We start from the raw sequence: 56,459 nt of genomic DNA, 5'->3' as shown, positions 1-56,459 counted from the left end.
GGCCGCGCGCAGGTCCGAGCCTTGCAGGCCCAGATCCGCGTCGATCACCCCCACCAGGGTCAGCAGCGGGAAATTGTGCCCCTTGGCCACCAGCTGTGTACCAATAATGATATCGGCCTCGCCCTGTGCGATCTTTTCGATGCCTTCCTTGAGTGCCCGCGCGCTGCCGAACAGATCCGAGCTCAGCACCGCGATCCGGGCGTCGGGGAACAGCGCCGCGGCCTCTTCGCCCATGCGTTCCACCCCCGGCCCCACCGGCGCAAGCTTGCCCTCGACCCCGCAAGAGGGACAGGCCGTGGGGATCGGCGTGGTCTCGCCGCATTGATGGCACATCAGGCGCTTCAGGAACCGGTGTTCGACCATGCGCGCGTCGCATTGGCTGCATCCGATCTGTTGTCCGCAGGCGCGGCACAGAGTCACCGGGGCAAAGCCGCGCCGGTTCATGAACAGCATCGCCTGCTCGCCCCTGGCAAGCCGGTCGGCCATCGCCGCGCGCAGGGTGGGCGAGATCCAGTGCCCCGGCTGCAACGCCTCGGCCCGCATGTCGATGGCCCGCATGTCGGGCATCACCGCCGCGCCGAACCGCGAGGTCAGCTCGACCATGTCGTATTTCCCGGCCTGCACGTTGGACCAGCTTTCAAGACTGGGCGTGGCGCTGGCCAGAACCACCCGCGCGCCACAGATTGCCGCCCGCAGCACGGCCATGTCGCGGGCATTGTAGAGGACGCCGTCCTCCTGCTTGTACGAGGTGTCATGCTCTTCATCGACGATGATCAGGCCCAGGTCGCGAAACGGCAGGAACAGGGCCGACCGCGCGCCCACGACCAGCTGGGCATTGCCCTGCCCGACCATCTTCCAGATGCGCCGCCGCTCGGTCATGGTGACGCCGGAATGCCACTCGCCGGGGCGCGCGCCGAACCGGGCCTCGACCCGGGTCAGGAACTCGGCGGTAAGCGCAATCTCGGGCAGCAGCACCAGCGCCTGACGCCCGCGTTTCAGGGTTTCGGCCACGGCTTCGAGGTAAACCTCGGTCTTGCCCGACCCCGTGACCCCCTTGAGCAGGGTGGTGCCATAGCGCCCCTCGCCGATCGCCGCGCCCAGATGGGCGGCAGCCGCGGCCTGATCCTCGGTCAGCGCCTTGCCCCGCCGCGTCGGATCAAGCCCCGGCAAGGGCAGGTCCCGCGGGCTGTCCTCTTCACGCACCGCGTCGAGCTTGACCAGCCCCTTGACCACCGATGACGTGACACCGGCCATCTCGGCCAGTTCCCGGAGCGTGAAGGACAGCCCGCCATAGTCGGTCAGCGTGTCCAGAACCCGGCGGCGGGCATCGGTCATCCGCTCGGCTGTGCCGGCCCCCACCCGATAGACCTTGCGCATCGAGGGCGGATCGCCCAGCCCCGGCGCCCGTGTCGCCAGCCGCAGCATCGCCGACATCGGCGTCAGCGTGTAATCCGCCGCACGGCCCAGGAAAACCTGCATCTCATGGCGCATCGGTGCCACATCGAGCACACGGCTGACCGGTCGGATCTTACTGCGATCATAATCGCCCTTGCCCGGCCCCCAGACCACCCCCAGTACCTTGCGCGGACCCAGCGGCACCTCGACATAGGCCCCGGCGAAACAGCCCCCTTCCGGGGCCTTGTAGTCAAGCAGACGATCCAGGGGCTGGGTCGTCAGGACCGCAACCAGATCACCCTGCTCAAAGAAACTCTTGCTGGCCCTGGGAGGCGGCAACGGATCGAACCTCGCTTGCGATTACGCGCAACCGGGCGCAGAGGTCGCCCGGATCACTGGGCTATGAGGTAAGGCCAAGCCGCCCCCGCGCCAACCCACCAAAACCGGCGAGACAGGATTTTCTTTGCCACGCGGCTGCCCGGTGTCGGCGAACCCCTTGGCCACAGTGTCGAAAATTCCGTGATCGCGTGGGCATTTTCGCCCCATCGCATGCCGCGCCCGTGATATATGCAAGAAAAAAACCAACGAGGCAGACATGAGCAGCACACCAAAGCTGGAAGAAACCCTGCGCGATGCGATCATCGCCAAACCGGATGCGATTCTCGATGACCAGGCGGTCATGCAGGCGTTGATCGCGGCGGATGACCGCTCGAAGGGCGACAATATCATCGACCTGCGTGGCGTCGCGATGGAACGGTTGGAAGCGCGGCTGGACCGGCTCGAAGACACCCATCGGAGCGTGATCGAAGCGGCCTATGAGAACCTGTCGAGCACCAACCAGGTGCATCGCGCGATTCTGCGGATGCTGGACGCGACCGAGTTCGAAACCTTCCTGCGCGATCTGGGCGGCCCGGTTGCCAGCATCCTGCGGGTCGAGGCAATCACGCTGGTGCTTGAAACCACACAGGGCGATCACGACACCGGCGGCCAGCACATCAACGGCACGCTGACGCTGGCCGGGCCGGGATTTGTGGACAGCTATCTCGCGCGCGGGCGCCGGGGCGCCCCCCGGCAGGTCAGCCTGCGCGCCGTGACCGAACCCGATCCGCGCGTTTATGGCGACAAGGCGCATGACATCCGTTCGGAAGCCTGCATGAAGCTCGATTTCGGCCCGGACAAGCTGCCCGGCCTGCTGGTCATGGGCGCGGCGGAACCGACCCATTTCGCACCGCAACAGGCAACCGACATCCTGGCTTTCTTTACCGGGGTGTTCGAACGCACCATGCGCCGCTGGTTGTCATGACACTGATTTCGCCGGCCTGCCGCGACGCCCTGCAAAACTGGCTCGACGGGCAACGGGCGCTTGCGGGTGTAGCGGAAAACACCATCATCGCTTATCGCGGCGACGTGGCGGATTTCCTGTCGTTCATGACGCTGCACCACGGCAGCCCGCAAGGTCTGGGCGCGCTCGAACGGATCACGATTTCCGACATGCGGGCCTGGATGGCCCAGACCCGCGCCGATGGCGCCAGCGCCCGCTCGCTGGCCCGCAAGCTTTCGGCGGTCAAGAATTTCTATCGCTGGCTTGCCGAACGCGCGGGTTTTGAACCCACGGCGGTGCTCTCGACCCGCGCGCCCAAGTTCCAGAAAAAGCTGCCCAGACCGCTGGCCGAAGACGCCGCCAAGGCGGTGCTGGACACGATTGAGTTTCAATCGACACAGGGTTGGGTCGGCGCCCGTGACGTGGCCGTGGTGACATTGCTCTATGGCTGCGGGCTGCGCATTTCCGAGGCGCTTGGCCTCAGGGGCGCGGACAGCCCCCTGCCCGCCTCGCTGCGGATCGTCGGCAAGGGCGGCAAGGAACGCATGGTGCCGGTGCTGGATGCCGCCCGCGATGCGGTGGCCACCTATGTCCGGCTCTGCCCGCACCCGCTCGAGCAGGACGCGCCGCTGTTTCGCGGTGTGCGCGGCGGTGCGTTGCAGGCGCGGCTGATCCAGGGGGTGATGGCGCGCACGCGGATGCAGCTTGGCCTGCCATCAACCGCCACGCCCCATGCGCTGCGTCACAGTTTCGCCACCCACCTGCTGAGCGCGGGTGGCGATCTGCGCGCGATCCAGGAGCTGCTCGGACATGCATCGCTGTCGACAACACAGGCCTATACCGCCGTCGACACCGCCCGCCTGATGGAGGTTTACGAGCGCGCGCACCCAAAGGCATGAAAGCGCGCAGGTCGCTCGAGCCGCAGGTTTCGCTTTGCATCCGTCCGGCACATCCGGCACAAGCAGGACCATGACCCCGAATGCCCGCGCCCTTTTCGTTCACCTGTTCACCGCAACCGGCGCGGTGTTTGCCATGCTTGCCATGCTCGCCGCCGCACAGACCGAATGGAGCATGATGTTCCTGTGGCTGGTGGTGGCGTTTTTTGTCGACGGGATCGATGGCCCGCTGGCGCGGCGATATGATGTCAAACATTATGCCCCCGAGTTCGACGGGGTACTGCTCGACCTGATCATCGATTACCTGACATATGTGTTCATCCCGGCCTTTGCCTTGTTTCAATCCGGCTTGATGGATGGCTGGACGGGCTGGGTCGCGATCATCGTCATCACCTTTGCCAGCGCAATGTATTTTGCCGATACCCGCATGAAAACCAAGGATAACTCCTTTTCCGGATTTCCCGGCTGCTGGAACATGGTTGTGCTTGTGGTGTTTGCCCTGCAACCGAATTTCTGGGTGATCCTGGCGCTTGTCACCGCGCTGGCCATCACCATGTTCACCCCGCTGAAATTCGTGCATCCGGTGCGCACCGAACGCTGGCGTCCCGTGACCCTGCCGATGGCACTGGCCTGGACATTTTTCGCGGGCTGGGCGGCCTGGGTTGATTTCCACCCGCAAAGCTGGGCGCATTGGGGGCTGATTGTCACCTCGGTCTACCTGCTGTTTGCCGGGATCGCCCAACAGATCATCCCGCTGCGCTCACAAGATGGGGCCAATTCCTAACGACTCGTCTCAACCGTGTTCCGCTATGAATGGGATGGCGTGTTCAAAGAACTGTTCGAACGCTGGGGTGCCCTCGGACAGGACATGATCGTTGCCCGGCAGTTCGACAAAGCGGGCGCCTGGGATCGTGCGCGCAATCAGGCGGCCCTCTTCGAGCGGGGCACGCCGATCACCACGTACATGGGCAACCAGCACCGGCAATTGCAACTGGCGGGCCTGTTCGACGAAATCGAACCGTGCCGTCAGGTCATAGATGCGCAACACGTCCTCGGCATCGGTGGCGATGCGCTGCATCTCGTCAAATGCCTCATGAACGTGGGGCCCCGAATCCGGAACAAATGCCGATGTAAAGAACTGCCTGAACGTCGGATTGGTGGAGCCCCAGCCATCCGCAATCATCCGGCGACCCAACTCGCTCAGCGCCGCCTGTTCATCGCTGCCGCGGCAGAGCCCGCCCCGAAGAAATCCGCCAAGGAAAACAATCGCGCTGACCTTGTCAGGATGGGCGGTCGCGTAGTCCACGGCAAACCCCGCGCCCTGGCTCTTGGCAAAAAGCACGAACCGCTGCAATCCGGCTGCCTCGACGACGGCCTCGATATCCTGCCGGATTGCTTCCCGGGAAATGACCGGCACCCGCCGGTCCGACAGGCCATTGCCGCGCTGATCGAACCGAACGAATGTGCTGGCTTGGGCAAAGCGCTCGATGAACGGTCCGTGAAACGGATTCTGCCATTCGTATTCAATATGGTTGATCCAGTGGGGCGCGCGGAGCACCGCCGGGCCGTTCCCCAATGACGCTCAGGCGATCTGGGTTCCGTCAGCCGAAGAGCAGAATTGCACATGCTGCTGTTTCGACATGGCTGGCACATCGGGACGAGCGGGAGGATCGGCAGTCCATTGCCACACCCCGATAGGTCTCGCGATATTCTTGACGCGCTGGCGGCCAAGGTCACGAAACGGCTCGGCAATCCCATCCGTGACGGTCTGGTGAACCATGCTTGAAATGCAGACCCCGCCGGGTTCGGCCAGTTGTTCAAGCCGGGCGGCCACATTCACCCCGTCACCGAAAATGTCGCCATCATCCAGAATGACGTCGCCGATATTGATACCGATACGATACTGGATACGACGATCCGGCGGTTGTCCGGCCTCGCGCGAGATCATTCCCGTCTGGATATCAATGGCACAGCGCACCGCATCCCGCGCCGAAGAAAACTCGACCAGCATGCCATCGCCGCTGGTCTTGACGATACGGCCGCGGTTGGCGGCAATCTGGGGGGCGATCAATTCGGTCCGGTGCAACTTTTGCCGGGCCAGCAGAGCCGTTTCCTGCAACTCGATCAGCCGCGCAAACCCAACCATGTCGGCGGCCAGGACCGCCGCAAGCCGCCGTTCCGGGCCGAAATCCGTGTTACGAGTCATGGCCATGGCTTATCATATCCATCGCGATGGCCAAATCACTTCATCCAGCGAGGTCTTTCGTCCCATGAGAATTAACCTCCCCGGCATAACACCACCACGCCCGGCTGAACGCTTGCAGCGAACGGGAAACGCTGCATCCGGCCATCCCGCACCTCAGATCAGCAAACCCGCCGCCCCTTCGTGACGCAGCAGCGCGACCTTGGTTTCGACCCCGCCCGCGCCCGAAAACCCGCCAAGGCCACTGGCTCCCAGAACCCGGTGGCAGGGGATGATGATCGGGATCGGATTGCCACCACAGGCCTGCCCCACCGCCTGGGCCGGGGCGTTCAATTCGCGGGCGATCTCGCCATAGGTAAGCGTATAGCCGACCGGAATTGCCCGCATCGCATCGCACACGGCTTGTTGAAACGCGCTGCCCGTGACCCGGAGCGGCAGGTCGAACCCATTGGCGGGATCGTCGAAATAGGCCGCCATCTGGCGCGCCGCCTGGTCCAGCAGCGCGCTGTGATCCTCGCCCCCGCCGCCCCAGTTGACCCGCGTGATCGCGCCGTCATCCTCGGTCAGGGTCACGTCGCCCGTCGGGGTCGCAACCGTCAGGCACCGCATGTGTTGGCCCTTGTATCCTGCATCTGGCCACCCTGCCCCGGATGACGCCGGGGCGCAACGACGCCATGCATGGTCCGCCCCCACAAAGGGCCGGACCCGGGATCAGCCAAGCGCGCTGTTACAGCGGCCACAAACGCCGGGATGGCTGTGGGTGCCGACATCGGGCAGGATCTTCCAGCAGCGCTGGCATTTCTCGCCCTCTGCCGCCGCGAAAACCACAGCAACCCCCGGCACATCGTCCAGCGTGAACGCCCCGGCGGGGGCCGCCTCGGTGGTCAGTTCGATCTGCGAGGCGATGCAGACATCGGCAAAGCTCACCCCCTGCAACATCTCGACCATCTCGGCGCTGGCCAGATAGACAACCGGCGCGGCTTCGAGGCTCGACCCGATGACCTTGTCGCGGCGCTGCACCTCAAGTGCCGCGGTAACGACCCGGCGCACCTTGCGAACCTGCTCGATGATCGAGGCCAGTTCGGGGCGCAGCCAATCCTGCGGCGTGTCCGGCATGTCCTGAAGGTGGATCGAACTGTTCTCACCCGGGAACCGTTCGAGCCAGACTTCCTCGGTCGTAAACACCAGAACCGGTGCCAGCCATGTGGTCAGCCGGTGGAACAGCATGTCCAGGACCGTCAGCGCCGCGCGGCGTTGCAGGCTGTCATCGGCGTCGCAATAGAGCACGTCCTTGCGAATGTCGAAATAGAAAGCCGACAGGTCGACCGTCGCAAAGGTGAACACCTTTTGGAACACCCCCTGGAAATCGAACGCCGCATAGCCCGCCCGCACCTCGGCATCGAGTTCCGCCAGACGGTGCGCCACCCATTGCTCGAGCGGCGGCATGTCGTCGGGATCAACCGGCGTGATGCTGTCGAATTCACCCAGAGATCCGAGCATGAAGCGCAGCGTGTTGCGCAGGCGGCGATAGCTGTCGGCCACCCCTTTCAGGATCTCGGGGCCGATCCGCTGGTCGGCGGTATAGTCGGTCTGGGCCACCCAGAGGCGCAGGATGTCGGCACCGTATTGCTGTACCACCTTTTCGGGCACGATGGTGTTGCCGAGCGATTTGGACATCTTGTTGCCCTTTTCGTCCAGCGTGAACCCATGGGTCACCACGTTGCGATAGGGCGCGCGCCCCATCGTGCCGCAGGCCTGCAACATCGAAGAGTGGAACCAGCCGCGATGCTGGTCGGTGCCTTCCATATAGACATCCGCGATGCCGTCCTCGGTGCCGTCCTTGCGGTCGCGCAGCACAAAGGCGTGGGTGGAACCCGAGTCAAACCACACGTCGAGAATGTCAAACACCTGCTCATAGGCGTCGGGATCGACCACCCCGGACAGGAACCGTTCCTTGGCACCATCCTTGTACCAGGCATCCGCGCCCTCGGCCTCGAACGCCTCGACAATGCGGCTGTTGACCGTGTCATCGCGCAACAGGAAATCGGCATCCGTTGGCAAGGCCCCTTTCCGGACAAAGCAGGTCAGCGGCACACCCCAGGCGCGCTGGCGGCTCAGCACCCAGTCAGGCCGGGTTTCGATCATCGAGAACAACCGGTTGCGGCCCCGTTTCGGTGTCCACTTGACCAGTTCATCGATGCTGGTCAGGGCGCGTTCGCGGATGGTGGTGCCATATGTGTCCAGATCGTCGCCCACCGCACGGTCGATGGCGGCGAACCATTGCGGCGTGTTGCGATAGATCACCGGGGCCTTGGACCGCCAGCTATGGGGATAGCTGTGCTTGATCTTGCCCCGCGCCAACAGGCCGCCCACCTCGACCAGCTTGTCGATCACCGCCTTGTTGGCATCGCCCTCTTTCCCGTTGGGCTTGAGGATCGCGCGGCCGCCAAACAGCGGCAGATCGGCGCGGAACCGACCATCGGGGTCGACATTGTAGGTGATCACCTGTTCGAGCATCCCGGCATCGCGGTACAGTTCGAATTCGTCCATCCCGTGGCTGGGCGCACAATGCACGAAACCGGTGCCGTCCTCGTCGGTGACAAAGGGGGCCGCGCGGAAATCGCGGGGCTGGTCCCATTCGCCATTGCCGCCGTCGGCCCCGGCCAGCGGGTGTTGCAGGCTCAGGCCTGACAATTCGTCCGCCGACACATCGCGCAGACGTTTCCACATGCCCGGCTCCAGCCGCGCGCGGGTCATCACGTCCTCGGCGCGCTTGTCGGCCAGGATGAACTTGTCGCCCACACTGGCCCAGGATTCATCCGGCGTGCCGGTAACCTCGTAAAGGCCGTAGTCGAAATCGGCACCGTAAACCACGCCCTTGTTCGACGGGATGGTCCAGGGGGTGGTGGTCCAGATCACCACATGGGCGCCGTCCAGATCGGCGGCCCCTGCCCCCTTGACCGCGAACTTCACCCAGATAGTAAAGCTCTCCTTGTCGTGATACTCGACCTCGGCCTCGGCCAGTGCGGTCTGCTCGACCGGCGACCACATGACCGGCTTGCTGCCCTGATACAGCGTGCCGTTCATCAGGAATTTCTGGAACTCGGCCGCGATCACCGCTTCGGCGTGGTAATCCATTGTCAGGTAGGGATCGGGCCAGTTGCCGGTCACGCCAAGCCGCTTGAACTCTTCGCGCTGGATATCAACCCAGCCCTCGGCAAACTTGCGGCATTCCTGGCGGAAATCCAGTACCGGAACCTCGTCCTTGTCGCGGCCCTTCTTGCGGTATTGCTCTTCGATCTTCCACTCGATCGGCAATCCGTGACAATCCCAACCCGGCACGTAACGCGCGTCATAACCCATCATCTGGTGGCTGCGCACGATCATGTCCTTGATCGTCTTGTTCAGCGCGTGACCGATATGCAGATGCCCGTTGGCATAGGGCGGACCGTCATGCAGCGTAAAGGGCGCGCGGCCCTCTTTCTCGCGCAGGCGGTCATAGACGCCGATCTTTTCCCACCGCTCCAGCCAGGCAGGCTCGCGCTTGGGCAGGCCCGCGCGCATCGGGAATTCGGTCTTGGGCAGGTTCAGCGTGGATTTATAGTCGGCGGTTTGGGTCGTGGTATCGGCGCACATGGGTGGCGTCCTCTGGATCAGTCAGGTCGGTATGATTGAAAGCGGTCGGTGCGAAATCTCAAACACCTTTGCCCGGCGTCTCAGGGTCAGAGCGCCGGGGATATAATTCGAATAATGATCCGTACCATGCGCATCATGCCCCGGCTTATAGGCCGCGTCGCGCGGATGGTCCAGAGGCTCCGGGCGCTCAGGATCCCAGAACGCCAACCATCTCGACCGGGGCAATCTGGCGCGCATGCAGTGCCGCGACCATGTTACCGATCTTGTCCGAAGTGTCCGGCCCCATGACCAGGTGCAGACCCAGTGCCGGCACCCCACCGGCCTTGTCCTGCCTGGCCATCATGCGGGCAAAGAAATCCAGCGCAAACTCGCTCCTGTCGATCTCGGTCTGCACTCGGAACCCCGCACCGGTCAGCGCATCGCGATAGGCCTGCGGCGGGCTCAGGGCGCTGTGCTCGGGGCCGCTCGCCCAGGGAACCGGATAGGACAGCCTGGCGTCATCCACGGCCATGACATCATAGATGCCAAAGGTGCCACCGGGCCTGAGAACCCGCGCCACCTCGGCGGCGAGCGCCGGCTTGTCCGAGATATTCATGCCCACATGGATCATGTAGGCGACATCGAACTGATCGTCGGCAAACGGCATGTCCAGAATGCTGCCCTGTTGCAGGTCGACCAGGTCCACCATCAATGCCTGCCCGGTCAGCGCATTGCCCGCAGCGACGAAATCATGGGTCAGGTCGAGCCCGGTGACACGGGCGCTGCTGGTCTTGGCGACATAGCGGGCCGGACCGCCAAGGCCGCACCCAAGATCGAGCACCTTGCTCCCCGCCGAAATCCCCAGGCTTTGCAGCAGGTGATCCGTGGCCTTGCGCCCGCCGATATGGAATTCGTCGAACAGGGCCAGCGTATCGATGTCCAGCGGCCGCCGGACACCGGCCGTTGACAGCGCGGCCTCGATACGGTCAAGCAGCGCCGAGTTGGAATAGTGGTTCGCAACTTCGGAATCATCCGTCATTGCACGTCTCCCGCGAGTGTTTGCGCAATCATACCGCCACAAGATGACCTAGCGTCAACACACGAAATATTACGAGCAGAATTACGCCTCTTTTGAGCGGAACAGGCCACCAAGCGCGTTCTTGACGATGCCGCGCACCGAGGGTTTGCGCCCCTGCGAGAATGGCAGGGGGCGGCAGACCTCCATCGCGGCGACCCCGACGCGCGCCGACAACGCGCCGTTCACCAGCCCTTCGCCAAAGCGGCGCGACAGCTTGGACAGGATCGAGCCGCCAAGCACCGGTTCGAGCAGGTCATCGCCCACCGCCACCGCACCGGTCGCCACCAGATGCGCGAACACCGCACGGGTCAGCCGCCAGCTGCCGATCAGCCCGGAGCGCCCGCCATAGATCTCGGCCACCCGCCGGATCATCCGCAGGTTCGCCGCCAGCGCGGTCACCACATCGGCCAATGCCAGGGGAACAAGCGCCGTCACCGTTGCCACCTGCCGGGCGGCGGCCTCGACCTCGCGGCTGGCGGCGGCATCCAGGGGCGCAAGCAACTCGGCCTCGGCAAGATTCAGCAGACCGGAGGCATCGAACTGTTCGCCCATCCGTTCGCTGACCGATTGCCGCCCCCACCGCGTGTCGTCGCGCCCGGCATAGAACGCCAGCAGCCTTTTCGTCACTGTCCGCGCCTGTTCAAGGTCATCATCGGCCAGGGCCGCGTCGGCGGCACGGTGCAGGCCGTCGATCCGGCCCAACCGCGCAATTGCCGCCAATTCGCGCAGCGCGATCACCAGCAGCACCGCCAGCATGGCGACAACCAGCCCGGTGACGATCCAGCCCAGCACCGGCGCACGCGCCACGAGGCCGGTCACGAAATCCCAGGCCGCCACCGAAACCATCGCGCCGATCACCGCCCCGGCCAGCCCCCAGAACCAGCGGGCCAGCCGCGAGGGCCGGCGCGCCGCGAGACGCGCCGCCATCTGCATCGCCTGACCGTCCGGCGCGGGTCTGTCCGGCACCGGCGGCGCATCGGCCACCGAAACCGGCGCCTCGCTGTCTTCCAGGTCGATCAGAACCGGACCCTTGCTCATGCGGCGATCTCCTTTTGCCAGACATAGAGGCGCGCGTGCTGCCCCGTGGTGCCTGCCGGGCCGACCGGCACGAACCCCTCGCGCGCATAGAACCGCCGCGCGCCGGTGTTGCCCGCCGGGGTTTGCAGGTGCAGGCGCGGAACCTTGCGTTTCGCCTCTTGCACGAGCTGCCGACCGATCCCCCGCCCCCGCGCATCGGCTGCGGTATAGAGCGCGCAGATCTCCTGGCCGTCGCGCGCCAGAAACCCCTGCACACCGGCCCCCGTCACCGCCACGGTCATCCAGTCACGCGCGATCATCACACCGCAACACCCGATGGCCTCGGCAGCAGAGCTCAGCTCGTTCTGCGCGCTGTCCCGCAGCGATTGCCACAGGATATCCCCGGTTGTCCCCGCGTCCAGCGGGGTGGCCGCTCGCAACAGGACGCTCACAGCCGATCCCCGATCAGGAACTGCGCGGCCCGGTCGAGGCGGATATGCGGTGGCCCATCCCCGGGCCGCAATTGAAGCGGCGCCGGGGCAAAGGACATCACCTGGTAATCCGCGTCCAGCCACCGCTCGGCCCCTGCCCGCGCCGGACCCAGCAGCTGCGCCGGGTCCTGCGGCAACTCGCCGGGATAGAACGCGGCCGCCTTGCCGGTGTCGAGCAGATGCCCGCGCACACAGTTCAACTCGCGCCCCTGATGGCTGCGCTGCTCTTCGGTGGTGGCGCGCAGGGCGGCAATCGACAGGGCGGCGGTATCGGCCCCGGCAAACTGCGCCCGATCTCTTGCATCGCGGGTCAGGGCCTGCATGATCGCGGTCAGACGGGGATGTTGCAGGTGGTGCAGATGGTCCGCCTTGGTCGCGGCAAACAGGATTTTCTCGACCCGCCGGCCCAGCAGCAGCTTGGTCAAAAAGGCGTTGGTTCCCGGACGAAACGCCCCCAGGATATCGGCCATCGCACCGCGCATATCCTCGACCGCCCGCGGCCCCTTGTGAATCGCGCCCAGGGCATCGACCAGCACCACCTGCCGGTCAATCCGGGCAAAATGATCGCGAAAGAACGGTTTCACCACCTCGGATTTATACGCTTCGTACCGCCGTTCCATTTCGCGCGCCAGCGACCGGCGCGGGGGGCTAGCCTGGGCGGGCAAGGGCGCAAAGGTCAGCACCGGCGAGCCGGCCAAATCCCCGGGCAGCAGGAACCGCCCCGGCGTACAATCGTAAAACCCCGCAATCCGCGCCGCGTTCAGATAGTCGGTAAAACTGCGGGCGAGCCGTTGCGCGGTGGGTTCGTCCAGCGGCGAAACCGGGTCGACGGAGGCAAGGACAGCGCGATAGTCCTCGGCGGTGGACCGATCCTGCAACCGGGCCAGCGTTTCCTCGGACCATTGCGCATAGGATTTGTCGAGCAAGGCCAGATCAAGCAGCCATTCGCCCGGATAGTCGACGATATCCAGATGCACCGTGCGCGGCCCCTGCAACCCTGCCAGCAGGCCGGTCGGCCGCACCCGCAAGGACAGGCGCAATTCGCTGATCGCGCGGGTGCTGTCAGGCCAGTGCGGATGGCTCGCGGTCAACGCACCCAGATGGGTTTCATAGTCGAATCGCGGCACCGTATCGTCGGGCTGGGGTTGCAGGAACGCTGCCTCGATCCGTCCTTCCTGCGCGGCGGCAAGGCTGGACATGCGGCCCCGGTCCATCAGGTTGGCCACCAGCGAGGTGATGAACACCGTCTTGCCCGATCGCGCAAGGCCCGTCACGCCCAGCCGGATCACCGGCTCAAACAGCGTTTCGCTGATGGTATCGCCCACGGACTCGATACTGCGCACCAGCCCGTCCGCTATCGAAGAAATCACCAAACCTGCACCCTGCCTCGCCTTGTCGATCCCAAGATAGGGCGCGGGCGGGGGCGTTACCAGCCTTGCCGTTTGCCACGGCGCAGGGTAGCAGCGCGCCATGCCGCGTTATGCTCTCAAAGTCGAATACCAGGGTGCGCCCTTTGCCGGTTGGCAGAGGCAAAAGGAGTTGCCCTCGGTGCAGGGTGCCATCGAGGCGGCGCTTGCCCGGCTTGAACCGCGCGCGCATACCATCGCCGCCGCCGGGCGCACCGATGCCGGGGTCCATGCGCTTGGCCAGGTCGCCCATTGCGACATGCGGCGCGACTGGGATCCGTTCCGCCTGTCCGAAGCGCTGAACTATCATCTCAAGCCCGCCCCGGTAGCGATTGTCGATTGCGCCGCGGTTGACGACGATTGGCATGCGCGGTTTTCGGCGCTGGAACGGCGCTATCTGTTCCGCATCCTGATCCGCCGCGCACCCGCGACCCATGAGGATGGCCAGGTCTGGCAGGTCAAGCATCCGCTGGATGTGAAAGCCATGCAGGCCGGTGCCGACCGGTTGATCGGGCGGCATGATTTCACCACCTTTCGCAGCTCGATCTGCCAGGCGGCCAGCCCCGTGAAAACGCTGGATGAGTTGCGGGTCAGCGAGGTTGACGGCCTGTCCGGGCGCGAGGTGCAGTTTCACGTGCGGGCCCGGTCGTTCCTGCACAACCAGGTGCGCAGCTTTGTCGGGACATTGGAACGTGTCGGCAGCGGCGCATGGACGGCGGACGATGTCGAAACAGCGCTGAACGCCCGCGACCGCGCCGCCTGCGGGCCGGTCTGCCCGCCACAGGGCTTGTACCTGGCGGCGGTGCAATATCCGCACGACCCGTTCGGCTGAGCCACTGATCAGTTCAGGTAGGTATCAAAGAACGCCAGCGTCCGCTCCCATGCAAGCGTGGCGGCTTCGGCGTCATATCTTGGCGTGGTGTCGTTGTGAAAACCGTGATTCACATCGGGATAGACATGCGCCGCAAATTCCTTGCCATTGGCTGTCAGCGCCTCGGCATAAGCCTCGGCCCCGGCATTGATGCGCTCGTCCAGCCCGGCATAGTGAATCAGCAACGGAGCAACGACGTTTGGAACATCCTCGACTGCCGGCTGGCGACCGTAGAACGGAACGGATGCGGCCAAATCCGGATAGGCAACCGCCAGCGCGTTGCACACGCCGCCACCATAGCAGAAGCCGACGCAACCGACCTTGCCTGTAGATGACGGGTTGCCACGCAGGAACTCGAACGCCGCAAAGAAATCTTCCATCAGTTTTGCGCCATCCATCGACCGCTGCATTTCGCGGCCTTCATCGTCTGTCCCCGGATAGCCGCCGAGCGGCGACAATCCGTCCGGGCCAAACGCGAAATAGCCCGCTTTGGCGGCGCGGCGAACCACATCCTCGATATAGGGGTTCAGACCACGGTTTTCGTGCACCACGAGCACCGCCGGCAACGCGCCTTGCGCGTCCACGGGGCGGGCCATCAAGCCAGTGATCGTGCCGTGTCCATCCGGGCTTTCATAAGTGATCCGCTCGGTCACGATGGACGGATCGTCGGGCGCAACCTGCTGTGCCAACGCATAGTTGGGCGCGAGTTGTTCAAGGATCATGGCACCGGTCACGCCCGCCGCCGCATATCGCCCCGCGCGCGCGATGAAGTCGCGCTTGGACATCTGACCGTGAACGTAACCGTCAAATATTTCGAGGATCCTGGGATCGAAATCGCTTGCTTTCCGGCGTTCGGCATTTGGCATGACACTCTCCTTTGACAGCGGATTCTGCTCGGCAGGTTAGCGCCGAACAGATCGCTTTCAAAATTGAATCAGGCCCTGTTGCCGGACGCCCTGCGCGTGTTCCCGCCTACTCTGCCGCCTCGGCATATTCTTCCATCGGCGGGCAGGTACAGACCAGGTGGCGGTCGCCATAGACGTTGTCGACGCGGTTCACCGGCGGCCAGTACTTGTCGACCCGAAAGGCACCCGGCGGGAAACAGCCCTGCTCGCGCGAATAGGGACGATCCCAATCCTTGACCAGGTCCTCCATCGTGTGCGGCGCGTTCTTGAGCGGGTTGTTGTCCTTGTCGATGCGGCCCTCTTCGATGTCGCGGATCTCTTCGCGGATCGCCAGCATCGCGTCACAGAACCGGTCAAGCTCGGCCTTGGTCTCGCTCTCGGTCGGCTCGATCATCAGGGTTCCGGCCACCGGCCAGCTCATGGTCGGGGCGTGGAACCCGTTGTCGATCAGGCGTTTGGCAATGTCGTCAACGGTGACGCCCGCGCTCTCGGCATAGGGGCGCGTGTCGATGATGCACTCATGCGCCACCCGCCCGGTCTTGCCGCGATAGAGCACATCATAGGCCCCTTCGAGCCGCTTGGCGATGTAGTTGGCGTTCAGGATCGCAACCCGCGTCGCCTGGGTCAGGCCATCGCCGCCCATCAGCAGGCAATAGGCCCAGCTGATCGGCAGGATCGAGGGCGAGCCATAGGGGGCCGCCGATACCGGCCCTTCCTGGCCGCCGGTCTCCGGATGACCCGGCAGGTGGGGTGCAAGATGCGCCTTGACCCCGATCGGCCCCATGCCGGGACCACCCCCGCCATGGGGGATGCAAAAGGTCTTGTGCAGGTTGAGGTGGCTTACATCCCCGCCCAGATCGCCGGGACGGGACAGGCCGACCATGGCGTTCATGTTGGCCCCGTCGATATAGACCTGCCCGCCATGTTCATGCACGATCTTGCAGACTTCGGTGACGGTTTCCTCGAACACCCCGTGGGTCGAAGGATATGTCACCATGCACCCGGCCAGATCGGCCGCGTGCTTTTCCGCCTTGGCCCGGAAATCATCCAGATCGATATCGCCGTTTGCCGCCGATTTCACCGGCACGACCTTCCATCCCACCATGTTGGCGCTGGCCGGGTTGGTGCCATGTGCGCTCATCGGGATGAGACAGATGTTGCGATGCCCCTCGCCATTCGCCCGGTGATAGGCAGCGATGGTCAGAAGACCCGCATACTCGCCCTGCGCCCCGGAATTGGGCTGCATCGACAGCGCGTCATAGCCGGTGATCTGGCACAGCTTGTCGGACAGGTCCGCAATCAGCTCGTGATACCCCTGTGCCTGATCCGCCGGGCAGAACGGGTGCAGCCGGGCGAATTCGCGCCAGCTGACCGGCATCATCTCGGCGGCGGCGTTCAGCTTCATGGTACAGCTGCCCAACGGGATCATCGCCCGGTCCAGCGCAAGGTCACGATCCGCGAGGCGGCGCATATAGCGCATCATCTCGGTCTCTGCCCGGTTCATGTGAAAGATCGGATGGGTCAGGTAATCGCTGGTGCGGTGCAGCGCGGCCGGAACCCGGTATTCCGGTTCGAACTGGTCATCCTTGCGTACGATGCCAAAGGCGCGCCAGACCGCTTCGACATTCTCGGGCCGGGTGCATTCGTCCAGGCTGATGCCGACGCGATGCTCGCCCACGCGGCGCAGGTTGATGTTTTCATCCACTGCCGATTTCAGAACCGCCGCCTGCAACGGCCCCACGTCAACGGTGATGGTGTCAAAAAACGATTTGGGATCGACCTTGAACCCCGCCTCTTCCAGCCCGCGCGCCAGGCGCACGGTCTTGCGGTGGATCCGCTGGGCAATGGCCTGCAATCCCTTGGGACCGTGGAACACCGCATACATCGACGCCATCACCGCCAGCAGCGCCTGAGCTGTACAGACATTGCTCGTGGCCTTTTCGCGGCGGATATGCTGTTCGCGGGTTTGCAGCGACAACCGGTACGCCCGGTTGCCGTGGCTGTCGACACTGACCCCGACCAGGCGGCCCGGCATGGCGCGGGCATATTCGGCTTTGGTCGCCATATAGGCCGCGTGCGGGCCGCCATAGCCAAGCGGCACACCGAACCGCTGGGTGCTGCCCACGGCGATATCGACCCCCATCGCCCCCGGCTCCTTGAGCAGGGTCAGGGCCAGCGGATCGGCGGACATGACGGCAATGGCCTTGTTGTCATGCAGCGCCGCGATCTGGTCGGTGAAATCGCGCACATGGCCATAGGTGCCGGGATACTGGAACAGCGCGCCAAACACCTTGTCGGCTTCGAGCTTGTCCGGGTTGCCGACAATCACCTCGATCCCCAAAGGCGCGGCGCGGGTCTGGATCACCGCGATGTTCTGCGGATGGCAATCGCGATCCACGAAGAACGCCTTGACCTTGGACTTGGACACCCGCTGCGCCATGGTCATCGCCTCGGCGCAGGCGGTCGCCTCGTCCAGCAGCGAGGCGTTGGCGATCTCAAGCCCAGTCAGATCGCTGATCATGGTCTGGTAGTTCAGCAACGCCTCGAGCCGCCCCTGGCTGATCTCGGGCTGATAGGGCGTATAGGCGGTGTACCAGGCGGGGTTCTCAAGAATGTTGCGCTGGATCGCGGGCGGCGTCATCGTGCCGTAATACCCCTGTCCGATCAGGCTGGTGAGGACCTTGTTCTTGCCCGCCGTCAGCCGCATGTGATGCAGCAGTTCCCGCTCGGACTTGGCGCGGCCGAAATCCAGCTTGTCCTGCTGCCGGATGCCCGCGGGCACCGTATCATCGATCAGCGCGTCAATGCTTTCGGCCCCGACCGTGGCCAGCATCTGGTCCATCTCTTCCGGGGAGGGGCCGATATGACGGCGATTGGCAAAGTCATAAGGCAGATAGTCGGTTGGCTCAAAGGGCATCGGGTGTCTCCAGAAATGGCGGGGCCGATCCGACAGGCGCCCCGTTCGTCATTCTCGTGCCGGTCAAGGGATTGGCGCCGGAAGGATACTCCCGGCGCAGGGGCTTATGCGACGAAGTCCTTGTAAGCGGCTTCGTCCATGTAATCCGCCATCGGGCTGGTGTCCGACGGTTTGATCTTGAAGAACCACGCATCCCCTTGCGCATCTTCGTTGACCAGGCCGGGATTGTCAGCCAGCGCCTCGTTCACCTCGACGATCTCGCCATCCAGCGGGGCAAGGATGTCACTGGCCGCCTTGACGCTCTCGATCACCACGATCTCGTCATCCTTGCTGACCTCGCTGCCGGCCTCGGGCAGCTCCACGAACACCACGTCGCCCAGCTGTTCGGCCGCGTGCTCGGTGATGCCGACAACGATCAGCTCGCCTTCTTCCAGCAGCCATTCATGTTCTTCGGTAAATTTCATGTCCGGTTTTCCCTCTTGGACTAGCGCTTGAAATTGGCGGCCACGAAGGGCAGCTTCGTGACCGTAAGCGGCAGGCGCTTGCCGCGCAGCTCGCCGTAAACGATGGTGTCCGGGCTGGCGAGATCGGCGGGCACATAGCCCATCGCGACCGGCCCGCCGACGGTCGGGCCAAAGCCGCCCGAAGTGATCGCCCCGATCTGTTCGCCCCCTTCGGCAGCGGCAAACAACGCGACCCCCTCGCGCATCGGGGCCCGCCCCTGGGGTTTCAGGCCAACCCGCTTGCGCGCCGGTCCCGATGCAATCTGATCGAGCACCGCCCCGGCCCCGGGGAACCCGCCCGCGCGCGCCCCCCCGGTGCGGCGGATCTTTTGTATCGCCCAGGTCAGCCCCGCCTCGGCCGGCAGGGTGGTGGCGTCAATGTCATGGCCATAGAGACAAAGCCCGGCCTCGAGCCGCAGCGAATCCCGCGCGCCAAGGCCGATGGGCGCAACCGCGTCATGCGCCAAGAGCGCCCGCGCCAGTGCCTCGGCATGGCGTTCGGGCACAGATATTTCATAGCCATCCTCGCCGGTGTAACCCGACCGCGAGACCCAGCATTCGACGCCGTCGAGTTCGACAGTGGCGACATCCATGAACCCCATCCCGGCGACGCGCGGGTTCAGCCCGGCCAACACGGTTTCCGCCGCCGGCCCCTGCAACGCGAGCAGCGCGCGGTCGCGGACCGGTGTCACCGAAACTCCCGGTTCAAGCGCCGCCTTCATGCGCGCGATGTCCGCGTCCTTGCAGGCGGCATTGACCACCACGTAAAGGTGATCTCCCCGGTTGGCGAACATCAGGTCATCCAGGATCCCGCCCGCATCATCCAGGAACAGCCCATAGCGCTGCCGGCCTTCGGGCAGACCCGCCACATCCATCGGCACCAGCGTTTCAAAGGCGGCGGCAATCCCGGCCATCGGCGCGCCGGACAGGATCACCTGCCCCATGTGGCTGACATCGAACAGCCCGGCATGCGCGCGCGTGTGGCTGTGCTCCGCCATGATCCCGTCGGGAAATTGCACCGGCATGTCATATCCGGCAAAGCCAACCATGCGTGCGCCCAGCTCGACATGCAGCGCATGCAGCGGCGTGTGTTTCAGATCGGTCATACCTGCTCCTGTCACAGGCCGATGCGATTATGTAAAATCATCCCGGCACCCCAAACCCGCGCGACATGGCGCGGCACGATGCCCCCTCTGTCCTTTCGCCTGAGATCGCTATCCCTTCGGCGGACGCCAGGCGTCACTCTCCAGAGTTCGTAAAGCAGACGGTCCTTTCGCCTGAGAGTTTCCGGGGCGGTTGCTCCTTCGGCACCGGACGATTCGCCCGGTTCTCCCGCATGCTTTGGCATACCGTAGCGTTACCGCGAATGCCCGGCAAGCCCCTGCTTGCCCCCATCCCGAGATGACGGTGCCAGGGAGATTTGACGCGGCTTGCGCACAATCCGGTTGCCGTGGGCGCGTTTGATGGCAAGGATGCGCCCATGGTCGCCCCTTCCCCCAAGAAACGCCGCCCGGCAACCGCGCTGATCGCCTTTGTGCGTGCCCTGTCGATGGAAGAACCGGTGCCGCTCGCCGAGGTCGACGCGCTGGTCGATTCGGTCAGCGTCGACCCCGCCGAGCGGGTGGCGCTTGTGTCGGCGCTGCAACAGGTCAACCATGACGAGTTGACCTTTGTGCTGTCCGATCTGATCGGCCGGCGGATCGCCCGGCTGCGCGAACGGGAAAGCGGCCTGCGGGATCTGGATGACGTGATCGGCGTCTGGACCCAGCGGCTCAGCGCCGGGGCCTTGCTGGCCGCTGCCGGTGCGGCGGTTGCCGGCGCCCTGACTGGCGGCCCGGCCATTGCCGCGCTGGCAGTGCCCACCATCGGGGGAATCGCCGTGGCGCTCGGACGGTTACGGCTGCGCCGGGGTCAGGCCGCTACCAGCCGTGAACGCGAGGAAACCGAACATCTGCTGAAGAACGTGCAGGATGCGTTGAATGCGCGATAGCAATCGCAACCGGGTATATTTCCATTGCCTGCAACAGGTTGCACGATTTGTCCCGAGACGGGCAGAGCGATTTCCCGCGGATGCCGGGATCACTTCGGCGACCCCACCCGATTCGACATGAATTCCCGGCATATTCACCCTTGTCGAAGGTGGAAATTTTCTCCGGGATCGCCTATATTGGCTTCAGAGAAGGAGTTCTGTGATGTTCGAGACCCTTGGTTTGGACGGCCTGATACTGGGAACCAGCGTTTGCGCGGGCCTTATCGGCTTGGGTGCCGCCTCGTACATGAGTTTTCGGGCGCGTCAGGCACAAACCGTGCCAGATGTCAGCAAAAGCGTCAAATCGGCCCCCTATCACCGTCTTCACAACATTCTGCCGATCGAGCGCTGAAACCGCGCCCTAACCCTCCGGCCCCATCCTGTTGAACCAGTCGAGATCGCGCACGCTGATCACTCCGGACAGGATGATTGTCACCACCACCGCCCAGATCACCAGCGCCACGGCCGTGGTGATCAGCATCTTTTTCCTGATATTGTGAACTTCCGGCGCCCCCGCATGGGTGCCCGGCTCGACCTTGCCCAGATCGCCCTGCGTCCGCACCCGGATTGGCAAGGCGATGAAAAAGGTCATGAACCAGATGATCGCAAAGAGTACGATTGCCGATACGATGGACATGCGGGGCTCCTGTTTTCAGAGGTCGTTGCTCAGACCTGCTCCAGCTCGACAAGACAGCCGTTGAAATCCTTGGGATGCAGGAACAGCACCGGCTTGCCATGGGCGCCGATCTTGGGATTGCCGTCGCCCAGCACCCGTGCGCCGGTCGATTTCAGATGATCGCGCGCTGCCAGTATGTCTTCGACCTCATAGCACACGTGATGGATGCCACCCGAGGGGTTCTTGTCGAGAAACCCCTGGATCGGGCTGTTGTCGCCCAGCGGGTACAGGAGTTCGATCTTGGTATTCGGCAATTCGATGAACACCACGGTCACCCCGTGATCGGGCTCGTCCTGCGGCGCGCCGACCTTGGCACCAAGGGCACCGGCATATTGCGCTGACGCGGCCTCGAGATCCGGTACGGCAATGGCAACATGGTTCAGGCGTCCGATCATGGGTCTTTCCTCATCTGCTGTGGTGATGACCTTATGCGTCGCGGATCGGGCAAGGGCAATGGGACCAAATCGCCCATTTTGCGGGAAACCCCCTAGCCCTCGACAGTCAGCGTCACCCGGTCGCCGCAAAACCAGGTGCGCCCATATTCCACCGGGACACCCTGGCCATCGACATTCACGCCTGTTGCGTACAGCAGCGGGTCGCCCTGCCTGATTTCCAGGTGCAGCGCCTGCGTCGCATCGGCCAGCACGGCGGTCAGGCGGGTCGCAGCGCGGGTGTAATCGGGAATCCCGACGCGGCGCAGCGCCTCGGTCACGCTGCTGGTTTCGCCCAATGCCGCGTCTATCCCGGCCAGGCGCGGCAACGGGAACACGCTTTCGAACACCGCGATTGGCACCCCGTCGGCCAGCGACAGCCCATGACAGGCGCACACCGCACCACCCGGCGCGAGCGCGAGCGTTTCGGCTTCGGCCACCGTCGCGGCGCGGGTTTCGACCAAGAACATGCGCTTGTGCGGAATGCGTCCCGCCGCCAGCAGGTTTTCGTGAAACCGCACCCGCTGACCGATAGGATACTGCGCCGGCACCGCAGCCACGAAAGCACCCGAGCCGCGGCGGGTGCGCACCAGCCCGGTCTCGACAAGATCGGCCAACGCCCGGCGTACCGTGTGACGATTGACCCCGAACCGCGCCGCCAGCGTCGCTTCGGTCGGCAGCTTGTCGCCGGGACCATAGCGCCCCTCGCTGATCTCATGGCGCAAGGCGGTGGCGATGGCACGCCAGATCGGCGTGCGGGGGCGATCCTGTTCATTCAACCGTCACAAATCCCTGCTGTCACGAATCGCTGTCACTGCTAAGATATGTCTAGTTGTATAGTTCAAGGCAAAGTTGTCGAGATGAAAGATACCAAACGGCATAGCCGGCACCGTCGAATGGGCGCAGGCGGCGCGTCAACCGGTGAGCGCGTAGCGTTGGATCACTTCGAAACAGCCGTCTTCGCGCTCGCCGACCAGGGCGATGGCGTCCATCACGAAAGGGGCGGGCAAATCCGGCAAATGCGCGGCGGCGATGTCGCGCCACTGCTCCACCTCGTCCACCGCCAGCCGCCCGGTGAGTGTCATGTGAAACCGGAAATCCTCCATCACGTAAGGATAGCCCCACCGCGTCAGCGACGCGTCCTGCCGCGCGGACAACCGCGCGCGGCGGCGACGAGCCAGCTCGGCCGCATCCAATGGCGCGCGCCAGCCGTCCAGATCGCGCACGCAGGTTGCCGCCACCCGCTCGATGCCGCCTGTTTCGCCGACCGGGGTCAGGGCCAGAAACCGCCCGATCCGCGACAGGTCCAGCCCGTCGCACCGCGTCGGGGCGCAGCGTGCCGCCATGACCCCGATGGCAGCGCGCAACCCCTCGGGATCGCGCCCGTCAGCCAACCGGAACGGCGCCTTGAGCGTGCCGTGAAACCCGTATTTGCGCGGCCTTCGGGTGATCGCAGCAAGACCCGGAACATCCGGCTGCGCCACCGTGGCTCCGGCCAACAGGTCCCAGCCCAGCCAACGCGCCCCGAACCCGGCCAACGCGCCTTTGGGCGGAACGAAATAGATCGCAAAGCGGGAATATGACATGAACTCTCCAATCGCACCGACATCCCTGGCGGCCGCCGCCACCGGATCCATGTCAGAGGAACTCTGCCTTGCCAATGCCCGACTTGTTCTGAGCGACCGGGTCGTCACCGGGCGCATCACGATCAAGGATGGCATCATCGACACCATCGCCGAGGGTGACGCGGTTGCCGGTGGCGCGCTGGATTGCAACGGGGATTTTGTCATTCCGGGGCTGGTCGAGCTGCACACCGACAACCTGGAACGCCATATCGAGCCGCGCCCCGAGGTGGATTGGCCGCATTTGCCGGCCATTCTTGCCCATGACGCGGAACTGGCCTCGACCGGTATCACCACGGTGTTCGACGCGCTGCGCGTCGGTTCGATCCATGGCGGCCAGATGCGATATGCGCCCTATGCGCGCGGGTTGGCCGATGAATTGCTGGCGGCGCGGGCGGCGGGGCATCTGAGGATCAGCCATTTCCTGCATCTGCGCGCCGAGATCTGTTCGGAAACGCTGCTCGCGGAACTCGCCGAATTCGGCCCCGATGACCGGGTTGGCATCCTCAGCCTGATGGATCACACGCCCGGGCAACGGCAGTTCCGCGATCTGGCGGCGCTCAAGACCTATCTGTCGAAAAAGCGGGGCTTTGACGATGCCGACTTTGCCGAACATGTGGCCAACCTCAAGGCGCTGCAAAACCTCTATGGCGAGAAACATCAGGCCGGGGCCATTGCCGAGGCCCGCCGGCTGGGTGCGGTGCTGGCCAGCCATGACGACACCACCGCCGGACAGGTGGCGGAATCGGGCATGCATGGTGTTGCTTTTGCCGAATTCCCGACCACCAGCGAAGCCGCCGCCGCCTGCCGGGCGCAGGGCATGGCCGTGATGATGGGCGCGCCGAGCATCATCCGCAACCGCTCGCATTCCGGCAATGTCGCGGCCATCAAACTGGCCGAGGCGGGTTTGCTGGATATTGTCTCGTCCGACTATGTCCCGTCTGCACTGTTGCTGTCGGCCTTCCGGCTGGCCGGGCTCTGGCAGGACATGCCCCGCGCGATTGCCTGCGTCACCCGCAATCCGGCGCGCGCCGCCGGGTTGACGGACCGGGGCGATCTGGCAACGGGGCAACGCGGCGATGTGCTGCGCGTGGGATTGGCCGGGAGCACGCCGCTGGTGCGCGCGGTCTGGAGCCGTGGCCAGCGGATCGGCTGACCATACGGATCGGATCAGGACCAGGGGCCTTTCGGGCCGCTCCTGCGCACCTTTGGCACACGGCTGGTTGCCATGCGGGGGCCGGCTGCGCGCGGCGCCTGACCCGCCATTGTCCGCAGTGCCGCGATACGGTTCTCGGTCGCCGGGTGGGTGGTAAACAGGTTGTCGCGCTTATGCGCATGCAGCGGGTTGATAATGAACATATGCGCGGTCGCCGGGTTGCGCTCGGCGGCGTCATTGTCGATCCGTGCCGCACCCATGGCGATCTTTTCCAGTGCCGAGGCGAGCCAGAGCGGGTGGCCGCAAATCTCGGCACCTGCCTTGTCGGCGGCATATTCCCGCGTGCGGCTGATCGCCATCTGGACCAACGTCGCGGCAAGCGGTGCCAGCACCATCATCAGCAGCGTCCCCACCAGCCCCAGCCGTTCGCGCGAGCCACCAAAGAACAGGGCAAAATTGGCCAGCATCGAAATGGCACCGGCAAATGTCGCGGTCACGGTCATGATCGCGGTGTCATGATTACGGATATGGGCCAGTTCATGGGCGATCACCCCGGCCAGTTCCTCGCGGCTCAGGCTGCGCATGAGTCCCGATGTCACCGCCACCGCGGCATGTTCCGGGTTGCGCCCGGTGGCAAAGGCGTTCGGCTGGGGCGTATCGATCAGATAGACCCGGGGTTCGGGAAGCCCGGCATTGCGCGCCAGATCGGCGGTCAGCGCGTGCAGGCCCATGCGATCCCCCGGTGCTACCGGCTGCGCGCCATGCATGCGCAAAACCATCCGGTCGGAATTCCACCAGGTAAAGACGTTCATTCCGGCGGCCACCAGCAACGCGATCACCGCGCCACCCCAACCGCCGATCAGATAACCGACCCCCATGAAGAGCGCGGTCATCGCCGCCATCAGCATCGCAGTCTTCAGATAACCCATTCGCGTCTCCGCAAGCCATTGCACAGCCAACGCAAAACATATGGGAGGGCGAACGGAAACTGCAAGGCGGGTCAGATACCGCCGATGTGAAACGCCTTGGTGCTCAGGTACTCGTCAATGCCCTCCTGTGCCCCTTCGCGCCCCAGCCCCGAGAACTTGACGCCGCCGAACGGGGCTTCGGCATTGCTCACCGCGCCGGTGTTCAACCCGACCAGGCCGAATTCCAACGCCTCGGCAAAACGAAAGGCGCGCGCCATGTCGGTGGTGTAGAAATAGGCCGCAAGCCCAAAGGGCGTTCCGTTTGCAATGTCCAGCGCCTGCGCCTCGGTTTCAAAGCGAAAGATCGGGGCGACCGGCCCAAAGGTCTCTTCCGAGGCGAGCCGCATGTCCAGCGAGGCATCGCGTAGCACCACCGGATCGGCATATTGCGCCGCGAGGTCACGTTTGCGGCTGACCTGTCGCGCGCCCTTGGCAATCGCATCGTCGACATGGGCGTTGATCTTGGCCCGCGCCGCCGCGTTGATCATCGGGCCGATATCGGAATGCCCCGCGTCACCGGGACCGACGCTGAGCGCATCGACGCGGGCCGTGAGCTTGTCGATAAACCGCTCGTAAACCCCGGCCTGCACCAGGATGCGGTTGGCACAGACACAGGTTTGCCCGCCATTGCGGAACTTGGACAGCATCGCGCCATCGACAGCGGCATCCAGATCGGCGTCATCGAACACGACAAACGGCGCATTGCCGCCCAGTTCGAGGCTCAGCCGCTTGAGCGTGGGAGCGCATTGCCCGGCGAGCATCGCCCCCACCCGCGTCGACCCGGTAAAGGACAGTTTCCGCACCGTGGGGCTTTGCGTCAGGGCCTTGCCGATCTCGGTGGGCAGGCCGGTAACGATATTGATCACACCCGCCGGAATGCCCGCCCGCTCGGCCAGCACGCCCAGGGCAATCGCCGAAAACGGTGTCAGTTCCGAGGGTTTGATCACAACCGTACATCCCGCCGCCAGCGCCGGCGCGACCTTGCGGGTGATCATCGCGTTGGGAAAGTTCCACGGGGTGATGATCGCCGCGACGCCCACCGGCTCGCGTAGCGCCATGAGCTTCTTTCCCGGCACCGGGATGATCTTGCCATTGATCCGGCGCGACTCTTCGGCGAACCACCGCACGAAACTCGCGCCATAGGCGATCTCACCCTCGGCCTCTGCCAGCGGCTTGCCCTGTTCCGCGCTCAGGATACGCCCGAGATCGCCCTTATGCGCAAGCATCAGGTCATGCCAGCCCATCAGCAGATCCGCGCGCGTGGCGTGATCGACCTGTTTCCACGTACTCATCGCGTCTTGTGCCGCCGTGATCGCCGCATCCGTTTCCGCGCCGGTACAGTCGGGGACCGAGCCGATCACCTCTGCGGTTGCGGGGTTGTACACCGCCAGATCGGGGCGGGCGATCCAGCTGCCGCCGATCAGGGCCTCCATGCGCAGCAGGCCGGGGTCTTGCAGTGTCATGTCGCTATTCCAGTTCGGATGTGATGGCCGCGGTGATTGCATCGGTGGACTGGCCGCCGGGGCGGGTTCCGATGCCACGCGCAGTGGTGCGTTCGATGGCCGCCAGCACCGCAGCCCCAGCCCGGCTCTCGCCCAGGTGGTCCAGCATCATCGCCCCCGACCAGATCGCCGCGATCGGGTTGGCGATGTTCTGCCCGGCGATATCCGGTGCCGAACCGTGAACCGGTTCAAACATCGACGGCATCGTGCGATCCGGGCAGATATTGGCCGACGCCGCATAGCCCAGCCCCCCCTGGATCGCCGCCCCGAGATCGGTCAGGATATCGCCGAACAGGTTCGACGCAACCACCACGTCCAGCGTTTCGGGGGCCATCACCATCCTCGCCGCCATCGCGTCGATATGCATGTGGCTGACCGTGACATCGGGGTATTGCCCCGCCAGTTCGCGGGTTAATTCGTCCCAGAACACCATCGAGTATTTCTGCGCGTTCGACTTGGTGACCGAGGTCAAATGACCGCGCCGCGCCCGCGCCTGTTCAAAGGCAAAGCGCAGAATGCGTTCGGTGCCGGTGCGGGTAAAGACCGAGGTTTCCACCGCCACCTCGTCGGGCGTGCCCTGATGAACGCGCCCACCGGCGCCGGAATATTCGCCTTCGGTATTCTCGCGGATGCACAGGATGTCGAAACCGTCGCTCCTGAGCGGGCTTTCGACCCCGTCCAGCAACCTGTGCGGGCGGACATTGGCAAATTGCGCAAAAGCCTTGCGAATGGGCAGCAACAGGCCGTGCAGCGACACCGCGTCCGCCACGGTTTCGGGCCAGCCGACCGCGCCCAGATAGATCGCATCAAAGCCGCGCAGGGTGTCGATACCGTCCCGGGGCATCATGCTGCCATGTTCCAGATACCAGGCGCAGGACCAGGGAAACCGCGTTGTCGCAAGGTCAAAGCCATAGAGTCCCGCGGCGTGGTTCAGCACGGACAGGGTCGCGTCGGTCACGTCAACGCCGATCCCGTCACCGGGGATCAGGGCGATTTCATAGTTGGTCATGTGGAATGCTCCCGATGGCTGTCTAGAGGTCGATCAAAACGGATTTGCTGCGGCGGTTGGCCAGAAAGGCATCGCGCCCCAGATCCTTGCCGATGCCGCTGGATTTCCAGCCGCCGGTCGGCAGGATATGGTCAAACGAGCGCCCGTACCGGTTCACCCAGACGGTGCCGGCCTGCAATGCGCGGGTGACGCGGATCGCCCGCGATAGATCGCGCGTATAGACCCCGGCACAAAGCCCGTAGGTCGGGTGATCGGCCAGCTCCAGCGCCTCTTCGTCGGTGTCAAAGGTCTGAAAGGTCGCCACGGGGCCAAAGATTTCCTCGCGCAGGGCGGGGTTGTCGCCATGCAACCCGGTCAACAGGGTTGGCCGGTAATAGCTGCCGGGGCGGTCAAACGGCTGCCCGCCGCAAAGCGGATCCGCCCCCGCCGCGACGGCGGCCTGCACGATGCTGTCGATACGGGCCATCTGCGGGACCGATATGATCGGAGAGAACCCCGCCGGGTCGTCCCATGTGGCGGCAGGAACCTGGGCTTCAAAGGCGGCGACCAGCTTGGCGGCCAACGCATCCGCAAGGCTGCGATGCACCAGCACGCGCGTACCGGCGACACAGGTCTGCCCGGCATTCGGCAGGATGCCCCGTGCGATGCAGTCCGCCGCCTTGTCGAGATCGGCATCGGCAAACACCAGCTGCGGCGACTTGCCCCCGAGTTCGAGCGTCATCGGCTTTACCCCGTTGCGGGCGATGTTCTCCATGATCGCACGGCCGGCGCGGGTCGATCCGGTAAAGCTCACCTTGGCGATATCCGGGTGGCCGGTGATCGCGGCCCCGGTCTGTGGCCCATCGCCCAGAACGATGTTGATCAGGCCCGCCGGAACCCCCGCGCGCTCGGCCAGCTCGGCCATGTAGAGCGTGGAAAACGGGGTCATCTCCGACGGTTTGAGAACCACCGCGTTGCCCGCCGCCAGGGCCGGGCCAAGCTTCCATCCAGCCATTGAAATCGGGTAATTCCAGGGCGTGATCGCCCCGACCACGCCATAGGGTTCATGCGAGACAAAGCCCAGCCGGTCATCGGATGTGGGCACCAGGTCGCCGCCTTCCTTGTCGGCGAATTCCGCGAAAAAGCGGATCTGCGTCGCGGTGATCCCCACATCCCCCGCAACCGCCTGCCCGACCGGGCGCGAAGAGCAGATCGCCTCCAGCCGTGCCAGCGTCCGGGCCTCGGTCTCGATCAGGTCGGCCCAGGCCCGCAACGCCCGGGCGCGATCACGCGGCGCGGCCGCCGCCCAGCCGCTGTCGCGCAGCGCCCGCTGTGCGCTGGTAACGGCGCGGTCGACGGTCTCGGCGGTGCCATAGGGGATCTCGGCGACGATGCGCCCGTCCGAGGGCGCGCGCACCGCACGCTCGGCCGGAGCGGCAACCGAGATGCCGCCGATATGGTGCTTGGCTGACAGGCTGAGCCCGTCCGGATCGAATGCATATGTCATGGGGGCCAGAAATCGTTGAACTCCGCATCAGGATACCGGCGCGCGCGTGGGGAAAATGCCTGAAATCACCAATGCAACAGCACAATCCGCTGAACACGCGCCGCAGCCGGGATTTTACCCGTCCAGCACCGCCGAAACCGGCAGGGGCCGCACCGGGGGCTGCGCCCGCAGCCGCCCCACCTGTTCGACCGGCTGGCCGCCCGCCATCGCAACCAGCCGCGCCGTCGCAAGCTGGCAATAGCGACCCTGGCAGCGGCCCATGCCAGCGCGGCACAGCGATTTCACCCGGTTGATCTCGGGGCCGACCTGCTGCGTCACCTGTCGGATCTCGCGTGCGGTAATATTCTCGCAACGGCAGATGATCGTGTCCTCGGGCAGCGCGCCGAAATGATCCTCGGGCAGGGCAAACCCGGCGGCCACTCCGCGGGCGAAACGCTCCATCCGCGCAAGCCGGGCCAGCATCGCCCGGTCATCGTCGCCGCCAAGCCCCAGATCATGCAGACAGGCCCGCCCCGCCAGCACCCCGGCACATTCCGCCCCGTCCGCGCCCAGCAATCGCATCCCGTCTCCGGCAAGGTACAGCCCCCTGCCCGCGCGCCCGTACCGGTCTGTCACCGGCAGCCACTGGGACCAGTCGCGAGACCAAGCGAATTGCGCGCCGGCCAGCTCGGCCAACTGGGTTTCGGCCATCAGGTGCCAGCCGATCCCCACCGCGTCACATGGGGTTGACCGCGCCTTGCCCCGCGCATCGTGCCAATGCACCGCCCGAGGCCCGTGGTCCGGGCCGAGCGCGATCCGCAAATCGCGCACCCCCGCATGGTAACGCCGCCCAAGGCTCGCCCGCAAATACAGGCCCCGCGCCGTCACCACCGGGCGGGCCAGCGCCATCCGCACCCCGCCCCGGATCTGCAAGGGCAACGGCGCGGTATCCAGAACCGCCGCAACCTCGGCTCCGGCCTTGCGCAGCTGCGTCGCCAGCAAGGTCAGCAACGGACCGCTGCCCGCGAGGACCAGCCGCCGCCCCAACGCGACCTCTTGCGTCTTGAGCGCGATCTGCATTGCGCCGAGGCTATAGACCCCGCCCGCCTGCCATCCCGGCAGGGGCAGGATACGGTCGGTCGCGCCGGCGGCGAGGATCAGGCGATCATACCGGATGGCGCGCAGCCCCGACGGGGTCAGAACCTGCGCCGATCCGTCCTGCAAACCGGTCACGCTGCTGGCGCGCAGATGGGTCAACCGGCCCGCCGCCGCCATGTCATCAAACAGCGCATGAAGCCGCGCCGCCTTGCCCGCCTCCGATCCATATCGGTCGCGCGCGCTGCGCCGCATCCCGGCGGGCGGGCGGCGATAGATTTGCCCGCCCGCGGCGGCGGCCTCGTCAACCACGGCGGGATGCAAGCCGGCCTTGACCAGCGTCTGGGCGGCGCGGATACCGGCGGGCCCGGCCCCGACAATCAGCACCTTGCTCATGCGGGCCACCGCTTGGGGGCGGTTGAGCACAGGCGCATCCCCGCGCTCAGCAACGTGGTACAGGCACGCAGCCGCTGGCCGTCATCGCGCCAGATCCAGCAGTCCTGGCAAGCCCCCATCAGGCAGAACCCCGCCCGCGTCCCGGGACCGAATTCCGCCGGCCTGAGCCCGCGCCGCTGGCTCAGCACTGCCGTCAGAACCGTATCCCCCTCGCAACCGGTCATCGGCTCATCGTCAAAAAGGAACGGCACCGCCGGACCGGCCGGGTCGGTCAGGCGCTGGACCCTGCCGCTCATGCGGCCCCCCGCTCGGTGCCGCTCGCGGCCACCAGATCGGACAGGCCCGGAAACCGCTCGCACATCTCGGCGAGCGCGGCCTCCACCCCGGCCACCCCGCTGCGCCCGTCCATGCGTGAAAAAATCTCGGTCTTGGCAAAGAAACGCCAATGTACGGGCAGGCCCAGCAGAAGATCGCACAGACGCTCATAGGCGGCATCGGTCCAGCAGCTTTCATACGCTTCGCGCTCAGGGCCGAAATCAAACTGCGCGCCGCTGCTCACATGCCCGTGGCGAAGTGCCTCGGTTGCCGCCTGATCGACCTCGTCATCGCGAAAGACAACGCCGTAATCGCGCGCGGCGGCAGCCTGGGACACGTATCCACAGGCCACATCCCTGGCCACCGCCTCGACCGGTCGCGTATAGGGGCAGCCCCGCCCCCCGCCCCCGGCCGACCGGATGCGCAGGCTGTCACCGGGCTGCATCACCACGGTATCGCGACTGCCAAGATCCTGTGCCGCTTCGCTGCCCGGGTTCAGCTCCATGCATGCCAGCCCGGCGGCCCGCCCCCCAAGAATGCCCCATGGCCGGAACCGGGAGCGGTCGCGGTTGCGCGCGGTGATCCGCGTATCGGGCGAGAACACGCGAAACGTCATGTCCGTGGCCAGCCCGCCACGCCACCGTCCGGCCCCGCCGGTATCACGCGCCAACCCGTAGGACAGGAACTCGACAGGCACCTCGGTCTCGGTGATCTCGATCGGGGTATTCTTGAGATAGGCCGCGTCGGCACCGGACCCGTTGGTGCCATCCCGGTGCGGCATCCCGCCGCCGCCGCCGACCACCGGATTGACCGCCGCGATCACGGTTTTCTGCTGGCGCTCGTCGCGGGTCATGACGTTGACGATGCAATTGTTCCCCGCTGGCGCCGCCGGCATCCTGTCGGGCACGGCCTGGGCAAATGCGCCAAAGATCACCGACCGCAATCGCGCACAGGTCAGTGACCGCATCCCCACAGCCGCCGGGGCCACCGGGTTCAACACCGTGCCCTCGGGGGTGATACAGGTGAAAGGCCGGGTCAGCCCGGTATTCAGCAGGATCCGCGGGTTGAGCGTATAGAGCACGTAATAGACCCCCACCAGCAACACCGTATGACGCGGGTCGCCGCCCGTAGGAACGTTGAGAGACGAACCCAGCTGTGGATCGGAACCCGAAAAATCGAGCACCGCCTCGTCCCCCGTGATCCGCAACCTGAGATGCAGGCGGCAGGGATTGCCCACATCGCTGTCTTCATCGGCGTAGTCGGCAAAGACATATTCGCCGTCGGGAATGCCCCGCAGGATCGCGCGCGCCTCTTGCTCGGCCTGATCCATCAGCATGGCGATGCCATCGACAAGACCACGCTTGCCAAACCGCCGCAGCATCGCGTGCACCTTGCGTTCGCCGGTGTTCAGCGCCCCGACCAATGCCTTGATGTCCCCGATATTCAGGCCCGGCTTGCGCACGTTGGTTTCCATGATCCGCAACAGCGTTTCATCGAACACCCCTTCCTTCACCAGCTTGAGCGGTGGAAAGCGTATCCCCTCCTGGTGCACCTCGGTGAGGGAGCGGCTGAGCGAGGCCGGAACCGCGCCCCCCATATCCGTGTTGTGGATATGCCCGCCGGTCCAGGCGACGATCTCGTCCCCGGCAAAGACCGGTTTCCACAGGTGGGTGTCGGGCGCGTGGGTGGCGACATGGCCGGAATAGGGATCGTTGGTAAAGGCCACGTCGCCGGGCCGGTAATCGCCGACCATGTCAAGCGCGCGCCGATAGGTCAGGCCCGGATACCAGGTCGCCCCGAGCTCCATCGGAACCGCAAAGGTATCCCCGCGCCGGTCCATAAGCATCACGGTAAAATCCTGGGTTTCCTTCACAAAGGCCGAATGCGCCGTGCGGTGCAGGGTATGCGCCATGTTTTCAGCCGCGGCGCGGGCGTGATTTGCCAGAACCCGCAGGGTCATCTTGTCAGTCATCGGTCCGCCCCTCGAAATGCACGACGATATTGGAATGCTGATCCACCCGCGCCCGGCAGCCCTCGGGCAATGTCAGCGTGGTATCCTCCTGGGTGACGATCGCCGGCCCGGTGAAGGCCGCGCCACATCCCAGCGCCTCGCGCTCGTACAGCGGGATGTCACGCACCGGGGCCAGATAGACCGGGACGCGCCGCGCCGCCTGTGCGCGGGCCTCGCCCGGCGGTTCGCTCGGCATGACCGGGTCAGGTCCGGCACCGATTGCCGCGAGCCGGAGGTTGACGATCTCGACCGCTCCATCGGGATCGACAAAATCATACATGCGCAGATGCGTGGCGTGAAACGCTTCGGCCATTTGCGCCGGGTCCGACAACCAATCCGATTTCAGATCAACTTCGATTTCATAGCTCTGGCCCACATAGCGCATGTCGGCGCTGAGCCGCAGGTCCGCGCCGCCGGTATGCCCCTGCCCCACGAGCCAGCTTTGCCCCTCGTCCGACAGGGCGCGATAGCTGGCCTGCAACCGGGCGCAAAGCGCGCCGGTCAGGGGCGCAAAGATCGTGCGGATGAAATCGCCGCGCAGATCCGCCACCAGCCCGCCAAGCGCCGAAACCACGCCCGGACGCCGGGGCGCGAGGAGTTTCCTCATGCCCAGATCGCGGGCCAGGAACGCCGCCAGCATCGGCCCGCCACCACCAAACGGCATCAGGGTAAACTCACGCAGGTCGACCCCTTCGCGCGAGGCCAGCTTTTCCACCTCGACGAACATTTCCGACAGGGCGATGTTCAGGATCGCCTGCGCGGTTTCCTGCACCGGACGCCCCAGCCGGTCGGCAAGCATCCCAACAGCCTCAAGCGCGAGGTCGCGGTCCATGCGCAATTGCCCATAGGCCAGTTCCGAATGCCCCAGCCAGCCACAGACCGCCATCGCGTCGGTAACAGTGGGTTGCGTGCCACCACGACCGTAACAGGCCGGTCCGGGCGTTGACCCGGCGGAGTCCGGCCCGACCCGCAACACGCCAAAATCATCCACCGATGCGATCGAGCCGCCGCCAATGGCAATCGAACTGACCGACACTGACGGGATATAAAGCGGGAAATCCCCGATCAGCTCGCCGGTGCCGTATTGCGGCTGGCCCCGGACAATCAACGCGATATCCGCCGATGTCCCGCCAATATCCAGCGTCAGAACCCGGTCCTCGCCCGCCTGCCGCGCCAGCCACGCCGCCCCGGTGACGCCCGACGCGGTGCCGGACAGCAACATCGAAACACAGTTTTCGCGCCCGTCAGCGGCACTCATGACGCCGCCATTCGACTTGGTCAAAAGAGGCCTGGCGGGCACGTTCCGCTGGCTCAGCCGGGCCTCGAGCGCCGCAAGATACCCCGATACGCGCGGATGCACATAGCCGTTCAGAATGGCGGTACAGCCGCGTTCATATTCACGAATGACCGGCCAGACCTCTGACGAGGTAAAGACAAATACATCCGGTGCCATGGCCTTGATATGGCGTTTGACATCTGCTTCCTGCTGCCCGTCGCGCCAACTGTGCAACAGCGACACGATGATGCCATCGACATTCGCGGCGCGCGCCTTGGCCACCGCCCCGGCAATTGCGGCGGCATCGGGGGCGCGGGTTTCCTGCCCCTGCGCGCTCAGCCGCGCGGGAATGCCAAAGATGCGATCGCGCGGGATCAGCGGGTCCGCGCGGTGACAGAACAGCGAATACATATCCGGCATACGCAACCGGGCCAGTTCGATCACATCCTCAAAGCCCTGGTTGGTGATCATCGCCAACCGCGCGCCCTTGGCTTGCAGGATCGTGTTGATACCCACCGTGGTGCCATGCACGAAACGGTTGATGTCGCGCGCATCGAGCCCGTCACGCTCGCCAAGGAACGCCAGCCCATCCGAGAGCTCTGCCCCCGGATCATCCGGCGTGGTCAGCACCTTGAGGGTCGCGATCCGGCCCGAATTGACCTCGAGCGCGCAGAAATCCATGAACGTGCCGCCGATATCGACGCCCAGCTTCCAATCCTCGCGCGGCGGTCTTGCCCCATCCATGTCCGTGTTCCCCTGCTGCTGTCAGGGCAATGAAACAGATCGTGCCAAGCCGGTCCAAGACGCTTGGCGGGCCACCTCATAAGCCAACCTTATGACAATGGAGGTTCGAAACCGGGGCAGATCTGGCGCAGCTCATCGGACATGAACAGATTGGCCTGAGACAATTGCCGTTCCTTCAGGGTCAGCAAGGACAGCGGCACCGTCGGGCTGTCGCGCAACGGTCGCAGGCACAGGCCCTGGAACTGCGCCCAGGGGGTGAGCGCATCCACCACGGCAACGCCCAGCCCCGCCTGGACAAACCCCACCGCCGAAAAGGACGAGTCGATTTCCAGGTCGGGGTCGAACCGCACATGCGACGGCGCGGCCTTTTCCAGCTCTTCGCGCGGGCGGGTCTGGCTGCGATAGGAAATCACCGTCTGCCCGGCAAGATCCCCGAACGACACCTCTGCCCGCGCCGCAAGCGCGGATCCCTGTGCCATGAGACAGCAAAACCTGACCGGTGCCAGCGGCTCGGCCTGAATGTCATGCGGCATCCTGTCATCCAGCGCCAGCGCCAGGTTGGCATCACCCGCGCGCAACATCGTGATCAGCGTGCCGAGCGGCGCAACATGGGCGCGCAACTGGATATCGGGGTGTTTTTTGCGTAGCGATTGCAGCGCCTTGGGCAGAACCGACAGCGAGGGCGGCGGCGAGGCGGCAATGCGCACGAGGCCGGATTTGCCCTTTTTCAGGTCCGTTGTCTTGCGGCGCAGCCCTTCCAGCCCGGCAAAGATACGTTCGGCCTCGGGGTAGAGTTCCACCGCCTCGGGCGTCGGATGCAGCCGCCCCTTTTCACGGTTGAACAGCAGAAAACCCAGCTCGTCTTCAGCATGGCGCAGAACCTGGCTGAGCGCGGGCTGGGAAATGTTCAGCGACCGCGCCGCGCCGGTCACCGTCCCCGCCCGCATGATCGCGGTGAATACTTCGAGCTGTCTCGCGCGCATCGGCCTGTCATAGGTTTTCCTTATGGGTCTTGCAGAAAGCAGACTTGGACGCAAGCGCCGATAAGCCCTTTGATGGGTGCAAGGAGGCGCGAGCCATGAAAGCGATCATCTTGGGCGGCGGATTGATGGGGACGGCGACAGCGTTTTTCCTGGCGCGCCGGGGCCATCGCGTCACCTTGATCGAACGCCGCCAGATCGGGGCCGGTGCCACGGTTGCCTCGTTCGGCAATATCCGCCGGTCCGGGCGCTACCTGCCGCAGATGCCTCTGGCCAATCGCTCGCTGGCGCTCTGGAACCGGCTTGCCAGGATGCTGAACCAAGACGTGGAGTTTCGCGCCACCGGACATCTGCGGCTGATTTTTGACTCGCACGGGCTTGAAAAAATGCGGCAATTCCGGGCCGATGCGATGGATTGGGGCCTGACCCTGCAAGAGCTCGACCCCGGCGACATCCGGCGGCGTTTTCCGGGGCTTGGCCCCGAGGCAATCGCCGCGTCGTTCTCGCCGCAGGACGGTTCGGCAAATCCCCGGCTGATCGCCGCGGCCTTTGCGCGCGCCGCGGTCCAGAACGGGGCCGCGCTGGTTGAACGGGCCAGCGTAGAGCGGATCAGCGAGACCGCGCAGGGGTTTCATGTCGCAACCCCGAACCAGACATATTCCGGCGATGTCCTGGTGAATTGCGCCGGGGGCTGGGGCCCCGACATTGCGCGCGTCTTCGGCGAAGAGGTGCCCTGCCGGCTGGCGGGTCCGCAAATGGCGGTGACCGAACCGCTGCCGCATCGTATCCACCCGGTTGTCGGCGTCTGGGCCCGCGATCACGGGGCCTATCTGCGCCAGGTCGAGCGCGGCAATGTGGTGTTCGGGGGCGCGGTGGCGCGCAGCAAGCCGGACCGGAACGGATTTGCGCGCGTCGATGCCGCAGGGCTCAGGACCCAGCTCCAGGCGGTTGTCCGGCTGGTGCCCGCGCTGCGCGGGGTCGCGGTGATCCGGCAATGGTCGGGCTGCGAAGGTTATATCAGCGACATGCTGCCGGTCATCGGCCCATCGGCCACGACGCCGGGGCTGTTTCACGCGTTCGGATTCTGCGGTCACGGGTTCCAGCTTGGTCCCGGTGTCGGCGACGCCATGGCCGAGCTGATCTCGACCGGGGACTGCGTGACACCGCTTGCGCCGTTTCACATCAGCCGGTTCGCCGCATGAGTTCAGAACTCCGCCACCTTGCCCCATTGGCTTTCCCGGAAGCGCGACAGGCGGTATTGCGCGGTCTCGGTGATCGGCGTGCGGCCAAGCAGCAGGTCGGCCATCAGGTGCCCGACGCCCGGGCCGATGCCAAAACCGTGCCCGGACAGGCCCGAGGCCATCGCCAGCCCCGGCACCCCGATCTGCGCATCGATCACCGGCACGCCATCGGGGGTGCTGTCGATATAGCCTGCCCAGCTTGCCTGTACCGGTATGTCCCGCAACGCGGGCAGCAGCGCGCGCGCCCGTTCCAGGGTCTTGGCGATCACCCGCGCGTCCGGGCGCGGGTCGAGGATGCGCATCTGCTCCATCGGCGTGGGACGGTCCAGCGCCCAGCGGCGGACCGTGTCAAACCCGGCCTGCCAGCCCTGCACCCCGCCCGGAGCCAGCGACCGCCAGCGCCGGGCAAACATCGGCAGGAACTCGCGGGCGCCGCGCAACATGCGCGGAGTCGGATCCAGCTTGGCCAGCCCCGAGATCGCCAGCGTATGGCCGCCATCGCCCCGGCGCGTGACCGAAACATCCCTGGTATGCAGCGCGTCCGGCACGCCCTCGGCCCCCGGTGCAACCGACAGAATGGAACTACGCACCGAGGATTGCGCAAACCCGATGCCCAACTGGTTCAGAAAGCTGCCCGACCATGCGCCGCCGGCCAGAACAACCTGCGCGGTGCGGATCGTGCCCGCCTCGGTCACCACGGCGCTCACCCGCCCGCCCTGGGTTTCAAGCCCGCGCGCGGCACAGCCTTGCAGCACGACCCCGCCATGTCTCTGCACCCCGAGGGCAATCGTCGGGGCGGCCGCGGCGGGATTGGCGATACCGTCAGTCGGCGACCACACCCCGCCTTTCCAGGCCTTGCCGGTGGCGGCACCGCGTTCGCTGGCCTGTTCACCGCTCAGCATGCGGGTATCGATCCCCTGTCCGCGCGCAAACCGCCCCCAGGCGGCCCAGCCTTCGAGCTCTGCCTCGTCATCCGACAGGTACATCAGGCCGCAGCGACGAAATCCAATCCCGGCGCCGCAATCCGCCATCATCTCTTCCCAAAGCGCCAGGCTCTGCGTCGACAGGGGCAACTCGCGCGCGTCGCGGTTCTGCTGCCGGCACCAGCCCCAGTTCCGGCTCGATTGCTCGGCTCCGATCCGCCCCTTTTCGAGCAACACCACCCGTTGACCCGCACGCGCCAGCCAATAGGCGGTGCTGACCCCGACGATGCCGCCACCGATCACCACGCAATCGGCCTGCTCCGGAACCCGGTTTTCGGTGGAAATGTGCAAAAGTGGTGCAGTCATCGCGATCTCCCTGATCATAGGTTCGGGTTTACGCCATTTCCGGGAACGCGAACTTTCGGATTGCGCCGGATTTCGGCATATTCTGTTAAATGGATCCGCCAAGTTGACATCGCAGCAGCCCCGCGATGGTATCGCCCGGTGGCCGCCAGGGACTCGCAAAGAAGACAGCATGACCTCACAACACAAGCTTGACCGCATCGACGTAAACATTCTGGCGGCGCTACAACAGAATGGCCGGATTACCAATGTCGAGCTCTCCGAACTGGTCAACCTGTCGCCCTCCCCCTGCCTGATGCGCGTCAAGAAGCTGCAAAAGGCGGGGTATATCTCGGGCTATACCGCGTTGATCGACATCGCCAAGCTGGGCGAGACGCTGACCGTCTTTACCGAGTTCACGCTCAAGAACCACCGGCAGATCGATTTCGGTCGCTTCCAGCAGGCGCTTGAAAACATTGACAGCTGTGTTGAATGCCACCTGGTGTCCGGGGGCTATGACTATCTCGCCAAGTTCGTCACCGGCGGTATCGTCGACTATCAGAACATCGTCGAAGCGCTGATCGACAAGGAAATCGGGATCGACAAGTATTTCAGCTTTGTCGTGATCAAGACACCCTTCGTCAAGAACCACATCCCGCTGGCCCGCCTGTTTGGCGACCGGCTGGGTGACTAGGCTTACCGCCCCTGCATCGCGCGGGTCATGGCCTGGTCGTTTTCGAGGCTGGCCAGCCAGTCGGGGTCGAGCTGGGGAACCGACGAGATCAACAGCCGCGAATAGGGATGCTCGGCGCTTTCGCCCATGGTCGCCGCCGGCAGGGCTTCGACAAGCCGCCCCTTGTACATCACCAGCACCTCGTCACAGATCGCTTCCACGGTGGACAGGTCGTGGCTGATGAACATGTAGCTCAGCCCGAGATCGCGCTGCAATTCCTTGAGCAAATCCAGCATCGCCGCCGCCACGACCGTATCAAGCGCCGAGGTGATCTCGTCGCACAGGATCAGCTCGGGCTCGGCGGCAAGGGCACGGGCAAAATTCACCCGCTGTTTCTGCCCCCCTGACAATTCTCCGGGCAGGCGATGGCGCATGGTCGCGGGCAATTGCACCATGTCCAGCAGCTCGATCACCCTGCGTTCGCGCGCCTGCCCGTTCATCCCGTGATAGAATTTCAACGGCCGGCCCAGGATCGCACCCACCGACTGCGCCGGGTTGAGCGCGGTATCGGCCAGCTGAAAGACGATCTGGATCCGGCGCAGCTGATCCTTGTGGCGCTCGGCCAGGTCGGGGGCCAGCATCTGCCCGTCCGACAGCACGTCGCCCCGGTATCTCGGCAGGATCCCCGCAACCGCCCGCGCCAGGGTCGACTTGCCCGAACCGCTTTCGCCGATGACCCCCAGGTTGGTGCCGCGCTCCATGCTAAAATCGATGTCATGCAAGATCTTGACCGTCGGCTCGGCGTTTCGGCGCATACCGTATCCCGCCGACAACCCCTTGACCTCGAGGATCGGTGCAAGCTCGGTGGTGTCCGCATCCCGGACCGAGACATAAGGCACCGGGTCGAATGCCGCGAGCAATTCCCTGGTATAGGGATGCTGCGCGTTCTCGAGGATCTCGCGGGTGGTGCCGACCTCCTGGATCTGCCCCCCCCGCAGCACGATGATGCGGTCGGCGATCTGCGCCACCACGGCCAGATCGTGGCTGACATAGACCCCGGCCATGCCGCCCTCGGACATGACCGAGCGAAAGGCGCGCAGAACCTCGATCTGCGTGGTCACGTCCAGCGCGGTGGTCGGTTCGTCAAAGATGACCAGCTTGGGATCGCCCACCAGCGCCATCGCGGCGGACAGGCGTTGCAGCTGCCCCCCCGATACCTGGTGCGGATAGCGCCGGCCGATGGTGTCCGGCTCGGGCAGCGCCAGCGCCCGGAACAGTTCGACCGCCTTTTTCTCGGCCTCGGCCCGGTTCATCAGCTTGTGGATCTCGGTGATCTCGATCACCTGCTCCATGATGCGCTGCGACGGGTTGAACGCCGCCGCCGCGGATTGCGGCACATAGGACACCTCGGTGCCGCGCAGCGCCGCGCGTTCGGTGCCGGTCATCGCGGTCACATCATGCGCGCCCACCCGGATCGAGCCGCCATGGATCGCACATCCGGGGCGGCAATGCCCCATCAGCGACAGGGCGATGGTGGTCTTGCCCGAACCGCTTTCACCGATCAGCGCGACGATCTCGCCGGGCTGGATGTCGAAATCGACCCCGCGAATGATCTCGACCTCGCGGCCTGAATCGGTCACCGCCCCGATGACCAGGTCCTGTACGGAAACAAGCGGTTGGGTCATCAGGCGCTCCTGTCACGAATTTTCCTGGGAAGGTTGTCGATGAACATGTTCACCGAGATGGTCAGCGAGGCAATCGCGATACAAGGGAAGATCACCGCCGGCGCGCCAAGGCTCAGCCCTTCGATGTTCTCGCGCACCAGGCCGCCCCAATCCGCGTTCGGCGGCTGTACGCCGATGCCCAGGAACGAGAGCCCGGACAGGACCAGAACGATGAACACAAAGCGCAGCCCCAGATCGGCCAGCACCGGGCCGAGAATGTTCGGCAGGATTTCCGTGCGGATCAGGTAGCCGGTCTTTTCCCCCCGCGCCCGCGCCACGGTGACAAAATCCATGGTGTCGATATTCACCGCCAGCGCCCGCGCAAAGCGATAGCTGCCCGGCATGTAGATCGCCGCGAGCGTCAGGATCAGCACCGGGATGGACGAGCCCACCGCCGCCACGACGACCAGCCCGAACAGCAGCGACGGAATGCCGTTGAACGCATCCAGGAACCGCGACAGCAAGGTGTCGAACCACCCCCCCATGACCGCCGCGATCATGCCGAACACGATGCCCCCGGTACAGGCCAGCGTCACCCCGGCCAGCGAAATGCCAACCGTGTATCGCGCCCCCATCAGGATCCGGCTGAAGATGTCGCGGCCCAGATAATCGGTGCCCATCCAGTAATCGGCGCTGACCGGGCCGAAATAGTCCCAGTCCACCATCTTTCCCGGCGGATAGGGGGTGATCAGCGGCGCGATGATCGCGATGACCGCCCAGAACAGGATGACCGACAGGCCGATCTTGCCGGTGGTGTTGAATGCATATCCCGAGAGGAGCCGTTGCCTGCGGGGCGTGCTGTGATCGGAATCGTGCATCAGGTACGGAGCCTCGGATTGGAGAGCGTTGCGATGACATCCGCCAGGGTTATGAGGCTCAGATAGCTGACGCAGAACACCATGGCGCAGGATTGGATAAGCGGCAGGTCACGGGTGGCGACCGCGTCCACCATCAGCTTGGCGACACCGGGATAGTTGAACACGGTCTCGACGATGATCACCCCGCCCACCAGGTAGGACAAGGACAATGCCACCGCGTTGGCGATTGGCCCCAGGGCATTGGGCAAGGCGTGACGCAGCACCATGCGGCGGCGGCTCGCCCCTTTCAGGAGCGCCATTTCCACATAGGGCGTGTTGATGGTTTCGATCACCGCGGCGCGGGTCATGCGGATCATCTGGGCCGACACCACGCAGGTCAGCGTGATCACCGGCATCGCATAGGCCCTGAGCAGTGCGGCGAAATTACTGGCATCCGCGCCATAGCTCAGCGCGGGCAACCAGCCCAGCCAGACCGCAAAAACCAGAACCGCAAGCGTGGCGACCATGAATTCGGGCACGGAAATCACCGAAATCGTCATGATCGAAACCGTCCGGTCCCAGATCGACCCCTGCCACATCGCCGCCGAAATCCCGCAGGCCAGCGCAAATGGCACACAGATCACCGTCACCACCGCGGCAAGGCGCAGCGAATTGGCGAGCCGCCCCCCCAGCAGGTCCGCCACATCCATGTCGTTCACATAGCTGCGGCCCATATCGCCCTGTGCAAGCCCGGCCAGCCACGACAGGAACCGGGACAAGGCCGGCTCGTTCAGCCCCATCGCCTCGCGCAAACCGGCGACGGCTTCCGGCGTGGCCGCCTGGCCCAGCAGCACCTCGGCGACATCTCCGGGCAGCATCTCGGTCGCAAAGAACACCGCGAATGAAACGATCACAAGGGTGATCAGGGCGATGCCAAGCCGCTGTCCTACCAGCAGCCAGGTTTTCGGCGATCTCAGCACATGGTTTCTCCCGCGCTTGGGTCCCGGTTCAACGGATGGCCCGCGCCGACCGCGTCAGCGCGAGCCATCCAGGATGTGTCGCGTGGTCAGGCGTCCAGCCAGACATACTCGGCAAAGGCATAGCCCATCTGCCCGCCCAGCGGGTTCGGACGCAGCCCCTTGACCGAGGTCGACAGCGCATCGACATTCGCCAGGTAGGCCGGGATCACGGTGCCCGCGTCATTGGCGACCATTTCCTGCATCTCCCAATAGATATCCCTGCGCAGGTTGTCGTCCAGCGCGCCGCGCGCCTCGATCAGCATCTTGTCGAACTTCTCGGACTTGAACTGGCTTTCATTCCACTTGGCATCCGACGTGTAGAGCAGCGAGAACAGGATGTCCGGCGTCGGGCGCGGGTTGATATTGCCAAAGTGAATCGGCGCCTTGAGCCAGTACTTGGACCAGTAACCATCCGAGGGCACCCGCTGAACGTCGAATGTCATGCCGATTTCCGCGCCTGCCTGCTGAACGACGGTGGCCATGTCGACCGAGGCGGTTGCCGCGTCCGATGCGACGATCGGCACCGTTTCCCCCAACAGCCCGGCCTTGTCAAAAAGCGCCTTGGCCTTTTCCGGGTCATAGGCCCGGGGGGCCAGTTCGGAATTGTGATACCGGTTGGCCTCGGATACCGGCTGGTCGTTGCCGATGGTCGCCATGCCGCGCAGCACGGATTTCTCGATGGCTTCGCGGTTGATGATGTGCTTCATCCCCTCGATGAAACCCTCTTTCATCCCCGGCTCCATGTCGAGGCGGTTGTTCAGGTTGGTATAGTTCCCCGAGCTGGTCACCGAGGACCAGACATGGTCGTGACCTTCCAGCATGCGCCGCGAACGGCCCTTGATCGACGCGCCCATATGGATGTCGCCCGACAGAACCGCGTTGACCCGTGCGTTGTTGTCGGTGATCGCGAAATACTCGAAACTGTCGAGATAGGGGCCGTCCTTGAAATAGTTCGGGTTCCTGACGGCAATCGATTTCACGCCGGGCTCAAAGGTCTCCATCATGAACGCGCCGGTTCCGATGCCTTGCGAGAAATCGGTGGTGCCATCGGCAACGATCATGAAATGATGCAGCGACAGGATGGTCGGCAAGTCGGCATTGGGCTCTTGCAGCACGATCTTGACGGTCAGGTCATCCACCGCCGCAATTTCCGACATCTGGCTGGCGATCGAGTTCACCTTGGAACCTACTGCCGGGTCGAGATGACGCAAGAGCGAGAACACCACATCCGCCGAGGTGAACGGCTTGCCATCATGGAAGGTGACGCCGGATTTGAGCGCGATCGTCCAGGTCTTGGCATCGGCGGTCTCAAGGCTGTCGGCCAATTCCATCTGCACCTGGCCATGCTCGTCGAGAAAGGTCAGGCGATTATAGATCGCACAGCAGCGCACATAGTCGGTGGACAGCGACGCCTTGGCCGGATCAAGCGTATCGGCGGTTGACGACGACCAGCCCGCCGCCTTCAGATGCCCGCCCATGACCGGGGTTTCGGCGACCGCTTGCGTGGCGCCCAGGAACAGCGACGAACCCGCGCCCGCCGCCACACCCGATGCTGCCAGCATTTTCAACAGGTCGCGCCGCGAGGCCCCGCGCCGGATCGCGTTTTCAACCATGGCATCGTCGCGACCGGTCCAGTTTGTTGGCTTTCTGTTTGTCATGTTTCATTCCCCGTTGGTTGGTGGCTTGTTCCCGTGGGCGGCAAGCCGGTCAAATTCCCCGCCGGATCGCGCGGTCCAGGTTAAAACCCCGGTATCGCCCGCGATCGGGCATGATCCCTATCGCCCGCGACCGGGCATGATCTATATTGCCCGCGATCGGGCATCGCCATTTTCGCCCGCGACCGGGCACACCCAGGCATCGATCCCGCCGGCTGTCCCGCGGCTTCGCCCCGGCAACCCCGATCCAATCCTTGCCCATCCGGTTGCCGCGTAGTCTCTGAATACGACAGGCATCGCAGCAGATTCTATTGAGTTGCCCGGCCGCGCAGAACATCCGTTTGCCGCGCAGACCGGCACCGGCTCAATATCCATGGCCGCGATCGATCAGCCCGGGCGGCGGCGTTCCCTGCCGTATCGCGCGCAGCACCTTCAGCGCATGTTGTGCCCCTTCGACCGCGTCGGTCTGGGCTGCGATATGCGGCGTGACGATCACCCGCGGGTCGCCCCAGGCCCAGTGATCGACCGGCAACGGCTCGGGCGCGGTCACGTCGAGAATGGCCGATCCCAGCTGCCCCCGGTCCAGCGCACCGCGCAAATCCGCCATGATCAGATGATCGCCGCGCCCGGCATGGACCAGATGCGCCCCGGCGGGCAGCTGGTCAAAGGTTTCGGCACAGAGCAGACCGCGCGTCGCATCGGTCAGGGGCAGCAGGCAGACCAGGATATCGCTGCCCCCGAGCAGCGCGCCAAGCCCGGCCGCGCCATGCACCTCAACCCCCGGAACCGCAGCCCCCGACCGCGACCACCCGGCAACCGGGAAACCCAGCCCACGCAGGCTTGCGGCAACCAGCTGCCCGATCCGGCCCATGCCCAGGATCCCGATCCTGCGTGCATGGGTTGGCCTGGGGCCATGCCCCTGCCAGACCCCGCGCTGCGCCTGTTCCAGATAGGTCGGCATGTCGCGATGCACCATCAGGCAGGACATCACCACCCAGTCACGTACCAGCGCATCGATACCCGGTGCCAGCGACCGGCACAGCATCAGGTGGCCCGGCAGTTCAGGCATCTGATCGACCCCGGCTCCGACCGAAAGCACCGCCCGAAGGTTGGGATAGACCGACAGGTCGGCGGGCGGTTGCCAACAGGCCAGCACCGTGATCCCGGCCGGGTCGGCGACCTGTGCCGCGTCGATATGGATCGCCTCGCCCTCGGCGGCGAAAACCTGCTGCCAGACACGCGCCCGTTCCGGCATGGTCGTGACCAGCAGCGTCATGTGCGCATCACCGCCCGCAATTCGGGCTGCTCGAGCGCCAGGTCCAGAACCGCGCGGCTGCGCTCGACGATCATGTCGATCTCATCCGCCGTGCAACATAGCGGCGGCGCATAGCCCAGCACCCCGTGATTGAACGAGCGCAGGATCAGCCCCTGTTCCCAGGCCAGGTCAAAGAGCCGGGTCGCCGCCTTCAACTCGGCGGGCAGCGGCGTTTTCCTGTCCTTGTCCGTCACCAGTTCCATCGCCGCGAGCATTCCGCGCCCGCGCACCTCTCCTACAAGCGGGTGGTCGGACAGTCCCGCCAGCCCCTGCTGCAGGCGCTCGCCCATCCGGCGGCCGTTTTCGAACAGCCCACCCTCGTAAAGCTTCAGCACCTCGAGCGCGACAGCGGCGCTGACCGGGTGGCCGGAATAGGTGAAACCATGGCCCACGGCGCTGGCCCCGGCCCCCTGGGATATCGTCTGGTAGACATGTTCAGACAGGAACACCGCCCCCATCGGCGCATAGCCCGAAGTCAGCCCCTTGGCCGTGGTCATCATGTCGGGCACGATGCCTTCTTCCTCGCAGGCAAAGATCGGGCCGGTGCGGCCGAACCCGGTGATCACCTCATCCGCGACGAACAGGATATCGAGTTCAGCACAGGTGGCACGCATTGCCGCCAGCCAGCCTTCGGGCGGAACCAGCACCCCGGACGAACCCTGGATCGGTTCCACGTAAAACGCCGCAACCCGTCCGGCCCCGAGCGCCTCGACCTTGGCGCGCAGGGCCGCCACCGACGCCTCGGTCACGGTGCGCGGATCATCCCCCATCGGGTTGCGATACAGGTAATGCGACGGGATCTTGTGCTGCCAGGCATAGGGCACCCCGAACCCCTCGTGAAACACCGGCAGCGCCGTCAGCCCGGCCCCCGCCGATGTCGACCCGTGATATCCCTGTTCCAACGAGATGAACTGGTCCCTTTGCGGCTCGCCGCGCGAGTGCCAGTAGTGACGGGCAAAGCGGATCGTGCTGTCCACCGCGTCCGACCCGCCCAGCGTAAAGAAAACATGGTCCAGATCCCCCGGCGAGCGTTCGGCAAGTGCGGCGGCAAGCCGGATTTGCGGTTCCGTGCCAAGATCGAAATACCCGGTCGCATAGGGCAATCTGCGCATCTGCTCTGCAGCGGCCTCGACGATGCTGTCATGGCCATAGCCCGCGTTCACGCACCACAGCCCGGCAAACCCGTCGATCAATTCACGGCCCTCGCCATCGGTGACGGTTGCCCCCCGTGCGCTGTGCAGCAGCCGCACGCCGCGCGCTTCGTGCCCCTGCCAGGACGACACCGGATGCACCAGGTGCTTGCGATCCAGCTCGTGCAATGCGTTTGATGTGACGAATCCGCTCATGATCTACCCCAATGCCTGCGACACCAGACCATAGGTCCGGTATCCGCGATCCTCGTTCCGTGCCGCCCCGCCGACTGACATCGCGGTACCGCCCCCCGCATGGGCCAGCCCCAGGGTCTCGGCATATTGCCCCAGCTCCGCGCAGGGCGTGTCGATCCGCAAAAACTCTCCCGCATGGTTCTGCGCCGCCGCCGCCAAAAGCGCGCGGGCGCGGGGCAGGTCCGTGGCGACGATCGGCCCCAGAACCTTGCCCCGGCCAAAATCGCGCATGATCGCGAACCCGCCGTCACAGCCAAACACCGTCCCCTGCGCACAGAGCCGGGCCAGCAAACCGTCCCGCCGCAGCCCGCTGGCCGCGACATCCATCGCCGCCAGCATGGCCGGATCGCCCGCCCCTTGCGAGACCGGTATCTCCGGCTCGGCAGCGACGGCGATGCCCTGATGCTGCCGGATGTCTCCCGTGGCACGGAAGCCCAGTTTTTCATACAGCGGAAGCCCGTCCCGCGTCGCCACGAGGCGCATCTGCTGCCCCTCTGCCATGGCGATGATCGCCTCCATCAACCGGCGTCCGATCCGTTTTCCGCGTTGGGTTTCGTCGACGATGATCATGCTGAGCAGCGCGACATCTCCAAAGACCGACACCAGCGCCGTCCCGACGACGGCATCGCCCGCAATGGCCACCACCCCGCGCGATTGCGACAGGGTCAGCGCCCAGTCCTCGGCCCGGTGCGGCCAGGCGACCTGCCGGCTCAGGCGGGCGGCATCGTCAATATGCTCGGTCGTAAAGGCGTCAAGCCGGAGCGTGTCCTCGGCAGGTGTCATTGGGTTCGTTCCATTGCTTTGCTTGGCCCAGCTTAGCGCCCCGCACGCCCCAGAAACGCGCTGAAATCCGGCCAAAGCCGATGCGGCCACGCTGCATTCATCCGGCTGGCGGCAGAATATGCTGCGGGCTCAGCTGGACAAGTCCACGCCCAGGCGCAGGATCATCCGCACGGTTGCGTCGAGTTCCTGTCGGGTCAGGTATTCCTCGGGCCGGTGCGCCCGTGCGATGTCACCGGGTCCGCAGATCACCGAGGGGATCCCCGCCGCCTGAAACAGCCCGGCCTCGGTCCCAAAGCTCACCGCCTGCATCGGGGTCGCGCCGGACACCCGCTGGATCAGGCCCGCAAGCGGCGCGTCTCCTGCGAGGGCAAGCGCCGGGTAGGTCGACAACCATTCGGCCCGCACCCTGTCTCCCGCCGCCTCCAGCACCGGGGCGATCAGGGCGCGCGGATCGACGCCGGCGATGGCACGTGCCTCGATCGTCGCATGGGCGTCTTCGGGGATGATGTTCACGGCGGTCCCGCCCTCAACCGTGCCGATCTGCACGGTCGACCAGGGCGGCTGAAACCGCGCATCCCGCCCGGCATGTTCCAGCGCCGCGGCCTGCCGCGCGGCGGCGGTCAGCGCCGGGAGCAGCGCATGGATCGCGTTCACCCCCTTGTCGGGCCGGGAACTGTGCCCGGGCACCCCCCGCGCGCTCAGCCGTACCGCCGCCTTGCCCTTGTGCGCCAGCACCGGCCGCAACCCGGTGGGTTCGCCAACGATGCATCCCACGGCGGGCGCGCAGAGCTCGGGAAGCCGCGCGATCATATGCGGCACACCACGGCACCCGGCCTCTTCGTCATAGGATAGGGCGATGTGGATGGGCCCCCCGAGCGGCATCGCCGCCAGCTTTGGCACAGCGGCGAGCACGGCGGCATTGAACCCCTTCATGTCACAGGCCCCGCGCGCGATCAGCCGGTCGCCATCACGGCGCAGCACAAAGGGGTCGTCACGCCATTCGGGTTCCTGCGCGGGCACCACGTCGGTATGGCCCGACAGGACATAGCCGGGCCGCGACGCATCGCCGATGGTCGCGAACAGGTTTGCCCGGTCGCCCTCGGGGCCGGTCATCAGTTTCACCCTGGCCCCGTGCCCTTCGAGATATTCCGCGATGACCGCCACAAGCGCGAGATTCGAGCTGCCCACAACCGTCCTGTGGCCGACCAATTGCTCCAGAATCTGCTCTGCCGTCATGTTTTTCATCGGGATAGGATCCTTTCGATCGCCGGGGTATGCCAGACCCTAACCCAGCCCGACGCCGTCGCGGCACCGAGCTGGACGTCATGCTGGCAGGCTATGCTGTCAGGCCATCGCCATTCGGAATTTCCTGCGCCGTTTCGGAACAAACGCGGCATGTAGCATTTCCGGGGATCAGGCAGGATGATCCTGACAGTGAACTGGAGACTCCGATGACGTTCCGCCCCAAATACATCACCTTTGACTGCCACGGCACGATGATCAATTTCGACATGGCCGGTGCCGCCACCGATCACTATGCGCCGCTGATGTCCGCGGACAAGCTGGCCGTGTTCATCCGGGATTTCTCGGCCTACCGGCTCGACGAGATCCTCGGCGACTGGAAACCCTATGCCGAGGTGGTGCACAACGCGCTGGAACGGACCTGCAAACGCAACGGCGTGGCCTTTGATCCGGCGATTGCCCAGGAGATCTATGACCGCGTGCCCGGCTGGGGGCCGCATGCCGACGTGCCGGCGGGGCTGGCAAAGGTCGCCGCCGAAATCCCGCTCGTGGCCCTGACCAATTCCATGAACGCGCAGATCCCCTCGAATATCGAGAAACTCGGCGCCCCCATCGCCCATGTCTTTACCGCCGAAGACGCGCAGGCCTACAAGCCCCGCATGCAAGCTTTTGAATACATGTTCGACCAGCTGAATTGCGGCCCCGAAGACGTGCTGCACGTGTCCTCGTCCTTCCGTTACGATCTCATGACGGCGCATGATATGGGGATCACCAACAAGGTCTGGGTCAACCGCGGTCACGAACCGGCCAATCCCTATTACGGCTATACCGAGATCGCCGATATTGGCGGGCTGCCCGCTGTCGTTGGTCTCTGATGGACTACCGGTCCTATTGGCACGCCACCGCCGCGCCGTTTGACGGGGATTGCACGGACCCGGTGCAGGGCCATTTCGATGTCGCGATCATCGGCGGCGGTTTCACCGGCCTGAGCGCCGCGCTGACGCTGGCCAGGGCCGGGGCATCGGTTGCGCTGCTCGAAGCCGATATCGTCGGCGCGGGCGGATCGGGCCGCAATGGCGGACATCTGAATAACGGCCTCGCCCATGGTTATGCCGAAGCCAAGTCCACCCTCGGAGCCGAGCGCGCCAAGGCGCTCTACCGCGCCTATGACCAGTCGATCGAAGCCATCCGGACGGTGATCCGGGACGAGTCCATCGACTGTGACTTTCGCGATGCCGGCAAACTGAAGCTGGCGTCCAAACCGTCGCATGTGGCCGGAATGAAAGCGAATTTCGAGCTTGTGAACCGCGAAGTCGATGCCGATACCCGCTGGCTTGGCCGCAGGGAATTGACGGACGAGATCCGGGGCGGCGATTTTCACGGGGGTATGTTGTTCGAAAAATCCGCCATGATGCATATGGGGCGATATGTGGTCGGGCTGGCGGCGGCGGCAACCCGGCACGGGGCCCGTATCTGGCAGGCCGCGCCGGTAACCGGCCGGGTAAAATCCGCGAAAGGCTGGCAATTGACCACCCCCAAAGGCACGCTGACCGCCAGCCGGGTGATTGCCGCGACCGGGGCCTATTCCGCCCGTGTGGCATCGGCACCGCTGGGCCATTTCCGGAAACGCATCATTCCCGTCGGTTCGTTCATCATTGCCACCCGCCCGCTCAGCGACGGCGAAATCGCCGCGACCCTGCCCGGCAATCGCACCTATGTCACCTCAATGAACATCGGCAACTACTTTCGCCTGTCGCCCGACAATCGCCTGATCTTTGGCGGGCGGGCACGGTTTTCCGCCTCGTCCGACCAGAAATCCGACGCCAGATCCGGCGAGATCCTGAAGGCGTCGCTGGCCCGGATGTTCCCACAGCTTGCCGATGTCGCGATCGACTATTGCTGGGGCGGGCTTGTCGGGATGACGCGTGACAGGTTTCCGCGGGCCGGGATTGCCGATGGCATGATCTATGGCATGGGCTATTCCGGTCACGGCGCACAGTATTCCACCCTGCTGGGTCAGCAACTGGCGATGATGGCGCTTGGGCATGACATGGACGGCCCGCTGGCGGGCCTCGACTGGCCCACCATCCCGGCACATTCCGGCAAGCCCTGGTTCCTGCCGCTGGTCGGGTTGTGGTTCGGGCTCAGGGACCGGCTGTCGTGAGCTGAGCGGTGGGTGGCCCGGTCACATTCGACCCGGCCGACAGCGTTTCAGCCAAGCGTGTGGGCCGCAAGCCCGTAAATCACCGCGCCGTCCATCGCCCGGCGATGCGGTCCGACGCGCATCTCGGTCACGGTGTCAAACACCCCAAGCCCCGCCGCCGCGAGAAAGGCCGAGAACGGGCTGTCTTCAACCGGCGTGTCCAGCCGCAGGAATTGCCCCTCGCGCCGCTGGATCAGCGGCGCGACCAGTTGCATCGCCATCTGGTCCGACCCGGCAACCACCGGGCCGATCACCTGCCCTTTGCCGAAATTGCGGATCATCGCATAGCCCGTCAATTGCCCGCCGGTCTCGGCCACAAGGCATTCGGATTTGCCATCCAGAACCGACAGGGCCGCGTGGCGGTCGGCCCCGAAGGCATGCAGGTCCAACGCCAGTATCTGCGGCCAATCCGCATCCCCGGCGCGTCTGACGATGGTATCTGCAACCGGTTCGGGCAGGTAGATCGCCGAGGCCCGCCCCTGTTGCTGCCGGATCGTCGCAACGGGTTCGAACCCGACCTTTTCATAGAGCCGATAACCGGCGCGGGTCGCACTCAGGCGCAGGTCGCGGCCGCTGCATTCCTCCATGATCCGGTCGAGCAACCACCGCCCCGTCCCCAGGGATTGCAACCGGGGCGCGGTGATCATCATTCCCAGCATCGCGAAATCCGACCCGTAGGTGAATTTCATCGCCGAACTCAGCGGACGCCCCACCTCGTCAAGCGCCAGGTAGCCGCCGCCAATCTGCAGCAACACCTCGAGATCGCGGGCCCGGTGCGGCCAATAGACCCCGACGATCAGCTCATTCAACAAGGGCAGCCTTTCGGGCGTGATCGGATAGCGTTTCGCCTGAAAGACATCGACCTTGCGGGCATCCTTGTGCGTCACGCCCGCCGCATCCTCTCCAATTTGGTTCAGCGATTTCCCGTCGTCTTGCGATGCCATCAACAGCCATGCCCCGCTTGCAGATTCACTCCCAAGCTAGCCGCAAGCCCATAGCGGTTTCTACCAAAGCACGGCCCGGTTTAACAGAAAATGCCGTGCGACCGCCGCGTGCACAGACGCGAAGGATGCTCTCGCGTTCTACAATGTCGCGACGACCTCGCCTCGCATCTCGCCGGTCATGCGGGCGAAATCCTCGGCGTGGATCTTGCCCCGCACGGCCTCGATCGCCTGTTCCGCCGCGTCCCGCGTCACCGCATCGGGCCATTCGGTGATCGCGGCGCTGGTCCGGTCGCTGGTGCGCACCACATTGACCCGCATGGCCCCGAGCTCTTTCAGCGCCGGCATTCGCTTGTCGCGAATGCTCTGCAACGACACATCATAGTCGGTTCCGTCGGAAATCTCCCAGGTGGTGATCGTGATATAGGTCATCATCCCCTCCTTTTTTGCCGATATCATGTTGCAACCATACACTTTTTTCGCGCAAATTGACAGTCTGCAAAGGCCGGGGGACGCCCCGCGCCCCTCCACCATCGCGACTCCGCGACCGCCACCTCGCCCATGCCGGACAATTTCTCTTGCGCGATGATAGACGAAATGCGATACGCCAAAATGCTAACGTTATCTTTTTCGACCCACTGTCTCCTTCTATAGGCCGGCCAGTCTTCGATCCAGACCAACCACGCCGGGCTGTCGCACTTCCGCGGACAGCAACCCAAAACAGGAGACCACGGATATGGCCACTGGCACCGTGAAATGGTTCAACTCAACCAAAGGCTTCGGCTTCATCGCACCCGATGGCGGCAGCAAGGACGTTTTCGTGCACATTTCTGCCGTTGAGCGCGCCGGTCTGACCGGTCTGGCGGACAACCAGAAAGTGACCTTTGACATCGAAGCCGGCCGTGACGGCCGCGAAAGCGCGACCAACCTCGCGCTCGCCTGATACCGGATATCGACCGGACAGAATGTGATCAAGGCGGGCCCGGTGCCCGCCTTTTTTGCATCCGCCCCGGACGATGATTGCCAGCCGCCCCGCAACGCGGCACAGTCACGATCATGTGGTATTTCCTGATCAAGGCGCTGCTCTCGGGGCTCATCATCGCCATCGTCTCGGAAGTGGCCAGGCGACAGCCGAGCTTTGGCGCGCTGATCGCGTCGCTGCCGCTGATTTCGATCCTGGGCATGATCTGGCTCTGGCGCGACCGCCCGGACGCGGCGAACATGGCGCATCACGCGCTGGCCACCTTCTGGTACGTGCTGCCGTCGCTGCCGATGTTCCTGCTGATCCCGGCATTTCTGAACCGGGGCTGGCCATTCTGGCTCTCGCTCGGTCTGGGCTGTGTCCTGACCGTGCTGCTGTACGGTGTCACCGTCTGGCTGCTGGGCCGGTTCGGGTTCGACCTGTAATCCCTTGACATCACAGCTGCGTTATCCGGCTCACGCCCGCGTCGGTTCCGCTGTAGAAACCAAGTCATGCACTGGATCGCTTTCCTCGCCCTCCCGCTGATCGCTGCCATGGCCGCATGGTATTCCGGCGTCATCAAACTGCTGGGCGCGCATCCCTTCTGGGCGGACGATGTCCTGTGGATCGGGCTGCCCGTCGGCATCGCACTGGCCTGGTTTGCGGGTGTTGCACGGCTTGGACAGGGGATGATGGCGACCCTGTGTTTGCTGCTGTCCGCAAGCGCCTGGATGCTGGCCCGTGCCGGCAAGCAAGCCTTTGCCGCGTCTTATGCCGAGGCCACCCTTGCCGGCCAGTTCTGGTATTTCGGATGGATCGCAACCTGTGCCTTTGCCGCATCGGCCCTCGCCACGATGGCCCGCCCGCCGCCCCGAGACCATTGACCGGACGTTCACAAATCCACGTATAAATGATAAGTATCCGTTGTAACCAGACCAGGGACCCGCCATGTTTTCACGCCGAACCTTCATCGCCTCCGCCGCGTCCGCAGCCGTTGTACCGGGCATTGCCGCCGCCCAGGGCGAAGCGTTTGATCCCACGCCGCAATTCGTACGGATCAAGAAGGACTACCAGCCGGGGCAATTGCTGATCCTGCCGCGCTCTTATTACCTGTATTTCGTCACCGAACCGCGCAAGGCCATCCGCTATGGCGTCGGGGTCGGCAAGGCCGGGCTCGAATTTACCGGCTCCGCGACGATCGATGTCAAGAAGGAATGGCCAAGCTGGCGCCCCACGGACGAGATGATCGAGCGCAGCCCCCAGACCTATGGCCGTTTCAAGGGCAACAAATATGTCCAGCCGGGCGGGCCCGACAACCCGCTGGGCGCGCGGGCGCTCTATCTCTTTCAGAACGGGGTGGACACCTATTTCCGCATCCACGGCACCACCCAGCCGGAAACCATCGGCCATTCGGCCTCAAATGGCTGTATCCGGATGCTGAACGAACACGTCATCGACCTGTATCAGCGGGTGCCCATCGGCACCGTCGTCACGGTTCTCTGACCCGCACAACCGCGCGGTCGCGCCGATGTTTCAGGGCGCGGTCCAGTCGATGCCCGCCGCCGGTTCAACCGTCAGCCGTCCATCGGGCCACGGGCGCATCAATTGCTGCGCCTCGGCGTCCGGGGCGTGCAACCACGCGGCGATATCCGCCTTGTTCAGGATCACCGCCATGCGGTGATGCACATCGTGCACGTCCCCCGAAGGCGCGCAGGTCACGGGGGCCAGCTGGTGCAGCCGCTGTCCGCCCGGTGCCTGCCAGACATCGCTGATCGCCGCGAAATACAGCAATCCGCCCTCAAGCGGCGTGATCCGCCACGCCGTCTTGCGGCGTTTTTCGCCGGTCCATTCGTACCAGCCATTGACCGGCAAGATGGCCCGCCCCATCCCCGCAAAGGCGGTCTTGTCAAACACGGTTTCCGAGCGGGCATTGACGATGGTTTCCATCACCGGGCGCCCCCGCGCATTGACCCGCCCGACGGGAATGATGCCCCAACGCATCCGCATCAACCCGTTCGCGCTCAGCGCCACGACATCCTGTCCCGGCGCGATGTTGAGCCGCGCAGGCTCTTCGGACACCGGATCGGGCGACACGCCAAGCGCCGCGGCCAGCGCAGCGGGCGGCTCTGTCAGGAACACCCGCCCCGGCATCGCCTATTGCGCCGCTTCGATCTGCCTGACCAGTTCGAGCACGCGCGGACCGATCACCCCGACAATCATGCGCACACCCTCGGGAGCGGGGTGGATGCCGTCATCCTGCATGAACTTGCGCATCTCGGCAGGGTCCGCCGTATCGCCAGCAATGCCGGCGAAAAAGCTCTCTTCGTAGAGCGTGCCATATTCGGCGGCCAGTTCCGGATAGATCGCGTCAAACGCCGCCTTGTACTCGGGCCCATAGTTTCCCGGTGCCTGCATCCCGACGAGCAACACATCCACATCCGCCTGTGACGCGGCCGCGAGGATCCTGTCCAGGTTGCCACGGCTGACCTCGGGTGCGATGCCCCGCAACAGGTCATTCCCGCCAAGCGCCACGATCATGCCGTCCACCTCGGGGGTCAGCGTCCATGCCACCCGCGCCGCGCCGCCCGCCGTGGTATCGCCGGACACACCGGCATTGATCACGGTCACATCCGCCCCCCGCGCCCGCAGCCAGCCCTGCAATTGCGGCACGAACCCATCCTGCTGCAACAGCCCGTACCCCTGCGTCAGGCTGTCGCCCAACGCGGCGATTGTCACCTGTCCGGCATTGGCCGCGAACCCGAAAATCGATAAAACAATGCCAGCCAAGACCTTGCGCATTCCGTCAATCACTCCATATGCCATCTGTTACACCTAATGAACCGGGGCCCATGACCGAGCCGATCCTCTCACTTAAAGATGCCTCTTTGTCGCTGAATGGCAATGCCGGGCCCGTCGATATCCTGCACTCTGTCACTTTGGACGTGAACCGGGGCGAAACCCT

The 56,459-nt window shown here is 64.9% G+C and carries 55 protein-coding genes and 1 riboswitch (2 of these 56 running past the window's edge); of the genes, 16 read left to right on the top strand and 39 right to left on the bottom strand.

What is annotated here, in order from left to right; translation table 11 throughout:
* Positions 1–1,734 carry the 5' portion of a primosomal protein N' gene (locus tag ACP15R_RS18550; protein WP_424987705.1) on the bottom strand. It extends 474 nt beyond the left edge of the window, so only the first 1,734 of its 2,208 coding nucleotides appear in the window; the start codon lies at positions 1,732–1,734; its stop codon lies beyond the left edge, outside the window.
* 256 nt (positions 1,735–1,990) lie between these two features.
* On the opposite strand from ACP15R_RS18550, the gene ACP15R_RS18545 reads away from it, so the two are divergent.
* The 3 genes from ACP15R_RS18545 to ACP15R_RS18535 all read left to right on the top strand — a co-directional run bounded on the left by ACP15R_RS18545 (position 1,991) and on the right by ACP15R_RS18535 (position 4,396).
* Complete coding sequence (locus ACP15R_RS18545) at positions 1,991–2,698, top strand: DUF484 family protein (RefSeq protein ID WP_424987704.1); 708 nt, start codon at positions 1,991–1,993, stop codon at positions 2,696–2,698.
* Positions 2,695–3,615, top strand: coding sequence for a tyrosine recombinase XerC (locus tag ACP15R_RS18540; RefSeq protein ID WP_424987703.1), 921 nt, complete (start codon positions 2,695–2,697; stop codon positions 3,613–3,615). The genes ACP15R_RS18545 and ACP15R_RS18540 overlap by 4 nt, the downstream gene beginning before the upstream one ends.
* 70 nt (positions 3,616–3,685) lie before the next feature.
* Positions 3,686–4,396 carry a CDP-alcohol phosphatidyltransferase family protein gene (locus tag ACP15R_RS18535; protein WP_424987702.1) on the top strand — a complete coding sequence of 237 codons (711 nt, stop codon included), beginning with the start codon at positions 3,686–3,688 and terminating at the stop codon, positions 4,394–4,396.
* Between the two features lie 9 nt (positions 4,397–4,405).
* On the opposite strand, the gene ACP15R_RS18530 is transcribed toward ACP15R_RS18535, so the two are convergent.
* The 8 genes from ACP15R_RS18530 to ACP15R_RS18495 all read right to left on the bottom strand — a co-directional run bounded on the left by ACP15R_RS18530 (position 4,406) and on the right by ACP15R_RS18495 (position 13,386).
* Complete coding sequence (locus ACP15R_RS18530) at positions 4,406–5,170, bottom strand: alpha/beta fold hydrolase (RefSeq protein WP_424987701.1); 765 nt, start codon at positions 5,168–5,170, stop codon at positions 4,406–4,408.
* Between the two features lie 24 nt (positions 5,171–5,194).
* Positions 5,195–5,824, bottom strand: a complete 630-nt coding sequence (locus tag ACP15R_RS18525) for an adenylate/guanylate cyclase domain-containing protein (RefSeq protein ID WP_424987700.1) — start codon at positions 5,822–5,824, stop codon at positions 5,195–5,197.
* A gap of 147 nt (positions 5,825–5,971) precedes the next feature.
* The gene (locus ACP15R_RS18520; protein WP_424987698.1) at positions 5,972–6,424 is read right to left on the bottom strand and encodes a methylated-DNA--[protein]-cysteine S-methyltransferase; all 453 of its coding nucleotides are present in this window, start codon (positions 6,422–6,424) and stop codon (positions 5,972–5,974) included.
* Positions 6,425–6,526: 102 nt separating this feature from the next.
* Positions 6,527–9,451, bottom strand: a complete 2,925-nt coding sequence (ileS, locus tag ACP15R_RS18515; protein ID WP_424987697.1) for an isoleucine--tRNA ligase — start codon at positions 9,449–9,451, stop codon at positions 6,527–6,529.
* Positions 9,452–9,638: 187 nt separating this feature from the next.
* On the bottom strand, positions 9,639–10,469 hold the full coding sequence (locus ACP15R_RS18510; protein ID WP_424987696.1) for a class I SAM-dependent methyltransferase: 831 nt from the start codon (positions 10,467–10,469) through the stop codon (positions 9,639–9,641).
* A gap of 81 nt (positions 10,470–10,550) precedes the next feature.
* On the bottom strand, positions 10,551–11,546 hold the full coding sequence (locus ACP15R_RS18505; protein ID WP_424987695.1) for a YcjF family protein: 996 nt from the start codon (positions 11,544–11,546) through the stop codon (positions 10,551–10,553).
* Positions 11,543–11,977, bottom strand: coding sequence for a GNAT family N-acetyltransferase (locus tag ACP15R_RS18500; protein WP_424987694.1), 435 nt, complete (start codon positions 11,975–11,977; stop codon positions 11,543–11,545). Before ACP15R_RS18500 ends, ACP15R_RS18505 begins: the two co-directional genes overlap by 4 nt.
* Complete coding sequence (locus ACP15R_RS18495) at positions 11,974–13,386, bottom strand: YcjX family protein (RefSeq protein WP_424987693.1); 1,413 nt, start codon at positions 13,384–13,386, stop codon at positions 11,974–11,976. The genes ACP15R_RS18500 and ACP15R_RS18495 overlap by 4 nt, the downstream gene beginning before the upstream one ends.
* Positions 13,387–13,486: 100 nt before the next feature.
* Here ACP15R_RS18495 and truA point away from each other — a divergent pair, with 100 nt between their 5' ends.
* Positions 13,487–14,254 (top strand): tRNA pseudouridine(38-40) synthase TruA, encoded by a 768-nt coding sequence (gene truA / locus ACP15R_RS18490; protein ID WP_424987692.1) that lies wholly within the window; start codon positions 13,487–13,489, stop codon positions 14,252–14,254.
* Between the two features lie 8 nt (positions 14,255–14,262).
* Here the strand turns inward: truA and yghX are convergent, their stop codons facing one another.
* From yghX to gcvT, 4 genes are all read right to left on the bottom strand, one after another.
* The gene (gene yghX / locus ACP15R_RS18485) at positions 14,263–15,159 is read right to left on the bottom strand and encodes a YghX family hydrolase (RefSeq protein ID WP_424987691.1); all 897 of its coding nucleotides are present in this window, start codon (positions 15,157–15,159) and stop codon (positions 14,263–14,265) included.
* Between the two features lie 106 nt (positions 15,160–15,265).
* Complete coding sequence (gene gcvP / locus ACP15R_RS18480; protein ID WP_424987690.1) at positions 15,266–18,115, bottom strand: aminomethyl-transferring glycine dehydrogenase; 2,850 nt, start codon at positions 18,113–18,115, stop codon at positions 15,266–15,268.
* A 104-nt stretch (positions 18,116–18,219) separates the two neighbouring features.
* Positions 18,220–18,579, bottom strand: coding sequence for a glycine cleavage system protein GcvH (gene gcvH / locus ACP15R_RS18475; RefSeq protein WP_424987689.1), 360 nt, complete (start codon positions 18,577–18,579; stop codon positions 18,220–18,222).
* Positions 18,580–18,599: 20 nt separating this feature from the next.
* Positions 18,600–19,724 (bottom strand): glycine cleavage system aminomethyltransferase GcvT, encoded by a 1,125-nt coding sequence (gene gcvT / locus ACP15R_RS18470; RefSeq protein WP_424987688.1) that lies wholly within the window; start codon positions 19,722–19,724, stop codon positions 18,600–18,602.
* A 149-nt stretch (positions 19,725–19,873) separates the two neighbouring features.
* Positions 19,874–19,963: riboswitch (glycine riboswitch) on the bottom strand.
* 135 nt (positions 19,964–20,098) lie between these two features.
* Here gcvT and ACP15R_RS18465 point away from each other — a divergent pair.
* Positions 20,099–20,608 carry a hypothetical protein gene (locus ACP15R_RS18465; RefSeq protein WP_424987687.1) on the top strand — a complete coding sequence of 170 codons (510 nt, stop codon included), beginning with the start codon at positions 20,099–20,101 and terminating at the stop codon, positions 20,606–20,608.
* A 202-nt stretch (positions 20,609–20,810) separates the two neighbouring features.
* Positions 20,811–20,999 (top strand): hypothetical protein, encoded by a 189-nt coding sequence (locus tag ACP15R_RS18460; protein ID WP_424987686.1) that lies wholly within the window; start codon positions 20,811–20,813, stop codon positions 20,997–20,999.
* A 9-nt stretch (positions 21,000–21,008) separates the two neighbouring features.
* Here the strand turns inward: ACP15R_RS18460 and ACP15R_RS18455 are convergent, their stop codons facing one another.
* From ACP15R_RS18455 to ACP15R_RS18440, 4 genes are all read right to left on the bottom strand, one after another.
* Positions 21,009–21,284: a DUF1467 family protein gene (locus tag ACP15R_RS18455; RefSeq protein ID WP_424987685.1), complete on the bottom strand. Its 276-nt coding sequence runs from the start codon at positions 21,282–21,284 to the stop codon at positions 21,009–21,011.
* A gap of 29 nt (positions 21,285–21,313) precedes the next feature.
* The gene (gene mce / locus ACP15R_RS18450) at positions 21,314–21,718 is read right to left on the bottom strand and encodes a methylmalonyl-CoA epimerase (protein ID WP_424987684.1); all 405 of its coding nucleotides are present in this window, start codon (positions 21,716–21,718) and stop codon (positions 21,314–21,316) included.
* Positions 21,719–21,810: 92 nt separating this feature from the next.
* Positions 21,811–22,533: a phosphonate metabolism transcriptional regulator PhnF gene (phnF, locus tag ACP15R_RS18445; RefSeq protein WP_424987683.1), complete on the bottom strand. Its 723-nt coding sequence runs from the start codon at positions 22,531–22,533 to the stop codon at positions 21,811–21,813.
* A gap of 135 nt (positions 22,534–22,668) precedes the next feature.
* A complete protein-coding gene (locus tag ACP15R_RS18440; RefSeq protein WP_424987682.1) occupies positions 22,669–23,340 on the bottom strand; it encodes a DUF1045 domain-containing protein in 672 nt (223 codons plus the stop codon).
* Between ACP15R_RS18440 and ACP15R_RS18435 the strand changes: the two genes are divergently transcribed.
* Positions 23,339–24,532: an alpha-D-ribose 1-methylphosphonate 5-triphosphate diphosphatase gene (locus tag ACP15R_RS18435; RefSeq protein WP_424987681.1), complete on the top strand. Its 1,194-nt coding sequence runs from the start codon at positions 23,339–23,341 to the stop codon at positions 24,530–24,532. The two genes, ACP15R_RS18440 and ACP15R_RS18435, sit on opposite strands and share 2 nt — an antisense overlap.
* 14 nt (positions 24,533–24,546) lie before the next feature.
* On the opposite strand, the gene htpX is transcribed toward ACP15R_RS18435, so the two are convergent.
* The 9 genes from htpX to ACP15R_RS18390 form a co-directional block, all read right to left on the bottom strand.
* Positions 24,547–25,461: a zinc metalloprotease HtpX gene (gene htpX, locus ACP15R_RS18430; protein WP_424987680.1), complete on the bottom strand. Its 915-nt coding sequence runs from the start codon at positions 25,459–25,461 to the stop codon at positions 24,547–24,549.
* Positions 25,462–25,532: 71 nt separating this feature from the next.
* Positions 25,533–26,963, bottom strand: a complete 1,431-nt coding sequence (locus ACP15R_RS18425; RefSeq protein WP_424987679.1) for an NAD-dependent succinate-semialdehyde dehydrogenase — start codon at positions 26,961–26,963, stop codon at positions 25,533–25,535.
* Positions 26,964–26,967: 4 nt separating this feature from the next.
* Positions 26,968–28,011 carry a tartrate dehydrogenase gene (locus ACP15R_RS18420; protein WP_424987678.1) on the bottom strand — a complete coding sequence of 348 codons (1,044 nt, stop codon included), beginning with the start codon at positions 28,009–28,011 and terminating at the stop codon, positions 26,968–26,970.
* A 22-nt stretch (positions 28,012–28,033) separates the two neighbouring features.
* Entirely contained in the window at positions 28,034–29,497 is a 1,464-nt protein-coding gene (locus ACP15R_RS18415) for an aldehyde dehydrogenase family protein (protein WP_424987677.1), read from the bottom strand.
* Positions 29,498–29,611: 114 nt separating this feature from the next.
* Positions 29,612–30,967, bottom strand: coding sequence for an FAD-dependent oxidoreductase (locus ACP15R_RS18410; protein WP_424987676.1), 1,356 nt, complete (start codon positions 30,965–30,967; stop codon positions 29,612–29,614).
* On the bottom strand, positions 30,964–31,263 hold the full coding sequence (locus tag ACP15R_RS18405; RefSeq protein ID WP_424987675.1) for a (2Fe-2S)-binding protein: 300 nt from the start codon (positions 31,261–31,263) through the stop codon (positions 30,964–30,966). Before ACP15R_RS18405 ends, ACP15R_RS18410 begins: the two co-directional genes overlap by 4 nt.
* Positions 31,260–33,254 carry a hydantoinase B/oxoprolinase family protein gene (locus ACP15R_RS18400; RefSeq protein WP_424987674.1) on the bottom strand — a complete coding sequence of 665 codons (1,995 nt, stop codon included), beginning with the start codon at positions 33,252–33,254 and terminating at the stop codon, positions 31,260–31,262. The genes ACP15R_RS18405 and ACP15R_RS18400 overlap by 4 nt, the downstream gene beginning before the upstream one ends.
* Positions 33,247–35,313 carry a hydantoinase/oxoprolinase family protein gene (locus tag ACP15R_RS18395; RefSeq protein WP_424987672.1) on the bottom strand — a complete coding sequence of 689 codons (2,067 nt, stop codon included), beginning with the start codon at positions 35,311–35,313 and terminating at the stop codon, positions 33,247–33,249. The genes ACP15R_RS18400 and ACP15R_RS18395 overlap by 8 nt, the downstream gene beginning before the upstream one ends.
* Positions 35,314–35,402: 89 nt before the next feature.
* Positions 35,403–36,296: a LysR family transcriptional regulator gene (locus tag ACP15R_RS18390; RefSeq protein ID WP_424987671.1), complete on the bottom strand. Its 894-nt coding sequence runs from the start codon at positions 36,294–36,296 to the stop codon at positions 35,403–35,405.
* A 95-nt stretch (positions 36,297–36,391) separates the two neighbouring features.
* On the opposite strand from ACP15R_RS18390, the gene ACP15R_RS18385 reads away from it, so the two are divergent.
* On the top strand, positions 36,392–37,495 hold the full coding sequence (locus ACP15R_RS18385; RefSeq protein ID WP_424987670.1) for an NAD(P)/FAD-dependent oxidoreductase: 1,104 nt from the start codon (positions 36,392–36,394) through the stop codon (positions 37,493–37,495).
* A 2-nt stretch (positions 37,496–37,497) separates the two neighbouring features.
* Here ACP15R_RS18385 and ACP15R_RS18380 read toward each other — a convergent pair whose 3' ends face one another.
* Positions 37,498–38,823: an NAD(P)/FAD-dependent oxidoreductase gene (locus tag ACP15R_RS18380; RefSeq protein WP_424987669.1), complete on the bottom strand. Its 1,326-nt coding sequence runs from the start codon at positions 38,821–38,823 to the stop codon at positions 37,498–37,500.
* 169 nt (positions 38,824–38,992) lie between these two features.
* Between ACP15R_RS18380 and ACP15R_RS18375 the strand changes: the two genes are divergently transcribed.
* Complete coding sequence (locus tag ACP15R_RS18375) at positions 38,993–39,493, top strand: Lrp/AsnC family transcriptional regulator (protein WP_424987668.1); 501 nt, start codon at positions 38,993–38,995, stop codon at positions 39,491–39,493.
* A gap of 2 nt (positions 39,494–39,495) precedes the next feature.
* Here the strand turns inward: ACP15R_RS18375 and ACP15R_RS18370 are convergent, their stop codons facing one another.
* The 8 genes from ACP15R_RS18370 to argE all read right to left on the bottom strand — a co-directional run bounded on the left by ACP15R_RS18370 (position 39,496) and on the right by argE (position 49,395).
* Positions 39,496–41,157, bottom strand: a complete 1,662-nt coding sequence (locus tag ACP15R_RS18370) for an ABC transporter ATP-binding protein (RefSeq protein ID WP_424987667.1) — start codon at positions 41,155–41,157, stop codon at positions 39,496–39,498.
* Positions 41,157–42,014, bottom strand: coding sequence for an ABC transporter permease (locus tag ACP15R_RS18365; protein ID WP_424987666.1), 858 nt, complete (start codon positions 42,012–42,014; stop codon positions 41,157–41,159). The genes ACP15R_RS18370 and ACP15R_RS18365 overlap by 1 nt, the downstream gene beginning before the upstream one ends.
* A complete protein-coding gene (locus ACP15R_RS18360; protein WP_424987665.1) occupies positions 42,014–42,973 on the bottom strand; it encodes an ABC transporter permease in 960 nt (319 codons plus the stop codon). Before ACP15R_RS18360 ends, ACP15R_RS18365 begins: the two co-directional genes overlap by 1 nt.
* Before the next feature lie 86 nt (positions 42,974–43,059).
* Positions 43,060–44,670: an ABC transporter substrate-binding protein gene (locus tag ACP15R_RS18355; protein WP_424987664.1), complete on the bottom strand. Its 1,611-nt coding sequence runs from the start codon at positions 44,668–44,670 to the stop codon at positions 43,060–43,062.
* A gap of 361 nt (positions 44,671–45,031) precedes the next feature.
* The gene (locus ACP15R_RS18350) at positions 45,032–45,943 is read right to left on the bottom strand and encodes a 2-hydroxyacid dehydrogenase (protein ID WP_424987663.1); all 912 of its coding nucleotides are present in this window, start codon (positions 45,941–45,943) and stop codon (positions 45,032–45,034) included.
* Entirely contained in the window at positions 45,940–47,328 is a 1,389-nt protein-coding gene (locus ACP15R_RS18345; RefSeq protein ID WP_424987662.1) for an aspartate aminotransferase family protein, read from the bottom strand. The genes ACP15R_RS18350 and ACP15R_RS18345 overlap by 4 nt, the downstream gene beginning before the upstream one ends.
* 3 nt (positions 47,329–47,331) lie before the next feature.
* Positions 47,332–48,150, bottom strand: a complete 819-nt coding sequence (locus ACP15R_RS18340) for a GNAT family N-acetyltransferase (protein ID WP_424987661.1) — start codon at positions 48,148–48,150, stop codon at positions 47,332–47,334.
* 129 nt (positions 48,151–48,279) lie between these two features.
* Positions 48,280–49,395 (bottom strand): acetylornithine deacetylase, encoded by a 1,116-nt coding sequence (gene argE / locus ACP15R_RS18335; protein ID WP_424987660.1) that lies wholly within the window; start codon positions 49,393–49,395, stop codon positions 48,280–48,282.
* A gap of 206 nt (positions 49,396–49,601) precedes the next feature.
* Here argE and ACP15R_RS18330 point away from each other — a divergent pair, with 206 nt between their 5' ends.
* Positions 49,602–50,267 (top strand): haloacid dehalogenase type II, encoded by a 666-nt coding sequence (locus ACP15R_RS18330; RefSeq protein WP_424987659.1) that lies wholly within the window; start codon positions 49,602–49,604, stop codon positions 50,265–50,267.
* Positions 50,267–51,556, top strand: a complete 1,290-nt coding sequence (locus tag ACP15R_RS18325; RefSeq protein WP_424987658.1) for an NAD(P)/FAD-dependent oxidoreductase — start codon at positions 50,267–50,269, stop codon at positions 51,554–51,556. Before ACP15R_RS18330 ends, ACP15R_RS18325 begins: the two co-directional genes overlap by 1 nt.
* 47 nt (positions 51,557–51,603) lie before the next feature.
* On the opposite strand, the gene ACP15R_RS18320 is transcribed toward ACP15R_RS18325, so the two are convergent.
* On the bottom strand, positions 51,604–52,539 hold the full coding sequence (locus ACP15R_RS18320; RefSeq protein ID WP_424987657.1) for a hypothetical protein: 936 nt from the start codon (positions 52,537–52,539) through the stop codon (positions 51,604–51,606).
* Between the two features lie 138 nt (positions 52,540–52,677).
* Positions 52,678–52,968 carry a hypothetical protein gene (locus ACP15R_RS18315; protein WP_424987656.1) on the bottom strand — a complete coding sequence of 97 codons (291 nt, stop codon included), beginning with the start codon at positions 52,966–52,968 and terminating at the stop codon, positions 52,678–52,680.
* A 304-nt stretch (positions 52,969–53,272) separates the two neighbouring features.
* Here ACP15R_RS18315 and ACP15R_RS18310 point away from each other — a divergent pair, with 304 nt between their 5' ends.
* The 4 genes from ACP15R_RS18310 to ACP15R_RS18295 all read left to right on the top strand — a co-directional run bounded on the left by ACP15R_RS18310 (position 53,273) and on the right by ACP15R_RS18295 (position 55,000).
* Positions 53,273–53,479: a cold-shock protein gene (locus ACP15R_RS18310; protein WP_027263247.1), complete on the top strand. Its 207-nt coding sequence runs from the start codon at positions 53,273–53,275 to the stop codon at positions 53,477–53,479.
* Positions 53,480–53,556: 77 nt separating this feature from the next.
* Positions 53,557–53,943, top strand: coding sequence for a DUF3147 family protein (locus ACP15R_RS18305; protein WP_424987655.1), 387 nt, complete (start codon positions 53,557–53,559; stop codon positions 53,941–53,943).
* A 66-nt stretch (positions 53,944–54,009) separates the two neighbouring features.
* Positions 54,010–54,381, top strand: a complete 372-nt coding sequence (locus ACP15R_RS18300; RefSeq protein WP_424987654.1) for a hypothetical protein — start codon at positions 54,010–54,012, stop codon at positions 54,379–54,381.
* 64 nt (positions 54,382–54,445) lie between these two features.
* The gene (locus ACP15R_RS18295; RefSeq protein WP_424987653.1) at positions 54,446–55,000 is read left to right on the top strand and encodes a L,D-transpeptidase; all 555 of its coding nucleotides are present in this window, start codon (positions 54,446–54,448) and stop codon (positions 54,998–55,000) included.
* Between the two features lie 30 nt (positions 55,001–55,030).
* On the opposite strand, the gene ACP15R_RS18290 is transcribed toward ACP15R_RS18295, so the two are convergent.
* The gene (locus ACP15R_RS18290) at positions 55,031–55,636 is read right to left on the bottom strand and encodes an SOS response-associated peptidase (protein ID WP_424987652.1); all 606 of its coding nucleotides are present in this window, start codon (positions 55,634–55,636) and stop codon (positions 55,031–55,033) included.
* 15 nt (positions 55,637–55,651) lie between these two features.
* Complete coding sequence (locus tag ACP15R_RS18285; protein ID WP_424987651.1) at positions 55,652–56,320, bottom strand: arylesterase; 669 nt, start codon at positions 56,318–56,320, stop codon at positions 55,652–55,654.
* Between the two features lie 26 nt (positions 56,321–56,346).
* Here ACP15R_RS18285 and ACP15R_RS18280 point away from each other — a divergent pair, with 26 nt between their 5' ends.
* On the top strand, positions 56,347–56,459 hold the beginning of the coding sequence (locus tag ACP15R_RS18280; RefSeq protein ID WP_424987650.1) for an ABC transporter ATP-binding protein. Its footprint extends 583 nt past the window's final position; only the first 113 of its 696 coding nucleotides appear in the window; the start codon lies at positions 56,347–56,349; the stop codon falls past the right edge of the window.

This window comes from Microbulbifer sp. S227A (assembly GCF_049800935.1).
The sequence above is the reverse complement of the archived record's forward strand: the minus strand, read 5'-3'. Positions and strand labels throughout refer to the sequence as shown.

Coding starts and splice junctions, on each gene's coding strand:
- ACP15R_RS18325 (WP_424987658.1), top strand. CDS start 50,267: ATGGACTACCGGTCCTATTGGCACGCCACCGCCGCGCCGTTTGACGGG.
- ACP15R_RS18385 (WP_424987670.1), top strand. CDS start 36,392: ATGAAAGCGATCATCTTGGGCGGCGGATTGATGGGGACGGCGACAGCG.
- ACP15R_RS18405 (WP_424987675.1), bottom strand. CDS start 31,263: ATGAGCGGCAGGGTCCAGCGCCTGACCGACCCGGCCGGTCCGGCGGTG.
- ACP15R_RS18310 (WP_027263247.1), top strand. CDS start 53,273: ATGGCCACTGGCACCGTGAAATGGTTCAACTCAACCAAAGGCTTCGGC.
- ACP15R_RS18295 (WP_424987653.1), top strand. CDS start 54,446: ATGTTTTCACGCCGAACCTTCATCGCCTCCGCCGCGTCCGCAGCCGTT.
- ACP15R_RS18455 (WP_424987685.1), bottom strand. CDS start 21,284: ATGTCCATCGTATCGGCAATCGTACTCTTTGCGATCATCTGGTTCATG.
- htpX (WP_424987680.1), bottom strand. CDS start 25,461: ATGGGTTATCTGAAGACTGCGATGCTGATGGCGGCGATGACCGCGCTC.
- ACP15R_RS18540 (WP_424987703.1), top strand. CDS start 2,695: ATGACACTGATTTCGCCGGCCTGCCGCGACGCCCTGCAAAACTGGCTC.
- ACP15R_RS18395 (WP_424987672.1), bottom strand. CDS start 35,313: ATGGATGGGGCAAGACCGCCGCGCGAGGATTGGAAGCTGGGCGTCGAT.
- ACP15R_RS18355 (WP_424987664.1), bottom strand. CDS start 44,670: ATGACAAACAGAAAGCCAACAAACTGGACCGGTCGCGACGATGCCATG.
- ACP15R_RS18415 (WP_424987677.1), bottom strand. CDS start 29,497: ATGACATATGCATTCGATCCGGACGGGCTCAGCCTGTCAGCCAAGCAC.
- argE (WP_424987660.1), bottom strand. CDS start 49,395: ATGAAAAACATGACGGCAGAGCAGATTCTGGAGCAATTGGTCGGCCAC.
- ACP15R_RS18320 (WP_424987657.1), bottom strand. CDS start 52,539: ATGGCATCGCAAGACGACGGGAAATCGCTGAACCAAATTGGAGAGGAT.
- ACP15R_RS18390 (WP_424987671.1), bottom strand. CDS start 36,296: ATGCGCGCGAGACAGCTCGAAGTATTCACCGCGATCATGCGGGCGGGG.
- ACP15R_RS18345 (WP_424987662.1), bottom strand. CDS start 47,328: ATGAGCGGATTCGTCACATCAAACGCATTGCACGAGCTGGATCGCAAG.
- gcvT (WP_424987688.1), bottom strand. CDS start 19,724: ATGACCGATCTGAAACACACGCCGCTGCATGCGCTGCATGTCGAGCTG.
- ACP15R_RS18460 (WP_424987686.1), top strand. CDS start 20,811: ATGTTCGAGACCCTTGGTTTGGACGGCCTGATACTGGGAACCAGCGTT.
- ACP15R_RS18525 (WP_424987700.1), bottom strand. CDS start 5,824: ATGGCCATGACTCGTAACACGGATTTCGGCCCGGAACGGCGGCTTGCG.
- ACP15R_RS18420 (WP_424987678.1), bottom strand. CDS start 28,011: ATGACCAACTATGAAATCGCCCTGATCCCCGGTGACGGGATCGGCGTT.
- ACP15R_RS18545 (WP_424987704.1), top strand. CDS start 1,991: ATGAGCAGCACACCAAAGCTGGAAGAAACCCTGCGCGATGCGATCATC.
- ACP15R_RS18410 (WP_424987676.1), bottom strand. CDS start 30,967: ATGAGCAAGGTGCTGATTGTCGGGGCCGGGCCCGCCGGTATCCGCGCC.
- ileS (WP_424987697.1), bottom strand. CDS start 9,451: ATGTGCGCCGATACCACGACCCAAACCGCCGACTATAAATCCACGCTG.
- ACP15R_RS18375 (WP_424987668.1), top strand. CDS start 38,993: ATGACCTCACAACACAAGCTTGACCGCATCGACGTAAACATTCTGGCG.
- ACP15R_RS18370 (WP_424987667.1), bottom strand. CDS start 41,157: ATGACCCAACCGCTTGTTTCCGTACAGGACCTGGTCATCGGGGCGGTG.
- ACP15R_RS18285 (WP_424987651.1), bottom strand. CDS start 56,320: ATGGCATATGGAGTGATTGACGGAATGCGCAAGGTCTTGGCTGGCATT.
- ACP15R_RS18380 (WP_424987669.1), bottom strand. CDS start 38,823: ATGACTGCACCACTTTTGCACATTTCCACCGAAAACCGGGTTCCGGAG.
- truA (WP_424987692.1), top strand. CDS start 13,487: ATGCCGCGTTATGCTCTCAAAGTCGAATACCAGGGTGCGCCCTTTGCC.
- mce (WP_424987684.1), bottom strand. CDS start 21,718: ATGATCGGACGCCTGAACCATGTTGCCATTGCCGTACCGGATCTCGAG.
- ACP15R_RS18510 (WP_424987696.1), bottom strand. CDS start 10,469: ATGACGGATGATTCCGAAGTTGCGAACCACTATTCCAACTCGGCGCTG.
- ACP15R_RS18465 (WP_424987687.1), top strand. CDS start 20,099: ATGGTCGCCCCTTCCCCCAAGAAACGCCGCCCGGCAACCGCGCTGATC.
- ACP15R_RS18505 (WP_424987695.1), bottom strand. CDS start 11,546: ATGAGCAAGGGTCCGGTTCTGATCGACCTGGAAGACAGCGAGGCGCCG.
- ACP15R_RS18330 (WP_424987659.1), top strand. CDS start 49,602: ATGACGTTCCGCCCCAAATACATCACCTTTGACTGCCACGGCACGATG.
- ACP15R_RS18440 (WP_424987682.1), bottom strand. CDS start 23,340: ATGTCATATTCCCGCTTTGCGATCTATTTCGTTCCGCCCAAAGGCGCG.
- ACP15R_RS18400 (WP_424987674.1), bottom strand. CDS start 33,254: ATGACTGACAAGATGACCCTGCGGGTTCTGGCAAATCACGCCCGCGCC.
- ACP15R_RS18315 (WP_424987656.1), bottom strand. CDS start 52,968: ATGACCTATATCACGATCACCACCTGGGAGATTTCCGACGGAACCGAC.
- ACP15R_RS18425 (WP_424987679.1), bottom strand. CDS start 26,963: ATGACACTGCAAGACCCCGGCCTGCTGCGCATGGAGGCCCTGATCGGC.
- yghX (WP_424987691.1), bottom strand. CDS start 15,159: ATGCCAAATGCCGAACGCCGGAAAGCAAGCGATTTCGATCCCAGGATC.
- ACP15R_RS18535 (WP_424987702.1), top strand. CDS start 3,686: ATGACCCCGAATGCCCGCGCCCTTTTCGTTCACCTGTTCACCGCAACC.
- gcvH (WP_424987689.1), bottom strand. CDS start 18,579: ATGAAATTTACCGAAGAACATGAATGGCTGCTGGAAGAAGGCGAGCTG.
- ACP15R_RS18435 (WP_424987681.1), top strand. CDS start 23,339: ATGAACTCTCCAATCGCACCGACATCCCTGGCGGCCGCCGCCACCGGA.
- ACP15R_RS18365 (WP_424987666.1), bottom strand. CDS start 42,014: ATGCACGATTCCGATCACAGCACGCCCCGCAGGCAACGGCTCCTCTCG.
- ACP15R_RS18520 (WP_424987698.1), bottom strand. CDS start 6,424: ATGCGGTGCCTGACGGTTGCGACCCCGACGGGCGACGTGACCCTGACC.
- ACP15R_RS18300 (WP_424987654.1), top strand. CDS start 54,010: ATGCACTGGATCGCTTTCCTCGCCCTCCCGCTGATCGCTGCCATGGCC.
- gcvP (WP_424987690.1), bottom strand. CDS start 18,115: ATGCCCTTTGAGCCAACCGACTATCTGCCTTATGACTTTGCCAATCGC.
- ACP15R_RS18350 (WP_424987663.1), bottom strand. CDS start 45,943: ATGACGCTGCTGGTCACGACCATGCCGGAACGGGCGCGTGTCTGGCAG.
- ACP15R_RS18340 (WP_424987661.1), bottom strand. CDS start 48,150: ATGACACCTGCCGAGGACACGCTCCGGCTTGACGCCTTTACGACCGAG.